The sequence below is a fragment of the Streptomyces endophyticus genome (assembly GCF_035798155.1).
GTDB lineage: Bacteria > Actinomycetota > Actinomycetes > Streptomycetales > Streptomycetaceae > Streptomyces > Streptomyces endophyticus.
In genome coordinates this window covers 114870-172419 of sequence record NZ_JAOZYC010000001.1, presented here as the reverse complement: position 1 = coordinate 172419, position 57550 = coordinate 114870, and the positions used below count along the sequence as shown (strand labels likewise).

Annotated in this window: 48 protein-coding genes and 1 pseudogene (2 of these 49 only partly in view); 24 read left to right on the top strand and 25 right to left on the bottom strand. The window is 70.5% G+C overall.

Annotation, left to right across the window (positions count from 1 at the left end; translation table 11 throughout):
• Together OKJ99_RS00755 and OKJ99_RS00750 are read left to right on the top strand one after the other, a co-directional pair.
• Positions 1-256: the 3' portion of a glycogen debranching N-terminal domain-containing protein gene (locus tag OKJ99_RS00755; protein WP_326013613.1), read on the top strand. The gene continues 1847 nt to the left of window position 1, outside the view; 256 of the gene's 2103 nt are visible here — the last part of the coding sequence; its start codon lies beyond the left edge, outside the window; it ends in the stop codon at positions 254-256.
• A gap of 124 nt (positions 257-380) precedes the next feature.
• Entirely contained in the window at positions 381-2090 is a 1710-nt protein-coding gene (locus OKJ99_RS00750; RefSeq protein WP_326013612.1) for a glycoside hydrolase family 13 protein, read from the top strand.
• Between the two features lie 15 nt (positions 2091-2105).
• Here OKJ99_RS00750 and OKJ99_RS00745 read toward each other — a convergent pair whose 3' ends face one another.
• Entirely contained in the window at positions 2106-2948 is an 843-nt protein-coding gene (locus OKJ99_RS00745; RefSeq protein WP_326013611.1) for a phytanoyl-CoA dioxygenase family protein, read from the bottom strand.
• Positions 2949-3067: 119 nt separating this feature from the next.
• Between OKJ99_RS00745 and OKJ99_RS00740 the strand changes: the two genes are divergently transcribed.
• Positions 3068-3931 carry an AraC family transcriptional regulator gene (locus OKJ99_RS00740; RefSeq protein ID WP_326013610.1) on the top strand — a complete coding sequence of 288 codons (864 nt, stop codon included), beginning with the start codon at positions 3068-3070 and terminating at the stop codon, positions 3929-3931.
• 49 nt (positions 3932-3980) lie between these two features.
• On the opposite strand, the gene OKJ99_RS00735 is transcribed toward OKJ99_RS00740, so the two are convergent.
• From OKJ99_RS00735 to OKJ99_RS00705, 7 genes are all read right to left on the bottom strand, one after another.
• Positions 3981-6440, bottom strand: coding sequence for a GcvT family protein (locus OKJ99_RS00735; protein ID WP_326013609.1), 2460 nt, complete (start codon positions 6438-6440; stop codon positions 3981-3983).
• Between the two features lie 68 nt (positions 6441-6508).
• Positions 6509-7594, bottom strand: coding sequence for an S-(hydroxymethyl)mycothiol dehydrogenase (locus tag OKJ99_RS00730; protein ID WP_326013608.1), 1086 nt, complete (start codon positions 7592-7594; stop codon positions 6509-6511).
• Positions 7595-7806: 212 nt separating this feature from the next.
• Entirely contained in the window at positions 7807-8481 is a 675-nt protein-coding gene (locus OKJ99_RS00725) for a GntR family transcriptional regulator (protein WP_326013607.1), read from the bottom strand.
• Between the two features lie 111 nt (positions 8482-8592).
• Complete coding sequence (locus OKJ99_RS00720) at positions 8593-9786, bottom strand: NAD(P)/FAD-dependent oxidoreductase (protein ID WP_326013605.1); 1194 nt, start codon at positions 9784-9786, stop codon at positions 8593-8595.
• Positions 9783-10103: a bifunctional 3-phenylpropionate/cinnamic acid dioxygenase ferredoxin subunit gene (locus OKJ99_RS00715; protein WP_326013604.1), complete on the bottom strand. Its 321-nt coding sequence runs from the start codon at positions 10101-10103 to the stop codon at positions 9783-9785. Before OKJ99_RS00715 ends, OKJ99_RS00720 begins: the two co-directional genes overlap by 4 nt.
• 28 nt (positions 10104-10131) lie before the next feature.
• Complete coding sequence (locus OKJ99_RS00710; protein WP_326013603.1) at positions 10132-11274, bottom strand: aromatic ring-hydroxylating oxygenase subunit alpha; 1143 nt, start codon at positions 11272-11274, stop codon at positions 10132-10134.
• A gap of 105 nt (positions 11275-11379) precedes the next feature.
• The gene (locus OKJ99_RS00705) at positions 11380-12465 is read right to left on the bottom strand and encodes an S-(hydroxymethyl)mycothiol dehydrogenase (protein ID WP_326013602.1); all 1086 of its coding nucleotides are present in this window, start codon (positions 12463-12465) and stop codon (positions 11380-11382) included.
• Between the two features lie 542 nt (positions 12466-13007).
• On the opposite strand from OKJ99_RS00705, the gene OKJ99_RS00700 reads away from it, so the two are divergent.
• The gene (locus tag OKJ99_RS00700; protein ID WP_326013601.1) at positions 13008-13805 is read left to right on the top strand and encodes an IclR family transcriptional regulator; all 798 of its coding nucleotides are present in this window, start codon (positions 13008-13010) and stop codon (positions 13803-13805) included.
• On the opposite strand, the gene OKJ99_RS00695 is transcribed toward OKJ99_RS00700, so the two are convergent.
• Positions 13793-16099, bottom strand: a complete 2307-nt coding sequence (locus tag OKJ99_RS00695) for an FdhF/YdeP family oxidoreductase (protein ID WP_326013599.1) — start codon at positions 16097-16099, stop codon at positions 13793-13795. The two genes, OKJ99_RS00700 and OKJ99_RS00695, sit on opposite strands and share 13 nt — an antisense overlap.
• Before the next feature lie 167 nt (positions 16100-16266).
• Between OKJ99_RS00695 and OKJ99_RS00690 the strand changes: the two genes are divergently transcribed.
• The 8 genes and pseudogenes from OKJ99_RS00690 to OKJ99_RS00650 all read left to right on the top strand — a co-directional run bounded on the left by OKJ99_RS00690 (position 16267) and on the right by OKJ99_RS00650 (position 26182).
• Complete coding sequence (locus OKJ99_RS00690; protein ID WP_326013598.1) at positions 16267-17172, top strand: LysR family transcriptional regulator; 906 nt, start codon at positions 16267-16269, stop codon at positions 17170-17172.
• A 174-nt stretch (positions 17173-17346) separates the two neighbouring features.
• On the top strand, positions 17347-18648 hold the full coding sequence (locus tag OKJ99_RS00685; RefSeq protein WP_326013597.1) for a serine hydroxymethyltransferase: 1302 nt from the start codon (positions 17347-17349) through the stop codon (positions 18646-18648).
• Positions 18645-19871, top strand: coding sequence for a sarcosine oxidase subunit beta family protein (locus OKJ99_RS00680; protein WP_326013596.1), 1227 nt, complete (start codon positions 18645-18647; stop codon positions 19869-19871). The genes OKJ99_RS00685 and OKJ99_RS00680 overlap by 4 nt, the downstream gene beginning before the upstream one ends.
• 31 nt (positions 19872-19902) lie before the next feature.
• Positions 19903-23084, top strand: a pseudogene (locus tag OKJ99_RS00670) (sarcosine oxidase subunit delta family protein).
• On the top strand, positions 23074-23691 hold the full coding sequence (locus OKJ99_RS00665; RefSeq protein ID WP_326013593.1) for a sarcosine oxidase subunit gamma: 618 nt from the start codon (positions 23074-23076) through the stop codon (positions 23689-23691). The pseudogene OKJ99_RS00670 and the gene OKJ99_RS00665 overlap by 11 nt, the downstream one beginning before the upstream one ends.
• Positions 23691-24368: an L-serine ammonia-lyase, iron-sulfur-dependent, subunit alpha gene (locus tag OKJ99_RS00660; RefSeq protein WP_326013592.1), complete on the top strand. Its 678-nt coding sequence runs from the start codon at positions 23691-23693 to the stop codon at positions 24366-24368. The genes OKJ99_RS00665 and OKJ99_RS00660 overlap by 1 nt, the downstream gene beginning before the upstream one ends.
• A gap of 13 nt (positions 24369-24381) precedes the next feature.
• Positions 24382-25260 carry a formyltetrahydrofolate deformylase gene (gene purU, locus OKJ99_RS00655; RefSeq protein ID WP_326013591.1) on the top strand — a complete coding sequence of 293 codons (879 nt, stop codon included), beginning with the start codon at positions 24382-24384 and terminating at the stop codon, positions 25258-25260.
• A 52-nt stretch (positions 25261-25312) separates the two neighbouring features.
• Positions 25313-26182 carry a bifunctional methylenetetrahydrofolate dehydrogenase/methenyltetrahydrofolate cyclohydrolase gene (locus OKJ99_RS00650; RefSeq protein ID WP_326013590.1) on the top strand — a complete coding sequence of 290 codons (870 nt, stop codon included), beginning with the start codon at positions 25313-25315 and terminating at the stop codon, positions 26180-26182.
• 12 nt (positions 26183-26194) lie between these two features.
• Here the strand turns inward: OKJ99_RS00650 and OKJ99_RS00645 are convergent, their stop codons facing one another.
• Both OKJ99_RS00645 and OKJ99_RS00640 read right to left on the bottom strand, forming a co-directional pair.
• A complete protein-coding gene (locus tag OKJ99_RS00645; protein ID WP_407700622.1) occupies positions 26195-30052 on the bottom strand; it encodes a glycoside hydrolase family 2 TIM barrel-domain containing protein in 3858 nt (1285 codons plus the stop codon).
• Between the two features lie 224 nt (positions 30053-30276).
• A complete protein-coding gene (locus OKJ99_RS00640) occupies positions 30277-31665 on the bottom strand; it encodes an MFS transporter (protein ID WP_326013588.1) in 1389 nt (462 codons plus the stop codon).
• A 154-nt stretch (positions 31666-31819) separates the two neighbouring features.
• On the opposite strand from OKJ99_RS00640, the gene OKJ99_RS00635 reads away from it, so the two are divergent.
• Positions 31820-32254 (top strand): helix-turn-helix transcriptional regulator, encoded by a 435-nt coding sequence (locus OKJ99_RS00635; RefSeq protein WP_326013587.1) that lies wholly within the window; start codon positions 31820-31822, stop codon positions 32252-32254.
• A gap of 65 nt (positions 32255-32319) precedes the next feature.
• Positions 32320-32760: a VOC family protein gene (locus OKJ99_RS00630; protein WP_326013586.1), complete on the top strand. Its 441-nt coding sequence runs from the start codon at positions 32320-32322 to the stop codon at positions 32758-32760.
• Positions 32761-32779: 19 nt separating this feature from the next.
• On the opposite strand, the gene OKJ99_RS00625 is transcribed toward OKJ99_RS00630, so the two are convergent.
• From OKJ99_RS00625 to OKJ99_RS00600, 6 genes are all read right to left on the bottom strand, one after another.
• On the bottom strand, positions 32780-33076 hold the full coding sequence (locus tag OKJ99_RS00625; RefSeq protein WP_326013830.1) for a WhiB family transcriptional regulator: 297 nt from the start codon (positions 33074-33076) through the stop codon (positions 32780-32782).
• 138 nt (positions 33077-33214) lie between these two features.
• Positions 33215-34444, bottom strand: coding sequence for a MalY/PatB family protein (locus OKJ99_RS00620; RefSeq protein ID WP_326013585.1), 1230 nt, complete (start codon positions 34442-34444; stop codon positions 33215-33217).
• A gap of 39 nt (positions 34445-34483) precedes the next feature.
• Complete coding sequence (locus tag OKJ99_RS00615; protein WP_326013584.1) at positions 34484-34849, bottom strand: hypothetical protein; 366 nt, start codon at positions 34847-34849, stop codon at positions 34484-34486.
• Between the two features lie 61 nt (positions 34850-34910).
• Positions 34911-37457: a PEP/pyruvate-binding domain-containing protein gene (locus tag OKJ99_RS00610; protein ID WP_326013583.1), complete on the bottom strand. Its 2547-nt coding sequence runs from the start codon at positions 37455-37457 to the stop codon at positions 34911-34913.
• 252 nt (positions 37458-37709) lie between these two features.
• A complete protein-coding gene (locus OKJ99_RS00605) occupies positions 37710-39734 on the bottom strand; it encodes a hypothetical protein (RefSeq protein ID WP_326013582.1) in 2025 nt (674 codons plus the stop codon).
• Positions 39735-39809: 75 nt separating this feature from the next.
• Positions 39810-40664: an ArsR/SmtB family transcription factor gene (locus OKJ99_RS00600; protein WP_326013581.1), complete on the bottom strand. Its 855-nt coding sequence runs from the start codon at positions 40662-40664 to the stop codon at positions 39810-39812.
• A gap of 317 nt (positions 40665-40981) precedes the next feature.
• Here OKJ99_RS00600 and OKJ99_RS00595 point away from each other — a divergent pair, with 317 nt between their 5' ends.
• The 5 genes from OKJ99_RS00595 to OKJ99_RS00575 all read left to right on the top strand — a co-directional run bounded on the left by OKJ99_RS00595 (position 40982) and on the right by OKJ99_RS00575 (position 47226).
• Positions 40982-41974, top strand: coding sequence for a LacI family DNA-binding transcriptional regulator (locus OKJ99_RS00595; RefSeq protein WP_326013580.1), 993 nt, complete (start codon positions 40982-40984; stop codon positions 41972-41974).
• A gap of 112 nt (positions 41975-42086) precedes the next feature.
• Complete coding sequence (locus OKJ99_RS00590) at positions 42087-43313, top strand: sugar ABC transporter substrate-binding protein (protein WP_326013579.1); 1227 nt, start codon at positions 42087-42089, stop codon at positions 43311-43313.
• Positions 43314-43333: 20 nt separating this feature from the next.
• The gene (locus OKJ99_RS00585; protein WP_326013578.1) at positions 43334-44293 is read left to right on the top strand and encodes a carbohydrate ABC transporter permease; all 960 of its coding nucleotides are present in this window, start codon (positions 43334-43336) and stop codon (positions 44291-44293) included.
• An 8-nt stretch (positions 44294-44301) separates the two neighbouring features.
• A complete protein-coding gene (locus OKJ99_RS00580; RefSeq protein ID WP_326013577.1) occupies positions 44302-45138 on the top strand; it encodes a carbohydrate ABC transporter permease in 837 nt (278 codons plus the stop codon).
• A gap of 45 nt (positions 45139-45183) precedes the next feature.
• On the top strand, positions 45184-47226 hold the full coding sequence (locus OKJ99_RS00575) for a glycoside hydrolase family 31 protein (RefSeq protein WP_326013576.1): 2043 nt from the start codon (positions 45184-45186) through the stop codon (positions 47224-47226).
• On the opposite strand, the gene OKJ99_RS00570 is transcribed toward OKJ99_RS00575, so the two are convergent.
• Positions 47210-47668, bottom strand: coding sequence for an Lrp/AsnC family transcriptional regulator (locus tag OKJ99_RS00570; RefSeq protein ID WP_326013575.1), 459 nt, complete (start codon positions 47666-47668; stop codon positions 47210-47212). The genes OKJ99_RS00575 and OKJ99_RS00570 overlap by 17 nt on opposite strands.
• Positions 47669-47730: 62 nt before the next feature.
• Here OKJ99_RS00570 and OKJ99_RS00565 point away from each other — a divergent pair, with 62 nt between their 5' ends.
• Genes OKJ99_RS00565 through OKJ99_RS00550 form a run of 4 tightly spaced genes read left to right on the top strand, consistent with a single transcriptional unit; the run spans position 47731 to position 49983 of the window.
• Complete coding sequence (locus OKJ99_RS00565) at positions 47731-48480, top strand: AzlC family ABC transporter permease (RefSeq protein ID WP_326013574.1); 750 nt, start codon at positions 47731-47733, stop codon at positions 48478-48480.
• Positions 48473-48802, top strand: a complete 330-nt coding sequence (locus OKJ99_RS00560; RefSeq protein WP_326013573.1) for a branched-chain amino acid transporter permease — start codon at positions 48473-48475, stop codon at positions 48800-48802. The genes OKJ99_RS00565 and OKJ99_RS00560 overlap by 8 nt, the downstream gene beginning before the upstream one ends.
• Positions 48803-48839: 37 nt before the next feature.
• On the top strand, positions 48840-49637 hold the full coding sequence (locus tag OKJ99_RS00555) for a thioesterase family protein (protein WP_326013571.1): 798 nt from the start codon (positions 48840-48842) through the stop codon (positions 49635-49637).
• Between the two features lie 25 nt (positions 49638-49662).
• Positions 49663-49983 (top strand): DUF6191 domain-containing protein, encoded by a 321-nt coding sequence (locus tag OKJ99_RS00550; RefSeq protein ID WP_326013829.1) that lies wholly within the window; start codon positions 49663-49665, stop codon positions 49981-49983.
• 17 nt (positions 49984-50000) lie between these two features.
• On the opposite strand, the gene OKJ99_RS00545 is transcribed toward OKJ99_RS00550, so the two are convergent.
• Positions 50001-50177, bottom strand: coding sequence for a hypothetical protein (locus tag OKJ99_RS00545; RefSeq protein WP_326013570.1), 177 nt, complete (start codon positions 50175-50177; stop codon positions 50001-50003).
• Between the two features lie 278 nt (positions 50178-50455).
• Between OKJ99_RS00545 and OKJ99_RS00540 the strand changes: the two genes are divergently transcribed.
• Positions 50456-50938 (top strand): nuclear transport factor 2 family protein, encoded by a 483-nt coding sequence (locus tag OKJ99_RS00540; protein WP_326013569.1) that lies wholly within the window; start codon positions 50456-50458, stop codon positions 50936-50938.
• 115 nt (positions 50939-51053) lie between these two features.
• Here OKJ99_RS00540 and OKJ99_RS00535 read toward each other — a convergent pair whose 3' ends face one another.
• The 6 genes from OKJ99_RS00535 to OKJ99_RS00510 all read right to left on the bottom strand — a co-directional run.
• Positions 51054-52268, bottom strand: coding sequence for an amidohydrolase (locus OKJ99_RS00535; protein ID WP_326013567.1), 1215 nt, complete (start codon positions 52266-52268; stop codon positions 51054-51056).
• Between the two features lie 71 nt (positions 52269-52339).
• Positions 52340-53359 (bottom strand): ABC transporter ATP-binding protein, encoded by a 1020-nt coding sequence (locus tag OKJ99_RS00530; protein ID WP_326013566.1) that lies wholly within the window; start codon positions 53357-53359, stop codon positions 52340-52342.
• Entirely contained in the window at positions 53356-54366 is a 1011-nt protein-coding gene (locus tag OKJ99_RS00525) for an ABC transporter ATP-binding protein (RefSeq protein WP_326013564.1), read from the bottom strand. The genes OKJ99_RS00530 and OKJ99_RS00525 overlap by 4 nt, the downstream gene beginning before the upstream one ends.
• Entirely contained in the window at positions 54366-55367 is a 1002-nt protein-coding gene (locus tag OKJ99_RS00520; protein WP_326013563.1) for an ABC transporter permease, read from the bottom strand. The genes OKJ99_RS00525 and OKJ99_RS00520 overlap by 1 nt, the downstream gene beginning before the upstream one ends.
• A 6-nt stretch (positions 55368-55373) precedes the next feature.
• Positions 55374-57143, bottom strand: a complete 1770-nt coding sequence (locus tag OKJ99_RS00515) for an ABC transporter substrate-binding protein (RefSeq protein ID WP_326013562.1) — start codon at positions 57141-57143, stop codon at positions 55374-55376.
• Between the two features lie 27 nt (positions 57144-57170).
• Positions 57171-57550 carry the final stretch of an ABC transporter permease gene (locus OKJ99_RS00510; RefSeq protein WP_407700625.1) on the bottom strand. The gene runs 658 nt beyond the window's last position, so only the last 380 of its 1038 coding nucleotides appear in the window; its start codon lies off the right edge, out of view — the gene reads right to left on this strand; the stop codon is at positions 57171-57173.

Here is a 57550-nt window from a genome sequence, read left to right as displayed (position 1 = left end):
GGTGCCGTACCCGGCGTCCTGCCGCCCCCAGGCCTGGGCCGCCGCCTCGGCGATCCACGTCACGGGCGCGCTGCTCGGCCTGTCCGCGAACGTGCCGGACGGCACCGTCACCGTCGCCGCCGAAGTGCACCCGGACTTCCGGCCGTTGCGCCTGTCCGGCCTGCGGGTCGCCGGCGAGCCCATGGAGATCGACGTGGCCGCGGACGGCACGCCGACGGTCACGGCGCCGTCCGGGATCACGGTCCGCACGGTCTGAGGCCGCCCGTCACACCACCGGGCCGGCACCCACCAAGGGTGTCGGCCCGCCCCATGCCCTTCACCGAGACACCGCCTTCACCCAGGCACCACCCTCACCAGCGAGCACCGGAGAACCCGCCCGCATGACCATCTCCCCCGCACCCCTGTCCACGCCTGCCCCGGCGACGACTCGTCCGACCGAAGCCACGCCCCTCCCGCCCTGGTGGCGCGACGCCGTCATCTACCAGGTGTACGTGCGCAGCTTCCGTGACAGCACGGGCGATGGCGTCGGCGACCTCGAAGGGGTCCGTGCCGGACTCCCCTACCTCAAGCGCCTCGGCGTGGACGGCCTGTGGCTCACGCCGTTCTACCCGTCTCCGCAGCGCGACCACGGCTATGACGTCGCCGACTACCGTGACGTCGATCCGGCCTACGGCGACCTCGCCGCCTTCGACCGGCTGATCGCCGACGCGCACAGGATCGGCCTGCGCTGCCTCGTCGACGTCGTGCCGAACCACTGCTCCAGCGAGCACCCGTGGTTCCGGCAGGCGCTGCGCGAGGGTCCTGGCGGCGGCATGCGCAAGCTGTTCCACTTCGCCGAAGGCCGCGGCGAGTGCGGCGAACTTCCGCCCAACAACTGGCACGCCATGTTCGGCGGCCCGGCCTGGACCCGTGTCACCGAACCCGACGGCACTCCGGGCCAGTGGTACCTCCACCTGTTCACGCCCGACCAGCCGGACCTCAACTGGCGTCACCCGGACGTCGCCGAGCACTTCGAGGACGTGCTGCGCTTCTGGCTCGACCGGGGTGTCGACGGCTTCCGTGTCGACGTCGCGGTCGGCCTCTTCAAACACCCCGACCTGCCCGACTCGGACGACCCGGCGGTCGACGAGCGCACCCACGACGCGCGCAACCCGCTCGCCTGGAACCAGCCCGAGGTGCACGACATCTGGCGCCGCTGGCGGGAGATCGGCGAGCAGTACACGGCCCGCGACGGCCGCGAGCGCCTGCTGGTCGGCGAGGTCTCCGTCCCGACCCCCGCCGAGCAGGCGGCCTACGTCGGCCCGGACGAATTCCACCAGGCCTTCTTCTTCCACCTGTTGAACGCTCCGTGGGACGCCGAGGCCTTCCGCGAGGTCATCACGGGCGCGCTGGACGACATCGCGGTCACCGGCTCCACGGTGACATGGGTCCTCAACAACCACGACATCGTGCGGACCGTGACGCGCTACGCGGCCCCGGCCACCCCCGACGACCCGGCCCCGCACCTCACACCGGAGCTGCGCCGCACGGGCGCCGACAGGGCCCGCGCGGGCGCGCTCCTGATGCTGGCCCTGCCCGGGGCCTCGTACCTCTACCAGGGCGAGGAACTGGGCCTGCCCGAGGTGACGGACCTGCCCGACGAGTTGATCACCGACCCGGTGTTCCACCGCACGGGCAGCCGCTACCGGATTCGCGACGGCTGCCGCATCCCGCTGCCGTGGACCGGCGAGGCGGCGCCCTTCGGCTTCAGCGGGGAACCGGCCGAGACATGGCTGCCGCAGCCGGAGTGGTTCGCCGAGCACACGGCCGAGCGCGCCCAGTCGGACACGGGCTCCTTCTGGCACCTGTACCGCGACGCCCTGCACCTGCGCCGCACGCTGGCGCAGCTCGGCGAGGGCCCGCTGCGGTGGCTGCCCTCGGGCGCGCAGGTGCTGGCGTTCGCGCGCGGCGAGGGCCTGGTGTGTGCGGTGAACTTCGGCGACACACCGGCTCCCGCCCCGGCCCCCGGCACACCGCTGCTGTCGAGCGGTCCGTGTCCCGAGGGCGTGCTTCCGCCGAACACCGCGGGGTGGTGGTCCACCTCCGGCTGACCACCGGACGATCGACTACGCAGGCCACCCGCTGTCATGGAGCACCGGGTTGAGCGGGGTGTCCGGGACCTGGCCGATGGCGGTTCCGGGCATCCAGCCGCGGTCGGCGACCTGGTTGTCGTTGGTGGGCTCGGCGACGCGGGCGTCGGCGTCCATGTAGATCACTGTCATGACGCGGCGCGGCTCGGTGCCGCGGTTGGGGCCCGCGTGGTGGAAGGTCCAGCCGCGGTGGAAGCTGACGTCACCGAGCGCGAAGGGTTCGATGACGTCCTCGAAGTGCTGCGCGGCGAGGGTCTCCTTGAGGCGGGCCTCGGACTCGTCGGAGATCGGCAGGTCGCGCCCGTACGAGAACTGGTGACTGCCGCGGGCGAAGGCGAGCGGGCCCATGGCAAGTGGTGTCTCCTGCAAGGGGATCCAGGCCGTGACGCAGCGGTCCGACGACAGCGGCCAGTAGTACTGATCGGCGTGCCATGGTGTGATGCCGCCCGACGGCTCCTTGTAGAGCGCCTGGTCGTGGTAGAGCCGCACGGCGTGCACCCCGAGCAGTTCGGAGGCGATCTTGGCGAGGCGCTGGGAGAACACCAGCTCCCTCACCTTCTCGTTCTGCCGCCACAGATTGCACACCTGGAGGAACGCCTTGCCGTAGGTGTCACGTTCGGTGAGGGGTGTGTCCTGGGTGTTGAGCCGGATCACCTCGGAGGTGATGGTCGGCTCGTGGGCCGCGAGCGTCTCCGGTGACAGTACGCCCGACAGATGCACGAACCCGTCGCGGTTGAAGTCGGCGGTGGCGGTGGGCGGGAGGCCCTCGTACGGGCGGTGCAGTTCGGCGGCGGGGGCGCTGAGCGCGGTGTGGGTCATGGCTCCACGGTGGCAGGCGGCACACGCCCGGCTCCACGCCTCATGTGCCCATTTCTGATACTCAGTTGACCGTGTCCCCCGGCGTCCGGCCCGACTCACATTGTCTTACCGTGTCGGACGTGAAACCCCGCTTCGAGTCCCCCGGCACCCCCGCCGACACCACCTGGAAGTGCTTCATCCGCCGGGAGGAGTCGTTCGGGTTCGCCTGGCACCATCACACCGAGTACGAACTGACCCTGATCACCGAGGGCACCGGCACCCGCTACATCGGTACCACCGTCGAGCCCTACCGCCCCGGCGACCTGGTCCTCATCGGCCCCGACCTGCCGCACACCTTCAGCTCGGCACCGTACGAGGGCGGCATGGCGGAGGCGGCGGTGGCGCAGTTCCGGGGGGATTTCCTGGGCCGGGACTTCCTGGCGCTGCCACAGTTCCGGGCGGTCGCCGCCCTGCTCGACCGGGCCGCGACGGGGCTGCTCTTCGCCCCGGCACCCGCGAGCGTGCACCGCTCCCTGAGCGGGCTGCCCGAACTCGGCCCCACAGCCGCGACGGTCGAACTGCTCGCCATACTCGACGAGTTGACCCACGCGGAGCAGGTGCACGCCTTCTCGAGCCCCGGCCGCGCGGCCGCCCCCTCCGGGGACATCAGCCGCCGCATCGACAAGGTCTGCCGTCACCTGGAGCACGCCCACACCGGCCCGGTCACGCTCCCCGAGGTGGCGGCGCTCGTGCACATGGCGCCGACCTCGTTCAGCCGCTTCTTCCACCGCACGATGGGCCGCACCTTCACCGACTACGTCAACCAGCTCCGCATCGAGACGGCCTGCCACCTCCTCACCGACACCGACCTCCCGGTCACCGAGGCCGCCGCCCGCAGCGGCTATCAGAACCTCTCCAACTTCAACCGCCGTTTCCAGGAGTCACGCCGGATCCGGCCGAGGGAGTACCGGGCGGCCCATCGCGGGCCGTCCGGGACGCGCTGAGCGCATGGACGCACCCCGGAGCCCCTCGGTCGATCCGTCACTGGCACCGTCACCGCCGGATCCGGGTCATCTCCGGGTCGAAGAGGGGCTCCGCCGCCGTGGTCGCCGCCACCCGGTCGCCGAAGTAGCCGATCTCGACGCGGGTGCCGGGCTCGGCGTGCTCGGCGGGGAGCCAGGCGTAGGCGATCGGGCGGCCGAGGGTGTAGCCGTACGCGGCGCTGGTGACGTAGCCGCAGGGGTGGCCGTCGACGTAGACCGGTTCGTGGCCCATGACGACCGAGCGGTCGTCCTCGATGAGGAGGGCCGTGAGGCGGCGGTCCACGGTGTCCTTGGTGACGTCGCGGATGGCGTCGAGGCCGAGGTAGTCGCCCTTCTTCTTGCGGACGGCGAAGCCGACTCCGGCCTCGAAGGGGTTGTGTTCGTTGGTCATGTCGTGGCCCCAGGCGCGGTAACCCTTCTCCAGGCGCAGGGAGTTGAACGCGCTGCGGCCCGCGGCGATCACGCCGTGGTCCTGTCCGGCCCGCCAGAGTGTGTCCCACAGGCGCAGGCCCAGGTCGGCGGTGGTGTAGAGCTCCCAGCCCAGTTCGCCGACGTAGGACAGGCGCATCGCGGTCACCGGGACGTCCCCGATGAAGGCCTGCTTCGCCTTGAAGTAGCCGAAGTTCTCGTGCGAGAAGTCGGCGTCGGTGAGACCTTGCACGAGGTCGCGGGCGCGCGGGCCCCACACGCCGATGCAGCAGGTGCCCGACGTGATGTCACGGACCTGCACGGTGCCGTCGGCGGGCAGGTGGCGGCGCAGCCAGGCGAGGTCGAGGTTGCTGTTGGCGCCGACCTGGAAGCGGTCCTCGGCGAGTCGCGCGACGGTGAGGTCGCTCAGCACACCGCCCGCCTCGTCGAGCATCAGCGTGTACGTCACCGCGCCGACTGCCTTGTCCAGCTGGTTCGTTGAGAGGCCTTGCAGGAAGGTCAGGGCGCCCGGGCCCGTGACCTCCAGGCGCTTGAGCGGGGTCATGTCGTACATCGCCACCCGCTCTCGGGTGATCAGTGCCTCGGCGCCTACGACGGGCGACCAGAAGTGGGAGGCCCACTCGTTGCGCTCACCGATCCGGGACACCTCGGGCAGGTCGGCGTTGGCCTCGTACCAGTGCGGGCGCTCCCAGCCGGCGCCCTCCAGGAACACGGCCCCGAGCTCCTGTTGGCGTATGTGGAAGGGGCTCACGCGCAGTGGGCGGGGGCGGTTCGGCGGCTGGAGCGGGTGGATGATGTCGTAGACCTCGGAGAAGCTCTGGCAGCTGCGCTCGTGTACGTAGTCGGGGGCGAGTTGCACGTCCTCGAAGCGGTTGATGTCGCAGCCGTGGACGTCGATGCCGGGGCGGCCCTCGACCATCCACTTCGCCACGGCCCGCGCGACACCCGCCGAGTGGGTCACCCATACCGCTTCGGCCAGCCAGAAGCCGGACACCGTCGGGGACTCGCCGATCAGGGGCATGCCGTCGACGGTGAACGAGAACAGGCCGTTGAAGCCGTCAGCGATGTCCGCGTCGTTCAGCGCGGGCAGCAGCCTGCGGGTGTCGGCCCAGGCACCTTCGAAGTCGGCCTGCGTGAAGTCGAGCTTCGAGGGCTGGTCGGGGCTGTCCGCGGGGTGGGCGACGTCGTCGGCCGACAGGGGCATGGGGCGGTGGGCGTACGAGCCGATGCCGATGCGGTCGACGAGTTCGCGGTAGTACAGGCCCGCGTCCTGGTTGCGCAGGATCGGCAGGTTCGCCTCGTCCGACTTGCTGTTGCGGCCCTTGAGTTCGGTGATCGGTGTGGTGGTGGCGTACTGGTGGCCCATGGGGACGAGCGGCACCTCCTGGCCCACCATGCGGCCGATGCGCGGGCCCCAGAATCCGGCGCAGGAGACGACGATGTCGGCGGGGAAGGCGCCGCGGTCGGTGACGACGGCGCTGACGGCTCCGCCGGATGTCTCGATGTCGGTGACGGTGTGGTGGCCGAGGAAGGTGGCGCCGCGGGCGAGTGCGCGGCGGGCCTGTGCCTCGCCGATGCGCAGCGCCTTGGCGAGGCCGTCGCTGGGGATGTGGTAGCCGCCGAGGATGGCGTCGGGGTCGAGCAGCGGGTGGAGCTTGGCGGATTCCCCGGGGTCGAGGAGGTGGCTCTCGACGCCCCAGGAGGTGAGCCAGCCGTGCCGGCGTTCGAGTTCCGCCAGGCGTTCGGGAGTCGTGGCGATCTCCAGGCCGCCGACCTGCCGGTAGCACCAGTCGCCGTCGAGGTCGAGGGCGCTCATCTTCTCGACGGTGTAGCGGGCGAACTCGGTCATGGTCTTGGAGGGGCTGGTCTGGAAGACGAGGCCGGGGGCGTGCGAGCTGGATCCGCCGGTCGCGAAGAGGGGGCCCTGTTCGAGGACGGTGACGTCCGTCCAGCCGAGGGCGGTGAGTTCGTCGCTGAGGGAGCAGCCGACGATGCCGGCTCCGATGATGACCACCTTGGGCTGCGAAGACTGCGAAGTCATGGCGTTCCTCCGGGAGTTCATGGGTGCACGAGGGTGGCGTGACGTGGGAGGGGTCTTGGGTGGTGTCGTCAGAGGCGGACGACCGAGCGCAGCACCTCGCCGCGGCTCATCCGGTCGAAGGCGCCCTGCACATCGGTGAGGTCGATCGTCTCGCTCACGAACCGGTCCAGGTCGAACCGGCCCCGCAGATGGAGGTCGATGAGCTGGGGGAAGTCGCGGGAGGGCAGACAGTCGCCGTACCAGGAGGACTTGAGGGCGCCGCCGCGCCCGAAGACATCGAGGAGGGGCAGTTGCACGGTGCGGTCGGCGGTCGGCACGCCGACCAGGACGACGGTGCCGGCGAGGTCGCGCGCGTAGAAGGCCTGCCGGTAGGTCTCCGGGCGGCCGACCGCGTCGACGACGACGTCGGCGCCGAAGCCGCCGGTGAGTTCGCGGACGGCCTGCACGGGGTCGGTCGCGGTGGAGTCGACGGTGTGGGTCGCGCCGAATCCGCGGGCGAGGTCGAGTTTGCGGGCGTCGATGTCGACCGCGATCACGCGGGTGGCGCCGGCCAGTTCGGCCCCGGCGAGGGCCGCCATGCCGACGCCGCCGCAGCCGATGACCGCGACGGTGTCGCCGCGCGAGACGCCTCCGGTGTGCACGGCGGCGCCGAAGCCCGCCATGACGCCGCAGCCGAGCAACCCGGCGGCCGCGGCCGGCGCCGCCGCGTTGACCTTGGTGCACTGCCCGGCGGCGACCAGGGCCTTCTCGGCGAAGGCGCCGATGCCGAGGGCGGCCACCAGTGGTGTGCCGTCGTCCAGGGTGGTGGGCTGCGTGACCCCCAGGCTGTCGAAGCAGTACCAGGGACGGCCTCGCCGACAGGCCCGGCAACTGCCGCACACCGCCCGCCAGTTGAGGATGACGAAGTCGCCCTCGGCGACGTCCGTCACGTCGGGGCCGACCGACTCGACCACGCCCGCCGCCTCGTGCCCGAGGAGGAAGGGGAATTCCGTGCCGATGCCGCCCTGAAGGTAGTGCAGGTCCGTGTGGCACACGCCGCAGGCCTGGATGTTGACGAGGGCCTCACCGGGGCCCGGATCGGGCACGGTCACGGTCTCCAGGGTCGCCGGTGCGCCTGGCGCGCGGGCGACGACGGCCTTGACCTGATGGGGCATGGGGATCCTCCGAGCAGCGGCCCGTCGATGGGGCTTGTGGCGTTCGGGAGAAGTGCAGGCCGCCTGCTTCGGAGAGAGCGGCCGCGCGTTCACGTGGAGTTGACACGACAGTTGAACGTGATTGATATACCAGCGATCGGCACACTAGAACCGACGTGCGCCGGGCGTCAATGGGCCCCGTGCCACCCGTGGTTGAGGGGTGTTCAGCTGCCTCAGATGATCGAGCGGATCGCGCGCTCGAAGTTCTCCACGTGCTCGGCGGCCACGGCCGAGGCCTTGGCCGCGTCACCGTCGATGACGGCCCGCAGCAACTGCCCGTGTTCGTGGACGTGTTGCTCGAGTCCGGCCAGCCGGTCGATGAACAGGCACCAGATCCGGGTGGCGAGGTTGTCGTAGTTGACCAGCGTGGCTTCGAGGTACGGGTTGTACGTGACCGCGTAGACGGCGCGGTGCACCGCCATGTCGAGGCGGAGCAGGCCGATCTCGCCGTGCTCCGGCGATCCCTGCGCCTCCTCCTCCACGCGGGTGAGCAGCGTGCGCAGCCGGTCGCGGTCCGCCGCGGTGGCCCGCTTGCTGGCGCGCGCGGCGGCGAGGGGTTCGAGTTCCTGGCGCACTTCGGAGATGTGGCCGAGGTCGGCGATCTGTACTTCGGTGGCGAAGGTGCCGCGCCGGGGGAAGGAGACGATGAGCCGCTCGGTCTCCAGGCGCTTGAGGGCCTCGCGGACCGGGGTGCGGCCGAGGCCGAGGTCGGCGGCGAGGCGACCGTCGTGGACGGGTTCGCCGGGGCGGATCTGCAGGGTGACGAGCCGGTCCGTGATCTCCTGGTACGCCTGGTCGGCCAGTGTCGCGCCGTCCGACTGGCCCCCGGCGGCAGGCACAGATGCCATCTCGCCCCTCCCGTGACGTGTCCCCGATGGGACCTCACCGTACCGCATCCCTGTATTGATATATCAGGGGTGCGAAGCGGCGGGAGAGGCGAAGGCATGGTGGCGGGCCCTTCAGACGGCGGCGGGCGCGATCCTTTCCGCGGCGGGAATCAGGGTGCGGCGCAGGCGGTTGAAGATCTTCGAGCGGTTCATGGCGAGGACCGCGGTGGGCGCCCCGTCCTCCTTGTAGAGGGCCGCGAAGGACCGGCTCTCGTAGGAGCCCTCGACGAGTTCGAGCTCGGCGCCGGGGTTCACGCAGCCCGCGAGCTGGATGCGGACGTCGTACTGGTCGGACCAGAAGGACGGCGGGGTGGCCCGCGGCGTCGCGGAGTCGCCGGTGAGCAGCGTGCGGGCCGCGGTGGCGGCCGACTCCGCGGCGTTCGACCAGTGCTCGATGCGGGCGTGCCGACCGGTGAAGGGGTGCGGGCGGCGGGCCACGTCACCGACGGCGACGACGTTCGGGACGCTGGAGGCGCCGCCCGCGTCGCAGACCACGCCGTTGTCCACCCACACACCGGAGTCGGCGAGCCAGCCGTCGACCGGCCGGGCCCCCACCCCGACGAGCACGATGTCCGCCGGCAGCAGCCGTCCGTCCGTGAGCCGCACGCCGGTGACCCGGCCGCCGCCGCTCTCCAGTTCCGCCACCCCGGTGCCGCACAGCAGGCGTACGCCGTGGTCGGTGTGGAGGGAGGCGCAGATGCGGCCCATCTCGGCGCCCAGCTGGCGTTCCAGCGGGGTGTCGAGCGCCTCGACCACGGTGACGTCGAGGCCCAAGTGGTGGGCGGTGGCGGCGACTTCGGCTCCGATGAACCCGGCGCCGATGGCCACCATTCGGGGCACCCCGCTCACCAGCTCGGTGCGCAGGCTCCGGGCGTCGTCCAGGGTGCGCAGCGTGTGCACACCGGCGAGGCCGTCCGTGCCGGGGAGGCGGCGGGCGGTCGAGCCGGTGGCGACCACGACACCGTCGGTGTCGATCCTGCGCCCGTTGGCGAGGATGACGGCGGTGGTGGAGCAGTCCAGGTGGACGGCACGCTCGCCCAACTCCCAGTGGATGCCCAACTCTTCGTACTCCTCGGCGTCCCCGAGCGCGAGGGCCTCGGCCGTGACGTCGCCCTTGAGGTACGCCTTGGACAGGGGCGGGCGGTCGTAGGGGCGGTGCAGTTCCTCTCCTACGACGGTGATCCCTCCGTCGTATCCCTCGGCGCGCAGCGACCGGACGGCGCCGAGGCCGGCAAGCGAGGCTCCGACGACAGTGATGTGCTTCATGCGGGCTCCCCAACGGTGACGTGAAGCAGGACCTGACCGTCCTGGACGGTGATGTGGTGGGTGCGAACGGGCGTCTTCGCGGGCGGGCAGGTCGGGCGGCCGCTGCGCAGGTCGAACGACGCCTCGTGCAGGGGGCATTCGACGAAGCAGCCCTCGAGGAAGCCGTCGGCGAGCGAGGCGTCCTGGTGGGTGCAGGTGTCGTCGATGGCGTACACGGTGCCGTCCGCGTTGAAGACTGCGACGGGGGCCGGCACGCCCTCGGTCACGCGGATGGACTCACCAGGGGGCAGATCTTCGATGCGGCACACCGGGATCATGGGGAACCTCCAGGAAACAAACGGACGGTCAATTGGCGCGCTGTGTGCCGAGCCTGGCCTGGAGCCAGGCGTGGAACTCTCCGATGTGGTGTTCGCTGGGGACGAGGACGCCGCCCTTGACGTAGGCGCGCGAGCTCATCGCGGGCTGGGTGCGCTCGCAGGCGTCGAAGTCCTGCTGGTTGACGCGGTGGAACAGTTCGACGGAGCGCTCTATGTCCTTGCTGTCCCCGCCGCTGTCGACGACGTGCGGCAGGTACAGCCAGTCGCACTCGACGATGGTGCGGTCGTGGGCGATCGGGTACATCCGGTGGAGGATCACGTGGTCCGGGACCAGGTTGATGAACACCTGGGGCCGCACGGTGATCGCGTAGTAGCGCCGGTCCTGCTCGTCGGCGACCGAGGGGATGCGGTCGAGGCCTTCGGATCCGTCGACGGTGAAGCCCTGGGCCTCGTCGGCGAACTCGGCGCCGTGGCCGACGAAGTACTGGGCCGCGAGGCCGTCCTTGAACTCCGGGAGGACCTCAGTGAGTTCGGGGTGGATGGTGGCGCAGTGATAGCACTCCATGAAGTTCTCGATGATGAGTTTCCAGTTGGCCCGGACGTCGTAGGTGACGCGCCGGCCGAGGTCGAGGTCCTCGATGGTGTAGTTCTCGATGGCGTCGGCGCCGCCCAGGCGCTCGCTCACCGCGCCGATCACCTCGTCCTCGAAGGAGGGCGGCTGCTCGGCCAGGCACACCCATACGTATCCGAGCCACTCCCGGATGTGCACGTTGACCAGGCCGTATTCGGTGCGGTCGATGTCGGGCATGGACGTCAGGTTGGGTGCGGCGACCAGCTTGCCGTCGAGGCCGTAGGTCCAGGCGTGGTACGGGCACTGGAAGTTCCGCTTGACCTCGCCCGACTCCTCGGTGCACAGCTTGGCGCCGCGGTGCCGGCAGATGTTGAGGAAGGCGCGGACGGAGCCGTCGCGGGAGCGGGAGACGAGGACGCTCTCGCGGCCCACCTGGTAGGTGCGGAAGCTTCCCGGTTTGGTGAGGTCGGACGCCCGGCTGACGCAGAACCACATGGACTCGAAGATGTGCTCCTGCTCCGCCGCGAAGATCTGCGGGTCGGTGTAGTAGTCGCCGGGGAGAGTGGAGATCAGGCTCGGGGGCAGGCTCGTGATGCTCATCAGTTGTCACCTCGGTAGATGTCGTACGGACATGCGGCAGGTGCCGAAGCGATGCGAGTTGTGTGTGGTGTGGGGGCCCGGATCTGGTTCAGATCGCCCCCGCGCTCACAGCGTCACCACTGAGCGCAGTACGTCTCCGCGGCGCATGGCGTCGAACGCGGACTCCACCTCGTCCAGGCCGATCTCCTCGCTGACGAACGCGCCGAGGTCGAAGCGGCCCTGGAGGTAGAGGTCGATGAGGGCAGGGAAGTCGCGGGAGGGCAGGCAGTCGCCGTACCAGGAGGACTTGAGGGCGCCGCCGCGGCCGAAGACGTCGGCGAGCGGGAGTTCCAGCTTCATCTCGGGGATGGGGACGCCCACGAGGACGACGGTGCCCGCCAAGTCACGGGCGTAGAAGGCCTGTTGGTAGGTCTCGGGGCGGCCCACCGCCTCGACGACGACGTCCGCGCCGAAGCCGCCGGTGAGGGAGCGCACCGCCTCGACGGGGTCGGTCCTGGACGAGTCGACGGTGTCGGTGGCGCCGAACCGCTCGGCCTTGGCCAGCTTCCGCTCGTCGATGTCCACGGCGATGATGCGGGCGGCGCCGGCCACCTTCGCTCCGGCGATCGCCGCGATACCCACGCCGCCGCAGCCGATGACGGCCACCGAGTCGCCCCGGCCGACGCCTCCGGTGTTGACCGCCGCGCCGAAGCCCGCCATGACGCCGCAGCCGAGCAGGCCCGCCGCGGCGGCCGGAGCGGTCCGGTCGACCTTGGTGCACTGCCCGGAGGCGACGAGGGTCTTCTCGGCGAACGCGCCGATGCCGAGCGCCGGCGAGAGCGCCGTGCCGTCGAGGAGGGTCATGGGCTGCGTGGCGTTGCGCGTGGCGAAGCAGTACCAGGGCCGGCCGCGCCGACAGGCCCGGCAACTGCCGCACACGGCACGCCAGTTGAGGATCACGAAGTCGCCGGGCGCCACGTCGGTGACCCCGTCGCCGACGGACTCGACGAAGCCGGCGGCCTCGTGGCCGAGCAGGAACGGGAACGCGTCGTTGATCCCGCCCTCCCGGTAGTGCAGATCGGTGTGGCAGACGCCGCAGGCCCGCACCTGCACCAGCGCCTCCCCCGGTCCGGGCTCCGGGACCAGGATCGTCTCCACGGAGACGGGGGCGCCCTGCTTGCGGGCGACCACTGCGCGTACCTCATGAGTCACGGTTGAGCTCCTTGCTGCGGGGACGGCCGGGCACGGGAGCCCGACGGAGTCTGTCGAGGGAGGCAGAAGAGCCGTAAGGGAGCTTTTGAAGATCTGTTGAAGCACCGAACTCTGTTGCGCATGAAGAACCTTGACGCGTTCTACGCAACGCCCAAACTGTCGTCTCCGTCGACGGCGCGTGTCAAGGGGAATCTGAGAACTGTCCCGTCACACAAAACCCCCGTGCCCCGCACCGCCGGTCGACGTCGCGAACTGCGGTGCTGGACACGGGAGTTGAACCCCCGGTTCAGCAGGTCCTCAGGAGCGTTCGAAATCCCCCCTGCGCAGAGGTGGAAGATCCCGCACCGCTCACGTGTCCGCGGCAAGACGGCGCGCAGAGGTGCATGACTCCCGCAGGCCCGGGTAGCAGGAGTGGCTAGACGGGACTTGTATGCCCTAATTCAGGAGACACCGCTTATCGGAGACGAACGGGAAGATCGAGCCGAAGATCCGCTTCCGCATCGCCCTGCCGCCCGCCTGCGGACAGCGCCTATAGTCGCGCCATGAGAAAGCATGATGGAGACAGTGAGACAACGGGCTCGTCGGGCGCCGGAGTGCAGTCCGTCGACCGTGCCGTGAGCGTTCTGGAGATTCTCGCGCGGCGCGGGGAAGCGGGCGTCAGTGAGATCGCCGCGGAAATCGACGTGCACAAGTCGACGGCCTTCCGTCTGCTGGGCGCCCTGGAGGCGCGCGACTTGGTCGAGCAGTCGGCCGACCGGGGAAAGTACCGGATCGGTTTCGGCATCGTACGCCTGGCCAGCTCGGTCACCGACAATTTCGATGTGACACAGCAGGCCCGCCCGTTCTGCGAGCAGCTCGCGGAGGAATTCGGCGAGGCCGTCAACATCGCGATCCTGCAGGAACATTACGCGGTGAACGTCCTCCAGGTGCGCGGGCCGATGGCGGTCAGCACGCACAATTGGGTCGGCCAACTCACTCCGATGCATGCCACATCGAGCGGAAAAATATTGCTCGCTCATGTACCGGAGGAGGAGCGGACGGAAATGCTCGCGGCCTCTCACATGAAAAAGATGACACCGCACACCCTGACCGCCAAGGGAAAGCTCGAGAAGGATCTCGCGCAGACCCTGGAGCGCGGATATGCGGTGACACTGGAGGAATTGGAGATCGGGCTGCACGGAATGGCCGCACCCATCAGAAATGCCCAGGGTGAGGTCATCGCCGCGATCAGCGCCTCGGGACCGGCCTACCGGTTCACCGAGGAGCGGATGCACGAGCTCTCCCCCACGCTGCTGCGGAGCGCGCAGGACATCAGCCGCAAGATGGGCTACCTGGACTGACCGGGCCCCTCCCCCTCTGCCGGTTCCATCCGGATGATCACGGCCTTGGACGTGGGGGTGTTGCTGTTCTCGGCGACACTGTCCAGCGGCACGAGGACGTTGGTCTCCGGGTAGTAGGCGGCCGCGGAGCCCCGGGGTGTCGGGTAGCCGACGACACGGAACGCGGGCGCCCGGCGCTCGCTGCCGTCGGTCCACACGCTGATCAGGTCGACCAGACTCCCCTCCTCGAAGCCGAGTTCGGCGAGGTCCTCGGCGTTGGCCAGGACGACGCGCCGCGCGCCCTTGACGCCGCGGTACCGGTCGTCCATCGCGTACGGGATGGTGTTCCACTGGTCGTGCGAGCGCAGCGTCTGCAGGATCAGGTGGCCGGGCGGCGCGGTGAGCCCGGTGAAGGTGTTCGCGGTGAAGACGGCGGTGCCGCTCGCCGTCTGGAAGATCCGCTTGTTGACGGGGTTGGGCAGGTTGAAGCCGCCTGGTTCCCGCACGCGCCGGTTGAAGTCGTCGAATCCCGGCACCACGTTCGCGATGTGCTCGCGAACGGTGTCGTAGTCCTTCTCGAATGCCTGCCAGGTGATCCCGTGCCGCTCCCCGAGGGTCCTGTGGGCGAGCCTGCTGATGATGGACACCTCGCTGAGCAGCGTGGGTGAGGCGGGAGCGAGCCGGCCCCGGGTGGCGTGCACGTCGCTCATCGAGTCCTCGACCGTCATGAACTGCTCACCGCCCTCCTGAATGTCGCGGTCGCTGCGCCCCAGCGTGGGAAGAATCAGCGCGGTGCGGCCGCACACGGCGTGCGAGCGATTCAGTTTGGTGGAGATGTGGGCCGTCAACCGGCAATTGCGCAGGGCCCGTTCGGTCACGTCACTGTCCGGCGTGGCGCGGACGAAATTGCCCGCCACGCCCACGAACACCTGGGCCCGTCCGTCGCGCATGGCGCGGATCGCGTCGACCGCGTCGGCCCCGTGCCGGGTGGGCGGCGCGAAGTCGAATTCCTTCTCCAGGGAGTCGAGGAACGACTGCGGCATACGCTCCCACACGCCCATGGTGCGGTCGCCCTGCACATTGCTGTGGCCGCGGACCGGGCAGACGCCGGCGCCGGGCCGACCGATATTTCCGCGCAGCATAAGGAAGTTGACGACTTCGCGGATGGTGGGGACGCCGTGCTTGTGCTGGGTCAGGCCCATGGCCCAGCACACGATGACGCTCTTGGCGCCGAGCACCCGCTGGTGGACCTCCTCGATCTCCTCGCGGGTGAGTCCCGTGGCCTTGAGGACCTCCGCCCAGTCGAGCCCGCGGATGTTGTCGGTGAAGACCTCGTAGCCCGAGGTGTGGGCGTCGATGAACGCGCGGTCGAGGACCGTGCCGGGCGCCTTGTCCTCGGCCTCCAGGAGCAGCAGGTTCAGCGCCTGGAACAGAGCGAGGTCGCCGCCGGGGCGGATCTGCAGGAACTGGTCGGCGATCTCGGTGCCCCGGCCGATGACACCCCGCGCCTTCTGCGGGTGCTTGAAGCGCAGCAGCCCGGCCTCGGGCAGCGGGTTGACCGCGACGATCTTTCCGCCGCGCCGCTTGGTCTCCTCCAGGGCCGTGAGCATCCGGGGGTGGTTGGTGCCGGGGTTCTGGCCGACGACGAACACCAGGTCACTGTTGTGCAGGTCGTCGAGGCTCACGCTGCCCTTGCCGATGCCCAGCGTCTCGTTCAGGGCGGAGCCGCTGGACTCGTGGCACAGGTTGGAGCAGTCGGGCAGGTTGTTGGTGCCGTAGGCCCGCGCGAAGAGCTGGAGCAGGAACGCGGGTTCGTTGGCGAGCCGGCCCGAGGTGTAGAACAGCGCCTCGTCGGGGGTGTCCAGGCCGTTCAGTTCGTCGGCGAGCAGGCCGAGTGCCTCGTCCCAGCCGATCGGTTCGTAGTGGTCGCTGTCGGGGCGCTTGACCATGGGCTCGGTAAGGCGGCCCTGCTGGTTGAGCCAGTAGTCGGAAGCCTCCGCCAGCTCGCTGACCGGGTGCTCGGCGAAGAACTCGCGGGTGACGCGGCGGGTGGTGGCCTCGTCGGCGATGTGCTTGGCGCCGTTCTCGCAGTACTCGTTGCGATGCCGCTTGTCCGGTGCGCCCTCGGGCCAGGCGCAGCCCGGGCAGTCGATGCCGCCGTCCTGGTTGATGTTGAGCAGGGTCAGGGCGGTGCGCTTGGGCGAGGTCTGGCTCAGGGCGTACTGGAGTGCGTGGGCCACGGCGGGCGCCCCGGTGGCCCAGGTCTTGGGCTTGCTCAGGGAAAGGTCCTCTTCGGGCTCTTCGATCGCGCGCACGCCCATCACCTCTGTGTTTCCGGCTCACCGGGAGCAGGCACGCCCCCACGGCCCAGCATTCGTCCGCGCTCGGCCCACGGTCAAAGCGGAAGATCCGATCGTTGATAGGCAGCTACGATCATCGGCGGGCGTTGTCCACCGAAATCGGCCGGGAAGGGGGTGGGACCGTGCTCCTGCGCCAGCTCGAATACCTCGTCGCACTCACCGGCACCGGCCACTTCGCCAAGGCCGCCGAGCAGTGCTTCGTGTCGCAGCCGACGCTGTCCGAGGGCATCCGCAAGCTGGAGACGGAGCTCGGGGTGCCGCTGGTGCGGCGCGGCCGGCGCTTCGAGGGGCTGACGGCGGAGGGCGAGCAGGTCGTCCTGTGGGCCCGCCGGATGCTCGCGGACCGGGACGCCATGGAGTCGGGGCTCGCGGCGCTGCGCGAGGGGCTGAGCGGGGAGCTGCGGCTCGGTGCCGTGCCCACGGCGGTCGGCGCGGTCGCCCTGCTCACGCAGCCGTTCTGCGCGGCGAACCCGCACACCACGGTGAACGTCCAGGCCGACCTCCAGGGTGACGACATCGTGCGCAGGCTGCGCGCCTTCGAGCTGCACGGGGCGGTGTCGTACCACAGCCGGAGCCTGGATCTGCCGTTCGTGCCGCTGTACCGGGAGCGCTATGTCGTGCTCACCCAGGAGGATCAGGACCGCACGGCGCAGGAGATCAGCTGGGCCGAGGCGGCCGCGCTGCCGCTGTGCCTGCTGCATCCGCGGATGCTGGGCCGCCGGGTCCTGGACGACGTGTTCGCGGAGCTGTCCCTGTCGGTGGCGCCGCGCGTGGAGACGGACTCCATCGCCTCGCTGATCGCGCATGTGCGCACCGGTCAGTGGTCGAGCATCATCCCGCACACGTGGCTGCACGTCTTCGGGATCCCTTCCGGGATGGAGGCCGTGCCGCTGCACGGTCCGCGGCGCAGTGCGCGGATCGGCCTGCTGCTGCCGCCGCGCGATCCGCTGTCGGTGATGGAGCAGGCGCTCGCGGACCTGGCCCGCGCCTCGCGGATGCACACCGTCCTGGACGTGCTGCCGGGCTGACCGGGCGTTTCGCCTGTGAGAACCGGCCGCCGCAACTGGCCGCTTCGACGCGGCGGTTACCGCCCGGTTTCCTCCTCCGGACACCATTGACGCGCCCCTGAGGCGCTGGCTACCGTGACGACGTCCCGCCACTGATATATCAGAGCGACACCAGTCGGTTTCCAAGGAGTCCTCATGACCACCGACGCACGCGACCTGGCCGCCGCCGACCCGGACGTGGCCGCCGCCCTCGACGCGGAGCTGGCCCGGCAGCGCGACACCCTCGAGATGATCGCCAGCGAGAACTTCGCCCCGCTCGCCGTCATGCAGGCCCAGGGCTCGGTCCTGACCAACAAGTACGCCGAGGGCTATCCGGGCCGCCGCTACTACGGCGGCTGCGAACACGCCGACGTCATCGAGCAGTTGGCCATCGACCGGGTCAAGGAGCTGTTCGGCGCCGAGGCCGCGAACGTGCAGCCGCACTCGGGCGCGCAGGCCAACGCCGCCGCCATGGCCGCGCTGCTCACCCCCGGCGACACCATCCTCGGCCTCGACCTCGCGCACGGCGGTCACCTCACGCACGGCATGCGCATCAATTTCTCGGGGCGCCTGTACAACGTGATCGCGTACCACGTCGACGCCGACGACCACCGCGTCGACATGGAGGAGGTCGCCGCCCTCGCCCGCGAGCACCGGCCGAAGCTGATCATCGCGGGCTGGTCGGCGTATCCGAGGCACCTCGACTTCGCGGAGTTCCGGCGGATCGCGAACGAGGTCGGCGCGTATCTGATGGTGGACATGGCGCACTTCGCGGGCCTGGTCGCCGCGGGCCTGCACCCCTCGCCCGTGCCGCACGCCCACCTCGTCACCACGACCACGCACAAGACGCTGGGCGGTCCGCGCGGCGGCGTGATCCTGTCCACCGCCGCGCTCGCGAAGAAGATCAACTCGGCGGTCTTCCCGGGCCAGCAGGGCGGCCCGCTGGAGCATGTCGTGGCGGCGAAGGCGGTGGCCTTCAAGCTGGCCGCCGAGCCGGATTTCGCCGACCGGCAGCGCCGCACCCTGGAGGGCGCGCGGATCCTGGCCGAGCGGCTGCTGCGGGACGACGCCCGGGCCGCCGGGATCGACGTCCTCACCAAGGGCACCGACGTGCACCTGGTCCTCGTGGACCTGCGCACGTCCGATCTCGACGGGCAGCAGGCCGAGGACCGGCTGCACCGCATCGGCATCACGGTGAACCGCAACGCGGTCCCCAACGACCCGCGCCCGCCGATGGTCTCCTCCGGTGTCCGCATCGGCACCCCCGCGCTCGCCGCGCGCGGCTTCGGTGCCCAGGAGTTCACCGAGGTCGCCGACATCGTCGCCACCGCGTTCCTGCCCGGTTTCGACGACGAGACGGCGACCGCCCTGCGCAAGCGGGTCACCGCGCTCACCGAGCGCTTCCCCCTCTACCCCACCCTCGCAGCCACCACCCTGGAAGAAGGAGGCCGGCGATGACCACCCCCGGCGACGCCCTGCCCGACCACCCCGACTTCCTGTGGCGCAATGCCGACCCGAAGAAGTCCTACGACGTCGTGATCGTGGGCGGCGGCGGACACGGCCTGGCGACCGCGTACTACCTCGCCAAGAACCACGGCATCACCAACATCGCCGTACTGGAGAAGGGGTGGCTGGCCGGCGGGAACATGGCCCGCAACACCACCATCATCCGCTCCAACTACCTGTGGGACGAGAGCTCGGGCATCTACGAGAGCTCGCTCAAGCTGTGGGAGACGCTGGAGCAGGACCTCGACTACCCGATCCTGTTCAGCCAGCGCGGTGTCCTCAACCTCGCACACAACCTCCAGGACGTCCGCGACAGCAAGCGCCGCGTGTACGCGAACCAGCTCAACGGCATCGACGCCGAGTGGCTGGAGCCCGACGAAGTCGCCAAGGTGTGTCCGATCGTCAACACCAGCCCGGACGTGCGCTACCCGGTGCACGGCGCCACCTACCAGCCGCGCGCGGGCATCGCCAAGCACGACTACGTGGCGTGGGGCTTCGCCCGCCGCTGCGACGCGTACGGCATCGACCTCATCCAGAACTGCGAGGTCACCGGCATCGACGTCAGCGGGGGCCGGGTCACCGGAGTGCAGACCACCCGGGGCCGGATCACCGCCGGGAAGGTCGCGCTCGCGGCGGCCGGACACACCTCGGTGCTGGCGCAGATGGTCGGCCTGCGGCTGCCGTTGCAGAGCCACCCGCTGCAGGCCCTCGTGTCGGAGCTGTTGGAGCCCGTGCATCCGACCGTCGTCATGTCCAACGCGGTGCACGTGTACGTCTCGCAGGCCCACAAGGGCGAACTCGTCATGGGCGCGGGCATCGACAGCTACAACGGGTACGGGCAGCGCGGTGCCTTCCACATCATCGAGCGGCAGATGGCCGCGGCCCTGGAGCTGTTCCCGGTGTTCGCGCGCGCCCACATGCTGCGCACCTGGGCCGGCATCGTCGACACCACCCCGGACGCCTCCCCCATCGTCGGGCTCACCCCGATCGAGGACCTGTACCTCAACTGCGGCTGGGGAACCGGCGGTTTCAAGGCGACGCCGGGTGTCGGCTGGGCGTACGCGCACACCATCGCGACCGGTGAACCCCACGACACCAACGCGCCGTTCACCCTCGACCGGTTCACGACCGGCGCCCTCGTCGACGAGCACGGCGCCGCCGCCGTCGCGCACTGAGCACCTGCACCGAGCCCGAGGAGACCGAGAGATGCAGCTGATCCCCTGCCCCTGGTGCGGCCCGCGCGAGGAGGCCGAGTTCCACTACGGCGGCCAGGCACACGTCGACCACCCCGGTGACCCGCACGCGCTCGACGACGAGCAGTGGGCCCAGTACGTGTTCTTCCGCGACAACCCCAAGGGCCCCTTCGCCGAGCGGTGGGCGCACACGGCGGGCTGCCGCCGCTGGTTCAACGCCGTGCGCGACACGGTGAGTTACGAGTTCCTGACCGTGTACCCCGTGGGTTCCCCGAACCCGCTCGGCACCGGAAACGGCACCGGCACGCGAGAGCGCCAGGAGGCGACCGCATGAGCACTCCCTTCCGTACCTCCTCCGACGCGTACGGGCGCATCGACCGCTCCACCACACTGGACTTCGTCTTCGATGGCATGCCCTGCACGGGGCACCCCGGAGACACCCTCGCCTCCGCGCTGCTCGCGAACGGCGTGCACCGGGTGGCGACGAGCATCAAGTACGGCCGCCCGCGCGGCATCCTGGCCGCCGGTGTCGAGGAGCCCAACGCGCTCGTCCAGATCGAGGCGCCGTTCCCCGAGCCGATGCTCACCGCCACCACGGTCGAGCTCTACGACGGTCTGGTGGCACGCGGCCTGGGCGGCCAGGGGCGGCTCGCCGCCGAGTCCGATCCCGCCCGTTACGACGCGCGGCACCTGCACGCCGAGCTGCTGATCGTCGGCGCGGGCCCGGCCGGTCTCGCCGCCGCGCTCGCCGCGTCCGACGCGGGCGTCCGCGTCGTCCTCGTCGACAGCGCACCGGAGTTGGGCGGCAGTCTGCTCGGCACGCAGGAGACCATCGACGGCCGTCCCGCCCAGGAGTGGGTGGACTCGGCGACGCAGCGGCTCGCGGCGTCCGGGAACGTGACGGTCCTGACCCGCACCACCGCCTTCGGCCACTACGACGACAACCTCGTCCTCGCCCTGGAGAAGCGCACCGACCACCTCGGCGCCGCGGCCCCCGGCCACGTGTCCCGTCAGCGGGTGTGGCGCATCCGGGCCGCGCAGGTCGTGCACGCGACCGGCGCCACCGAGCGGCCGATCGCCTTCGACGACAACGACCGCCCCGGCATCATGCTCGCCTCCGCGGCCCGTACGTACCTCAACCGGTTCGGCGTCCTCGCCGGCCGCCGGGTCGCCGTCTTCACGACGAACGACTCGGCGTACGACGCGGTGCTCGAACTCGCCGACGCGGGCGTGGAGTTCGCCGCCGTGGTGGACGCGCGGCCGACCGTCCCCGAGCGGCTCGCCGGGGCGCTGGCCGAGCGCGGGATCCCGCTGCACCGCGACCATGTCGTCACCGGGACCAGCGGTGTGGAGCGCATCTCCCGTGTGCACATCGCCCAGCGTTCGGCGGACGACGCCCGGCGGCACGGCGTCGACTGCGACGTGCTGCTCGTCTCCGGCGGCTGGAACCCGGCCGTGGCCCTGTTCAGCCAGGCGCGCGGGAAGCTGCGCTACGACGCGGAACTCGCCACGTTCGTGCCCACCAAGGCACTTGCCACCGTACGGACGGCGGGCGCCGCTGACGGTCTGCGCACGCTCGGGGAGTGCCTGGGCAGCGGCATCGCCGCGACGGCCACGGCGCTGGAGGCGCTCGGCGTCGCGGTCGCGCCGGTCGGCGTCCCGGCCGCGGCCACGGAACTCCCGTTCCCCAGCGCTGTGTTGTGGCGCGTCCCCAGCCCGCGGGACGGCGCGGACGGTACGGCGCAATTCGTGGACCTCCAGCGCGACGCGCTCGCCAGCGACGTGTTCCGGGCCACCCGCGCCGGGCTCCGCTCCGTGGAGCACGTCAAGCGCTACACCACCATCGGCACCGCCCACGACCAGGGCCGTACGTCCGGCATCCTCACCTCGGGGATCGTCGCCGAGGCGCTCGGCGAGGAGGTGGCGGACCCCGGCACCACCAGCTTCCGGCCTCCCGTGCAGCCCATCGCCTTCGCGGCGTTCGCGGGCCGCAACCGGGGCGAGCTGTTCGACCCGGTGCGGGTGACCGCGCTGCACGCCTGGCACGAGCGGCACGGCGCGCTGTTCGAGGACGTCGGCCAGTGGAAGCGGCCGTGGTACTACCCGCTGCCCGGCGAGACGATGGACGACGCGGTGCAGCGCGAGTGCCGCGCGGCGCGCAACGGCGTGGCCATGATGGACGGTTCGACGCTCGGCAAGATCAGCGTGCAGGGCCCCGACGCGGGCGAGCTGCTCAACCGGCTCTACACGAACATGATGGCCACACTGAAGCCCGGCCGGATCCGCTACGGGGTCATGTGCGGCGTCGACGGCATGGCCATCGACGACGGCACGGTCATCCGCGTGTCGGAGAACGAGTTCCTCGTCACGACCACAACGGGCAACGCGGCCAAGGTCCTTGAGTGGATGGAGGAGTGGCTCCAGACGGAGTGGCCCGAGCTGCGCGTCCACCTCACCTCCGTGACCGAGCACTGGGCGACGATCCCGCTCGTGGGCCCGCGCTCGCGCGAGGTGCTCGCCGCGGTCGTCGGCGATGACCTGGACGTCTCCAACGAGGCGTTCCCGTTCATGAGTTGGCGCGACACGGTGATCGCCGGCGTCGACGCACGGCTGTGCCGGATCAGCTTCTCCGGCGAGCTCGCGTACGAGGTCAATGTGCCGGCCTGGTACGGGACACACGTCTGGCAGGCCCTGTACGACGCCGGGCAGCCGCTCGGCGTCACCCCGTACGGCACCGAGACCATGCACGTGCTGCGGGCGGAGAAGGCGTACCCGATCATCGGGCAGGACACCGACGGCACGGTCACCCCGCAGGACCTCGGGATGAACTGGGTGATCTCCAAGAAGAAGCCGGACTTCGTCGGCAAGCGCTCCTTCGCACGGCCCGAGAACCAGCGCCCCGACCGCAAGCGGCTCGTCGCGCTGCTGCCCACCGACGAGCGCACCCTGCTCCCGGAGGGCGCGCAGGTCATCGCCACCGAGGCGGTTCCCGAGCCGCCGGTCACGATGCTCGGCCATGTCACCTCCAGCTACCGCAGCGACGCCCTTCAGCGCACCTTCGCCCTGGCGCTCGTGCGCTCCGGCACGGCCCGCGTCGGCGAGACCCTCTACGTCCCGCTCGACGGCGCCACCGTGCCGGTGACCGTCGCCGAACCCGTCCTCTTCGACAAGGAGGGAGCCCGCCGTGACGGCTGACACCCCCATCCACACGCCCGCGCACATCCCCGCGCACACCCCCGCACGCATCAGCCCGCTCGCCGACTGGGACCCGCGGCTCCCCTCTGGCCTGGACGCCCGCGAACTCCCGTTCCTGACCCAGCTCACCCTCCGGGTGACACCGGGCGGCGCGGCGGCCACCGCCGTCGAGGGGTACCTCGGGTACGCGCTGCCCGGCGTCGGCCGCGCCCACCTGGACGCGGAGGTCAAGACACTCTGGCTGGGCCCCGACGAATGGCTCCTGGTCGGGCCCGCCGGGCGCGCCGGGGAACTGACGGCCGGGCTGCGGTCGGTGATCGGCGAGGAGTTCGCGACCGTCACCGACACCTCCGCGCAGCGCACCGTCCTCGCCCTTTCGGGCCCGCTGCTGCCCGAGGTCCTGTCGCAGGGCTGCGCCCTGGATCTCTCGCCGGACAAGACCGACGCCGGCGCCTGTCACACCACGCTGCTCGCGCAGGCCGGTGTCACGCTCGTGGTGCGCGAGGCGGGCCCGCGGGCGGTCTGGCTGCTCGTCCGGTCGTCCTTCGCCGGATACCTCGCGGCGTGGCTGGCCGACGCCTGCACCGAGTACGCCGGGGTCACTTGATGAGCATCAGCGTCTTCGACCTGTTCAAGGTCGGTATCGGGCCGTCGAGTTCGCACACGGTCGGCCCGATGCGCGCCGCGCACACCTTCGCCCACGCGCTGGAGCGTGACGGGCTGCTGTCCCGCACCCGGCAGGTGCGCGCCGAGCTGTTCGGCTCGCTCGGCGCCACCGGTCACGGGCACGGCAGCGCCAAGGCGGTCCTGCACTACGTGGAGCGGTTCATGCGTGGTGCCGACGCCGACGCCATCGTGCGCTTCCTCCTCACCGCGGGGGCCGTCGGCGTCCTGTTCAAGGAGAACGCCTCGATCTCGGGGGCCGAGGTCGGCTGCCAGGGCGAGGTCGGTTCGGCCTGCTCAATGGCGGCGGCCGGGCTCGCGGAGGTCCTCGGCGGCACCCCGGAACAGGTGGAGAACGCGGCCGAGATCGGCATCGAGCACAACCTCGGCCTGACCTGCGATCCGGTGGGCGGCCTGGTGCAGATCCCGTGCATCGAACGCAATGCCGTCGCCGCCCTCAAGGCGATCACGGCGGCCCGGATGGCCGTGCACGGCGACGGCCGGCACCACGTCAGTCTCGACAAGGCCATCAAGACGATGCGCGAGACCGGCGCCGACATGAAGGACAAGTACAAGGAGACCGCACGCGGAGGCCTCGCCCTCAACGTCGTCGAATGCTGAGGAGACACCTGTCGTGACCACCACACGCAGCGCACGCACCGACAGCGACCAGTACATCCTGACCCTCAACTGCCCGGCCCGCCCCGGCATCGTGCACGCCGTCACCACCTTCCTGGTCGGCGAGGGCTGCGACATCACCGAGCACCAGCAGTTCGACGACACCGACACCGGCACCGTCTTCCTGCGGACGAGTTTCACCGCACCCGCCGGTACGGGGCCGGCCCACCTGGAGGAGCGCTTCGCCGCGACGGCCGAGGCGTACGCGATGGAGTGGCGGCTGCGCGACGCGGCGGCCAAGCCGCGGCTCCTGGTCATGGTGTCGAAGTTCGACCACTGCCTCGCCGACCTGCTGTACCGGTGGCGCAGCGGCACCCTCGACGGGGACATCGCCCTCGTCGTGTCCAACCACCCCGATCTGCGCGAACAGGTGGAACAGGCGGGCGTCGAGTTCCTGCACCTGCCGGTCGCCCGGGCCACCAAGCCGGAGGCCGAGGAGCGGCTGCTGCGCCTGGTGGACGAGCACGCCATCGACCTGGTGGTGCTCGCCCGGTACATGCAGATCCTCTCCGACGACCTGTGCAAGGCGCTGGAGGGGCGGGCCATCAACATCCACCACTCGTTCCTGCCGAGCTTCGCCGGCGCCAAGCCGTACCACCAGGCGCACGCGCGGGGCGTCAAGCTGGTCGGCGCGACCGCCCACTACGTCACCGCGGACCTGGACGAGGGGCCCATCATCGAGCAGGAGGTCATCCGCGTGGACCACCGCCAGAGCGCCCAGGAACTCGTCCTGGTGGGCCGCGACGCGGAACGCCTGGCCCTGGCCCGCGCGGTCAACTGGCACTGCCAGAACCGCGTCCTGCTGCACGGAAACCGCACGGTCATCTTCAACTGAGCCCGATCACCTGAGCCCGTTCAACCGAGCCCGGCAGAAGGGCAGTTCCCACGTGACGACCCTCGTCAAGCTCGACGGCGCCAGAGCCGCCGCCGACATCAAGGCCGAACTGGCCGTACGCGTCGCCTCATTGAGGTCCCGTGGCGTGACACCCGGCCTCGGCACCATCCTGGTCGGAGACCATCCGGGCAGCCATGTCTACGTAGCCGGAAAGCACCGGGACTGCGCCGAGGTCGGCATCGAGTCCCTGCGGATCGAACTCCCCGCCGACGCCACCCAGGCCGACATCGAGGCGGCCGTCCTCACCCTCAACGCCGACCCGGCCTGCACGGGCTTCATCGTCCAACTCCCCCTGCCCCCACACCTCGACACGCACGCCGTCCTCGAACTCATCGACCCGGCCAAGGACGCCGACGGCCTGCACCCCACCAGCCTGGGCCGCCTCGTCCTCGGCACACCGGGCCCCCTGCCCTGCACCCCGCGCGGCATCATCGAACTGCTGCGCCTGAGCGACGTGCGCATCACCGGCGCCACGTTCTGCGTCATCGGCTGCGGCATCACGGTCGGGCGCCCGCTCGGCCTGATGCTGACCCGCAGCAGCGAACACGCCACCGTGACCATGTGCCACGAGCGCACGGAGGACATCGCCGCCCACGCCCGCGCGGCGGACGTGGTGGTCGCGGCCGCGGGCTCGGCCCACCTCGTCCGCCCCGACTGGATCAAACCGGGCGCCACCGTCCTGTCCGTCGGCATCACCCGCACCATCGAGGGCGTCCTCGGCGACGTCCACCCGGACGTCGCCGAGGTGGCGGGCCGCCTGGCGCCGACGATCGGCGGGGTCGGGCCGATGACGCGGGCGATGCTGCTGACGAACGTGGTGGAGTCGGCGGAACGGGAGGCGGCGCGGCTGGACGTCACGTAGGCCCCTCTCCGGCTACTCCACCGCCACCGGCCTCCGCGCCAGCCGTGTCGCCTCCCCCACGTCCGTGATCGGCCTCAGCCAGTACGTGTACGCGTAGTCCCGGTCGGCGAGGAGTTTGTACGGGGCGTGGGTCTGGGCGCCCCAGCTGTCGTCGCCGCCGACGCCCATTTGGCGGTGATTGACGCGCAGGATCACCTCATCGCGCGGGTCGAGCTGGTAGTCGTGGCGCACGCCGACGGACAGGTCCTCCGGGGTGAGGTGGGAGGCGGTGAGTTCGAACTGGGGGTGGTCGGCGGTGGGGTCGGCGGCCACCAGGAGGCCGCGACCGCGGTCGTCCGTGAGCGCCGCCCAGCGCACGTCCGTCTTGTTGCCGTTCTCCTGGGGGCGGATGTACGAGGTCCACTGCTCGGTCACGGTCGAGTCCCAACGCCCCACGTCTGTACCGTCGTTGCGGTCCCAGTGGTTCTCCTCCGGGCCGCGTCCGTAGTAGTGCAGCCGCTCAAGGGCCGCGGGCAGCCGCAGGATCGTGCCGACCTCGGGCAGGTACGGGAGGGTGGAGGCGCCGGGGTGCAGGGCGTTGTCGACCTTGACGGCACCGTCGCCGAAGACCGTGTACGCGGTGGCGTAGGTGGACTCGGTGGTGGTCGGCAGGGTGCCCTTGACCTCGATGCGCACGGCCCGGCCGTCGAGGCCACGCACGCTCACCCCGGTCACCTTGCGGCGTGCGCCCGCGTCCCGCCAGGTCTGGTTGCGGGTGTGCTGGCCGTTGCCGTGGTCGTTGTCGGTCGGGGCGCGCCAGAAGTTGGGGACGGGCCCGGAGCCGAGGAGCCGGACGCCGCCGGCTTCGTAGGAGGTGATGACTCCGGTGGCCTTGTCGAGGGTGAGGGTGAAGCCGTCGCCGGTCACGGAGACCGCCTTGTCCCCGTCCTCGTGGCGCAGGGTCGGTACGTCCTTCAGCGGTACGGGTGTCACCTTCGGGCTGCCCGCGTCGAGCGGGAGCTGGGCGCGCGCCACCTCGAAGCCGGCGTCCGCCCAGGCGGTGTCGTCCTTCAGCCGGAAGGACAGGTGCAGGAAGAACTCGGCGCCGGGTGCGGGGGCGCTGGGCAGCTTCAGCGGGACGGTGATGTTCTTGCGGGCGAGCGGCGCGACGTCGAGCTGGGTGCGGCTCAGGCTGCCGCGCTGGATCACCTCGCCGTCCCGGGCCAGTTCCCAACGGCCGTCGAACTGGCGGAGGTTGGTGAACAGGAACTCATTGGTGACGGTGATGTCCCCCGCTGGTCCGCCGCCTTCCTTCGGTGACACCTGGATCGCCTGGTAGACCCGCTTGATCTCCGCCGCCTTGCCGGTGTGGCCGCGGTCCGCGGTGATGATGCCGTCGGCGACGAAGTTGCCGTCGTTGGGGTTGTCGCCCCAGTCGCCGCCGTACGCGAAGAAGGTCTTCTCGCGCGGCTGCTTCTCCGTGACGCCGACCGTCTTGGCGTCGAACCAGAAGCGCACGCCCTCGCCGTCCGGGCCGCGTCCGTCGTCGGCGAGTTCGGTGGCGCTCAGCGCACGGGAGTACACGCGGGCGCGGCGGATGGTGCCGCTGAACTCGCGGATCATGTTGTCGACGTCCACGCCGAGGGAGAGCGGCGCGGTGTTGCTGCTCGGTTTGCCGGTCGTGTTCTTCGTGGCCTTCGCCGAGCCGTCGACGTACAGCGTGAGCGTGCCCGCGCTCGCGTCGAAGACACCGGCGAGGTGGTGCTCGCTGCCCGTCCAGCCATCGGCGGGGGTGGCCCAGCTCGCGGTGATCCACTGACCGCCGGAGTGGATGAAGAACTCCAGGTTCTTGTCGTTCTGCTTGAGCGCGTACTGGGTGTCGCCTTTCGCCACGATCGGCTGGTGGTAGCCGGTGACGTGCGGGGTCACCCAGGCTTCGAGGGTGAGCGATCCGGTCAGGTCGAGGCGGTCGTCGCGGGCGAAGACGGTGGCGCCGCTCAGCCCCTTGTCCCGGCTGAACTTCCCTGCCGGGTTGAGGAGTTCGCCCTTCAGGCCGACGGGTCCCGTCTCGGTCAGCAGCGTCCGCGGCGGTGTCGGCCAGCTCAGCGACTGGTCCACGAAGTCCCAGATCCAACCGCCCTGCAGCACGTCGTAGCGGCGGACGAGGTCCCAGTACTCCTTGAAGTTGCCGTTCGAGTTCCCCATCGCGTGGCAGTACTCGATCATCACGTACGGGCGGGTGTCGGAGGTGTCCTTGGCCTTCGACTCGACGTGGCTCGTCGGCGGGTACATCTCGGAGCGGATGTCGCTCACGCCGGGGCTGTCGTCGCCCTCGTACTGGATGACCCGGGTGGTGTCGTAGGAGCGGATCCAGTCGTGCATGGCGGTGAAGGTGGAGCCGGCGCCCACCTCGTTGCCGAGCGACCAGATGACGACGGAGGCGTGGTTCTTGTCGCGGTGGACCATGTTCTGGGCGCGGGCGACGCACGCCTTCGTCCAGTCGGGGCGGCTGGCGGGGTAGTCGTCGCGGACGCCGTGCGTTTCGAGGTTGGTCTCGTCGACGAGGTACAGGCCGTATTCGTCGGCGAGTTCGTACCAGATCGGGTTGTTGGGGTAGTGCGAGGTGCGGATCGTGTTGATGTTCATCCGCTTGGCGATTTCGATGTCCTTGACCATGTCGGCGCGGGTGAGCGCGGTGCCGCGGTCGGGGTGCATCTCGTGGCGGTTGGCGCCGCGGAACGACACCGGCTGCCCGTTGATCCGCATCAGCCCGTCCTTGAGCGCGAACTCGCGCAGGCCGACGCGGTGCGAGAGCGTCTCGATCACCTTGCCCGCCGGGTCGCGCAGGCGGAGCACGGCGGTGTAGAGGTACGGGCTCTCGGCGGACCAAAGGTGCGGCGAGGGAAAGGACTTGGCGGCCCGCACCGTCACTTCGGAGTCGGCGAGGGCGGCCTTCTGGGTGAGCGGGCGGGACCAGACGGGGTGTCCGGCGGCGTCGTAGAGCTGGGTCTCGACGCTGTACGCGCCCCGGTCACCGGCGTAGTCGTGGACGGTGGCGTTGACCGCCAGCTCCGCGGTGGTGTATCCGTCGCCGAGCGGGGTGTCGAGCTTGAAGTCGCGCAGGTGCACGGAGGGCGTCGAGTAGAGGTACACCGAGCGGAAGATGCCGCTCAGCCGGATCATGTCCTGGTCCTCGAGCCAGTCACCGTCGGAGAAGCGGTAGACCTCGACGGCGAGCTGGTTGGTGACTTCGGTGAGGTGCGGGGTGATGTCGTACTCGGCCGGGGTGAAGGAGTCCTCGTGATAGCCGACGAGCTTGCCGTTCACCCACACGTAGTGGGCCGACTTGACCCCTTCGAAGTGCAGGAGGACACGTCTGCCCTTCCAGCCCTTCGGCACGGTGAAGGTGCGCCGGTACTGGCCGACGGGGTTGTAGCGGGTCGGCGACGCGGGCGGCATGGCCTCCTCGCCGAGGCCGTTGGCGCCCCACCACGGGTAGGTGATGTTGGTGTAGATCGGGAAGTCGTGCCCGTGCAGCTGCCAGACCGCGGGCACGGGGATGGTGTCCCAGTCGCCGTCGTCGAGGTCGGTCCGGTAGAAGTCCTCGTCGCGCTCGGAGGGCCGGTCGACGTAGGCGAACTTCCAGTCCCCGTCGAGGCTTTGGCGGTACGGGGAGCGGGTCCGGTCGGCGGCGAGGGCCTGCGCCACGTCCTCGTACGGCATCAGGGTGGTGTGCGGCGGTTCGGTGCCGAGCCGGAACAGGTCGATGTGGCCGTTCCACTCGTCGCCGTCGGCCGCGCCGGCCCGCGCGGCGGGGAGGGCCAGGGGCAGGGTGAGGGCCCCGGCGACGACCGCGCCGACCTGGAGCAGGCGCCGACGGCTGAGCGGCATGGGATGGGCGTGGTGCGGTTGCGGCATGGCTGTGCCCTTCTGCGGGTGTGGACACGTGCAACTGGTGTGGCGCGGAGTGCCTGGTGAGCCGGCACCACCCTAAGAAGGCAACACAACCGACACAATGACGCCGTAGGACTTTGTTGATTTCTGAGCACATCGGGAGGCCGCACCGCCGGGCTACGGCGGTGCGGCCTCCCAAGTGCCGGGCGAGGGACGCCCGTTCAGGGCGACTTGGTGGAGCCCGGGGAGCTCGGGGAGCCCTCCCCCGCCTCCTGCCGAGGAACGGTCGCACGCCCCTCCCCCGCCGCGGACCCACTCTCCGCACGCTTCGGAATGAGGAACAGCGCCCCCATGGAAAGGACACAACAGCCCACGATGTAGAGGCTGATGCCGGTGCTGGACCCGGTGTCCTCCAGGATGGCGGCGGCGATCAGCGGGGCGGGGCCGCCGGCGATGACCGAGGCCAGCTGATAGCCGAGGCCCGCGCCGCTGTAGCGGACGTTGGCGCCGAAGCCCTCGGCGATGAGCGCGGCCTGGGGGCCGTACTGCATGTCGTGGAAGACCAGGGACAGCACGATGGCGAGCAGTACGAGCCCGGGTGTCCTGGTGTTGAGCAGGGCGAAGTACGGGAACGCGAACGCGCCCACGCACACGATGCCGACGCCGTACACCAGGCGGCGTCCGTAGCGGTCGGAGAGGTGTCCGAAGAGGGGGATGGTGAGCAGGCCGATGGCGGCGGCGACGAGGGTGTCGTCGAGCAGTTCGTCGCGGGCGATGCCGAGATGGGAGGTCCCGTACGTCAGCACGAAGGTGATGAAGAGGTAGAACGGCGCCTGCTCGGAGAGCCGGACGAACGCGGCGGCGAGCACCTCGCGCCACTGGTGACGCAGCACGTCCCACAACGGGTGGCGGACGACGGCCTCTTCGCGCTTCACGGCGGTGAAGTCGGGGCTCTCCAGGACCTTGAGGCGTACGTAGAGGCCGATGGCGACGAGGACGGCGCTGGCGAGGAACGGCACGCGCCAGCCCCAGCTCTCGAAGCTGTCGCCGGAGGCGGAACTCAGCCACTTGACCATGCCGGTGGAGATGAGCAGCCCGAGCGGCACACCCATCTGCGGCCAACTGGCCATCAGCCCACGGCGTTTCTTCGACCCCCACTCCATGGACAGCAGCACGGACCCGCCCCACTCGCCGCCCACTCCGATGCCCTGGAAGACGCGGAGCACCACGAGGAGGATCGGCGCGGCGAGCCCGATCGAGGAGTAGGTGGGCAGACACCCGATCAGGACGGTGCTCACACCCATCAGCAGCAGGGTGATGACGAGCGTGGACTTGCGGCCGACCCGGTCGCCGAAGTGGCCGAAGATCGCCGCCCCGAGGGGGCGGGCGGCGAACCCGACGAACTGCGTGGCGAAGGAGGCGAGCACGCCCGTGTACTCGGACTGCCCGGGGAAGAACAGATGCGGGAAGACGAGTGCGGCGGCCGTGCCGTAGAGGAAGAAGTCGTACCACTCGATGGCGGTGCCGACCGTACTCGCGACGACCGCGCGGTTGCGGTGGTTGCGCACGGTGGGCTGCCCCGCCCCTGACCCTGCGATGTGCGTGTTCACGACGACTCCCTGCCCTGCCATCGGTCGAGCCACGGCGCACGGAACGAAAACCTCCGCGAGAGTGCTCCCCGGTCGCGTCCATGTCAAGGAACCCCACAATCTTCAACTACCGAGTGGGGGCCACCCGCCGCCGGAAACCCCGCACAATGGACCCGTGCCCCGCCTCCCGCCCTCCCGGCATCTCCTTCGCGCCCGTGATCTCGCGGACGCGCGGTATGCCGAGGCGCTCACGGTGGCGGATCTCGCGGCGGCCGCCACGCTGTCGCCCGCGCACTTCAGTCGCAGTTTCAAGGCCGCGTTCGGGGAGTCGCCGCATCAGTACCTGCTGACCCGGCGTCTGGAGCGGGCCGCCGATCTGCTGCTCGCCACCGACTGGACGGTGGCGGATGTCGGGGTCGCGGTGGGGCTGCGCGGCATCGGGTCGTTCACGACGAGTTTTCGGCGCATGTACGGGGTGACACCGCAGGCGTACCGGGCGGCGCATCCTCCCGCCGCGCGCCACGTGCGCATCCCCCGGTGCGTCGCGATGGCGTACGGGCGGCCGCGGAACCGCACGTTTCGAGAAGACAGCGCCCGAGCGGGTCCCTAGCGTCGGTGTCGGGACAATCCGTGTCCCAAAGCAGGACGGCCGACGAGTGAGGCGCGAGGATCGACATGTCGACCACGATCAAGATCGCCAATGCGCAGTTCTGGGTGCACGACCAGGACGAGGCGCTCGATTTCTACACCACGAAGCTGGGCTGGGAGGTCCGGGCCGACGTGACGATGGAGTCCTGGGCCTTCCGGTGGCTGTGTGTCGGGCCGCCCGGCGGCGAGGGTCCCGCCCTCGTCCTGATGCCGGTGCCCCGGCCGCCGATGCTCGACGAGGGGGACAGCGTCCAGCTGTCGGAGCTGGTGGCCAAGGGGGCCGGCGGCACGCTGTTCCTGGAGACCGACGACTGCAAGGCCGCCTACGACGAACTGTCCGCGCGGGGCGTCACGTTCAACGACCCACCGACCTCGCAGCCGTACGGCATCGACACCTCGTTCCGGGACCCGTCGGGCAACAACATCCGGCTGACGCAGGTGCTCGCGTTCGATCCCGGGCGGAGCTGACCGCGCGGCGCGCCCGACCTCACGAGGCTCTGGCGTGGCGGCCGACCTGCGCGTGCTCCGCGCGGGCCGCCTCCAGGAGGTTGCGCCAGGACGTGACGGTGGGGCGCCGGCGCAGCAGAGCCCGCCGTTCGCGTTCCGTGGCGCCGCCCCAGACGCCGTACTCGATGCGCTCGTCCAGGGCGTGCGCCAGGCACTCGGTCCTGACCTCGCACGTGTCGCAGAAGCGCTTGGCGTGCGACTGCGCCGCTCCTTCCACGAACAGGTCCTCGGGGTCCGTGCCCTTGCACGCCGCCTTGTCCCACCACGAATTGAAGATGTCCGCCACTCTCCGCTCCTTGCTTGCTCCTGGCACATTCGGTCTTCTCAGGTGCGATTCGCGACCGTACGCCATAGATCCTCAACAGGCAGCCCATGACCAGGAGTTGAACGGTGAGTTACCGACGGTTTCGGGCCGTCAGACCAGTCCGGACACGGCCTCGCCGAGCCTGCGGATCGCCTCGTCCACCGTGGAGCGCGGACAGCCCAGATTGACTCTCATATAGCCGTGCCCCTCGGCCCCGAACTTCTGGCCCCGGTCCAGCCACAGACGCGCCTCGGTGAGCATGAACCTGTCCAGCGCCTCGGCGTCCATCCCGAGGCCCCGGCAGTCCATCCACGCCAGGTAGAGCGCGTCCGCGGGCAGCACGCGCAGCTTCGAAGTGACACTGTGGACCGCCTTCGCGAAGTGCTCGTGGTTCCCGCGCAGATAGCCGAGCAACTCCCCGAGCCAGGGCTCGCCGTGCGTGTACGCCGCCTCTGCGGCGACCATGCCCAACACGTTGACCAGCGGGAACACATTGCGCTCGTACTGGCGGGCGAAGTCCTCGCGCAGTCGGCGGTCCGGGATCAGGATGTTCGCGCACTGCAGTCCGGGGAGGTTGAACGTCTTGCTGGGCGCCGTACAGGTGATGCTCGCGCGGGCGAACTCCGGGCCGAGGGAGGCGAACGGGACGTGCGTCCGCGCCGGGTTGAGGACCAGGTCCTGGTGGATCTCGTCGGACACGACCAGGACACCGTGCCGCGCGCAGATCTCACCCATGGTGCGCAGTTCGCCCTCGGTCCAGACGTTGCCGGTGGGGTTGTGCGGGTGGCTGAGGACGAACAGCTTGGTGTCGGGGCGGATGGCGGCTTCGAAGGTGCGGGCGTTGAACCGGTAGCCGTCGTCGGTGCGTTCCAGCGGCGCGTACGCGAGGTGGCGGCCGTTGAGCCGTACGTCCTCGTGGAAGTGCACGTAGACGGGTGGCTGGATCAGGACGGAGTCACCCGGCGCGGAGAAGGCCTGGACGATGGTCTTGAGGGAGGTGATGACACCTGCCGTCGGCACCACCCAGTCGCGCGACATCTCCCAACCGAAGTGCTTGGCCTGCCAGTTGAGCACGGCGTCGAGATAGCTGTCGGTGGCGCCGCCGGGATAGCCGAGGACTCCGTGGTCGACGGCGTCGTGCAGCGCGTCGAGGACCGCCTGCGGGGCCTTGAAGTCGGTGTCGGCGACCCACATCGGGAGGGGCTCCGCCGCCACCTCGTCGGGGGCCAGCAGAGAGTCGGCGAAGGTCCACTTCATGGAGTTCGAGCGCGTGCGGTCGACGACGGTGTCGAAGCGCGAAGCGGTTTCGGTTGCCGGGCCTGATGTCGTCTCGGATGCCATGACTGGATGCTAGATCCGGTCCGGCAGCCACGAATTGACCTAGATCCGGTCCGTCAGCTCCTCCGCGTACACCTGGGACAGCGGCTGGGGCCCCACGTACTGCTGGCAGTTGCACTGACCCGCCTCGTAGTGGGTCGGCTTCTTGTTCTCGTCCCAGGCCGTGGGGACCTCGACGCGTTCGTGGCAGCGGCCCGTCTTGTCGTGCTTGGCGAGGTGGTGGGCGCAGCCGCAGATCGGCTCCGGCGGCTTGTTCGCGGCCTCCACCGCGAGGCGCGCCTGCTTGGCCGCTTCGATCCGCTCCAGCTTCCGCTCGTGCCGATTGCGCAGCGCGCCGCGTGCGGTGTCCGCCACCCAGGCGAACGCCCCCGTCCAGAACAAGATGAGGACCACCCAAATCCAGTTCATCAACCGCCCCTTCCCCCCGGATGACCGCGCGGTGACCTACAGGATAGGCGCCGTGCCGCGGCTACGCGCCCTCCTGGTGCGCCCGCACCACCCCCGCGCTGCCGTCCACCGTGATCACGTCACCGGTCCCGATCCGGGTGACGGCGTCCGGCACGCCGACCACCGCCGGGATGCCGTATTCGCGCGCCACGACCGCTCCGTGGGAGTTGGCGCCGCCCATCTCCATCACGAGGCCGCCCGCCGTGAGGAACAGCGGGGTCCAGCCGGGGTCGGTGGACGGGGCGACGAGGATCTCGCCCGGCTCCAGGTGCGCGCCGACGGGATCGGTCACCACGCGCGCGTGCCCGGTGATCTCGCCCGCGGAGGCCGCGGTGCCTGCCAGGTCTCCGGGCACGCGGGGCGCGGCCTGAGCGTGCGCGGTCGCCTCGGGTTCCGTTCCGTCGGAGAGGAGGACGCGCGGGATGTGCCGGCGCCGCATCTCCCGCTCGTACTCCTCCTTGCGCACGGTCACCTTCCGGCGCAGGTTCCCCTCGGTCGAGCGCATCTCCTCGAAGTCCAGGAAGAAGACGTCCGGCGCGGCGTCGAGGCGCCCCTGCGCGTGCAGTTCGGTTCCGCGTTCGGCGATGCGGGCGCGGAGGGTACCGAAGAGCGTGATCGCCAGATACTTCGGGTATTCGCGCAGTCCCGCCAGCAGCCGGGTGCGACGCAGGGCGAACCGGACGAGCCCGCCGCGCCCCTTGGCCCGCCGCGCGAGCCGCTCGATCATCGCCTCAGCCTCGGCCGCTCCGCCCGCGAACACGGCGTCGGGCCGGGCCTGTTCGTCACTCAGACGCAGGTAGTTGCGGACGACGCCGATGATGTGGGTCGGGTCGTCGGACCAGCGCGGGAGGCCGAGGTCGATCTCGGCGACGGCCCGGTGACCCCACTGGCCCAGGAAGGCGCGGAGCCCGTCCTGCGCGACCGGCGGCAGCTCACCGGCGCGGTACCGGGCCACCAGCTCCTCGACGTCGGCACCCTGGAACACATCCACGGCGTCCCGCTCGGTGCGGATCGAACGCGCCAGGTTCCACAGGTCGAGGTCCATCTCGGTGGTGACGTTGTTCGGCAGGCTCCGCAGGACGGTCTGCAGTTCGCCGGGTTCGGTGCGCACCAGCCTGCCGGCGAGGCCCAGCATCGCGAAGCCGACCAGGGCGGTCGGGGCGACGGTGGGCAGCACCGGGACCACGCAGTCGCGCAGGGCCTCCTCGATGGACCTCTTTTCGGCCATTTCCAGCACGCGCGCCTCCGTGCTCCGTGCGCGCCGCACCGCCGCCTCGGGGTCGGCGAGGGCGCGCAGCACGGTGGAGGGGGCGTGGAACCTGCGGGCGAGGCGCGCCACCCGCCTGACGGCGGGCCACGGCGACGTCTGCGTCAGAGCCAGGCGCGGGTCGTCGTACAGACCGCGCAGGACCTGCGCCGAACGCGCCTCCATGACGTCCAGCACGCGCGGGAAGAAGGCCCTTCCCGTCCTGCTGCGGAGGACGTTGGTGACGTCGAGGAAGATCCGGCCGCCCGCCTCGGTGCAGCCGTTCGACGCCGGGTCGCCGATGATGGTCCCGGCGGCGGCCCCGGCGATCTCCCGGATCGCGGCGCGCCCGGCCGGGGTGATCGGCCGTTCCAGACCCTGGGCGAGGCTGAAGCAGAAGTACACGCGGAAGTCGTCGGCGGCGTGTTCGGGCACCGGGAACAGGGTCGTGATGGGGCGCGACTGGGTGAGGTGCAGGACGCCCTGGGCGTCGATCGCCCACTCGGTGTCCTGCGGGCTTCCGTAGTGCGCCTGCACCTTGGCGCCGAGCGCGGCGAGTTGGAGGATCTGACGGTCGGTGAGGCAGGGCGCGCGATTCTCGCCGATGTCGACCTTCTCCGTGCCGCCTCCCGCCAGCGAGCAGATGAGGAACCGCTTGTCCCCGAGCTTCCGTTCGACGATCTCCTCGCCGTCGACCACGAAGTGGTCCGGGTTGACCGCCCCGGAGACGACGGCCTCGCCGAGTCCGGGGCTCGCGTCGATGACCGCCTGATCCCGCTTGCCCGTGACCGGGTTGGCGGTGAACAGCACGCCGGACACCGCCGAGTCCACCATCCGCTGGACGACGACGGCGAGTTGGACGCTGCCGTGGTCGATGCCGTTGCTCTCGCGGTAGCTGACCGCGCGGTCGGTCCACAGCGAGGCCCAGCAGTGGCGTACGGCATCGAGGACGGCGTCGGCCCCGACGACGTTCAGGTACGTGTCCTGCTGCCCCGCGAAGCTGGCGAACGGCAGGTCCTCGGCGGTGGCGCTGGAGCGCACCGCGACGGCCGCGTCGTCGCCAAGTCCCGCGTACGCGGCGAGGATCGCGCCCTTGAGCTCCCCCGGCACCGCCGCTTCGAGGATGCGGCGGCGCGCCTTGGCGGGCTCAAGATCCGCGAGGCCGTCCGTGGCCGAGATCGTCCGGTACGCGTCTGTGGTGACGTAGAAGCCGTGCGGCACGGGGAGCCCGGCCTTGGTGAGTTCGCCGAGGTTGGCCGCCTTGCCGCCGACGGTGGCGAGCATCGTCGCGTCGATGGAACGGAGGTCGAGGACGAGCGGCATGACGTTCCTTCCTGCCTGCGGTGACCGCCCGGCGCGTCTGGTGACGCCGGAACGTGCCCTTATTCATCATGCGATGAATAAGGGCGGTGCGTCAACGCGCGGATTCCACGGGAACCGCCCTCGCAGGCACCCGCCGCGTCGCCAATGTCGGTACGGGTACGGGAGTCGCCACCGCGCCGACCAGCCATGAGTGCCACCTCACCGCTGAGTGCCACCTGACCGCTGAGTGCCGCCTCACCGCTGAGTGCCACCTCACCGCGCCGCCCGGAACCCCTTCCCGTCCACCACCGCCTCGACCCGGGTGACCCGCTGCCCCGCGCCCCGGCACAGCACCAGCGCCGTCGCCGAGTCCCCGTCGACGAGTACGTCCCGTGTGCCCTCGCAGGCGCCGCGTACGGCATCGGTGGCTCCGGCGCGCCGGATGCGGGCCCGGGGGCGGTCGTCGGCGTCGCCGGGGTCATGGTCCCTGTACTCGTAACGGACCGCGGTCAGCAGGCCGCTCTCGCCGAGCGCGAGGAGGGTGTCCCGGTCGCCGGCCGTGCGTCCTGGGCCCACGAGGGCGGCGATGCGGTCGCCGCGTGCGGGGGTCACCGAGGGGCGGCCCTCCGCGTCGAGTTCCTCGCCCCACCCGAGCCGGACCGTGTCACCGACCGCGCCCGCGTCGCCGTTTTCGAGGTTGACGACGGGTTCGAGCTGGGAGCGGCCGACCGGGACGCGCGCCCACGGGCTGCGACGGGGCCAGCCGTAGGAGAGGTTGAAGGTCGCGCGGGTATGGATCCGCTCGCGGCGGGCGCCGGACCCGCACCGCCAACTTCCCATCACATACGCGTGCCGCGGCGACGTAGCTCGTATCCGCTCCACCGCGCCGCGATCACAGCCGGAGGGCGCGGACACCGAACGCTCGCGTGGCGGGAGGAGCGGCGGCAGGTCCGGAACGCGGTAGTCGGGCCGACTGCGGCGGTCCTCGCCGGGCACGGTGACCTCCGGCAGCGTGACGAGCACGTCCTGGCTGCGGCAGCCGGTCATGAACAACGTGCCCGGAGAGGAGTCCGTGGCGTAGTCGGCGAGGTACCGGCACCCGGAGGCGGCGGGCCTCCCCCACCCGACGGGTTTCACGTCCTTGCGCCGCAACGCGACGACGCCGGAGTCCCCCGCGTCGACATGCGCGAGGTCCGCACCGGTCAGCGTCACCATGCGCGGCGCCTTGGCCACCGGCTGCCGGTAGGAGGTGACGAACCGCCAGGCCGTCCGGCCCGGCATGGGCAACACGGAGGCCCCGCCGACCCTTCCCGTGTACGAGTCGATACCGACGACCATCGAACCGACCAGCACCAGGACCGCACAGCCCCCGCTCACCGCGACCTGCGAGAGCTCGATCCGCTTCGACAGCCGCACGGTGAACGACCAGCGCTGCCGCCCGTCCTTCGGGTCCCGGCCCGAGATCCGTGCCGTACGGCGCCCTTCCTCCAGGGCCACGAGGGTGCCGCGCGCCCGACCCTCGTAGGCGCAGGTACTGAGCGCGACGGGCCCGACGAACGTGTGCCGCCAGGCGACCGCGCCCGGCTTCGCGGGGGCGCCGGGCGACCGGGTGTCCTCGGTGACCTTGCGCGAGCCGTCGTGCAGCCTCTCCCGCGGCACCGGCGAGGAGTCGGCGAACTCCGTCCACCACGGGCCGAGCGCTTCCACGCGCGCGTCCCGGACGGCGCGAGCGCCCTCCACGGTGGCGACGGAGAGCACCCCGCCGAGGAGCACACCGACCAGACTCCAGCTCAGCGCGGCCCGGACACGCCGCCCCAACTCCTCGCCATCCGCAGGGAGTTCATCGGCGTCGACCCCACGCCGTCGCGCGAGCAGCACCGCCGCCACCGCCACTCCGGCTCCCGCGCAGGCTGCCGCGAGCGGCGCGGCTTCGGGCCATGCCGTGAGCACGGCGTGCAGTTCGCTGTCGAACGGGCCGAAGTACCAGCCCTTCGATGTCGCGGCGGCACGGTCCTGGCGGAGCCCCTCGGCGATCTCGCCGGACCGGCTCCAGAGGACGAAGGAGAGTCCTCCCCCGAGCGCAGCCGCCGCTCCGGCCACCGCCGCACCCCACGCCCACCTCCGTCGCCCGACGCCGACGACACACGCGACCCCGGCACCGAGCAACAGGACGCGCAGCCACCAAGGGACCGCCCCGAGGCCGTCACCGTCCGTACGCCCGCTCCACCAGGGGAAGGCGCCACCCACGGCGAGCGCCACGGCCGCGCCGGGCAGCAGGAGGTGTCCGACTCGCTTCACGTCCGGCCTCAAGTGCCCACCCCCGTAGGGAGGTTAAGGGCGAATACCGCGTTCCGGGCCGACGCGGAGCAGGCCCTAGCTCTCCGCCTGCGGCTCCGGCAGCGGCTCCCCGGTCTCCAGGAGTGTCTTGAGGCTGGACAGCAGGGCCGGCCAACCGTCGCCGATCATGCCGCGGACGGTGCTGCCGGGCTCGAAGCCGTCGTGGACGACGGTGAGCTTCACGGTCTCCCCCATCGCCTCGAGATCGAAGGACACCTTCGAGCGGCTCTCGCTCGCGATGCGCTTCCGCAGCTCCTCGTCGACGCCTACGGACTGCGCCCACGCGGGCGTGAAGGTGTGCCAGGTGTAGGCGAGGCGGCGCGGCGGGTCGGCCTCAAGGACGACCTGCTCGGGGTCCTCGGTGCGGCCGTCACCCTCCAGCCACACCATGGGCGAGCCCGGCTTCCAGTCGGTCTCGAAGGCCACGCCCCAGTAGCGGCGGGTGAAGGCGGGCGAGGTGAGCGCCTCCCACAGCCGCTCGGGGGTGGTGCGGATGTAGCTGGTGTGCACGAAGGGCGCTGTGGCGGCGGAGCCGTCGGGGGCAGAGTCGGGGCCGGTGTCGGGGGTGGTGTCACTCATGGGAGGTTCCTCTTCCAATGCGGTACGGAGGTCGTCGAGGGCGGCGGCGCGGTGCCGGTCGTAGCGGCTGAGCCAGCGGTCGGCGACCGCGTTGAGGGGCGCGGCGTCGAGGTAGTGCAACTTCTCGCGCCCCTGGCGCACGGCCGTGACCAGACCCGCCGCCTCCAGGACGGCGAGGTGCTTGCTGACCGACTGCCGGGCCATGTCCAGCTCCCCGCACAGCTCACCCAGCGTCTGCCCTCCCCGCTCGTTGAGGCTGTCGAGCAGCCGCCTGCGTCCGGGGTCGGCGAGCGCCTTGAATATCGCGTCCACGGGGGTCGTGCCCTCTTCCGGTCGACTCGACGTGCAGCCGATCGACTGCGTAATCGACGATAGGCAGCCGTTTGGCTGCATGTCAATCGGAAGAGGCCTCCAAACCCTGTGACCAGGCTGTTATCGCTCGTCGAAATCCGTCGAAGGGGGCACCTCGCTCTGGACGCCCCAGATCCGCCGACCTAATGTCACCGTCGTTCCCCACCGGCGATTGCAGGGATGACCACGGGGCCCCGGCTCTCATCGAAACAATTCGACCGAGGCATTCGACCGACGCATTCGACAGAGACATTCGACAGAGACGGGCAGCGCAGACCATGGTCGGCATCACGGACGTGGCCAAGCACGCGGGTGTGGCCACGAGCACCGTGTCGTACGTGCTCAGCGGCAAGCGCCCCATATCGGCGCCGACGCGGCGCCGCGTCCTGGACTCGATGTCGGCGCTCGGATACCGGCGCCCGGCCCCCGCGCGCTCCCGGACCATCGGGCTCGCCGTGCGGGTCAACGACGGGGCCCACCGGCCACTGCTCGCCGAGTTCATGCTGTCGGCGAGCGTGGCGGCCCGCGGCCGGAACTGCAACGTCCTGCTCCTGACCGACCACGCCGAACACGGCGTTCTGGACGCGGCCCTCCTGGACGGACTCGTCCTCATGGACATCGGCATCCACGATCCGCGGCTGGACACGGTGCGCGAGCTCGATGTGCCCGCCGTGCTCATCGGCCTGCCGCGCGATCCGGCCGGACTCGCCTGCGTCGACCTCGACTTCCACGCGGCCGGCGTCCGGTGCGTGGACCACCTCGCCGACCTCGGACATCGCGAGGCGGTCTTCCTGGGGGCGCCGGATGCCGCCTACCGCCGCCGCACCGGTTTCGCCGTGCGCACCGCCGCCGGAGCCATCGAACGCGCCGCCGCCCGCGGTCTGCGCCTCACACACCGCGCGGTCGACGGCGACTGGGACAGCACCGCGGGCACGCTGACCCGAGCGCTCCAGGAACGTCCGAACGCCACCGCGTTGATCGTCCAGAACGAGGCGGCCACCCCACACCTCGCTCCACTTCTGCGCAGTCTCGGGCGGGCTGTGCCCGAGGACATGTCGCTCGTCGTGCTCGGTTCCGACGCGGTGGCCACCGCGGGCACGCCTGCGCTCACGTCCATCGCCGTTCCGGCCGCCCAACTCGCCGAGCGCGCCGTGGAGTTGCTGATCTCCCGGATCGACCGCATGGGCGGCGCCGCCGAGCCCACCCCCGTACTCCTGGAGCCGCGGCTCACGGTCCGCTCCAGCACCGCTCCTCCGCCGACTCCCGGCTGAACCGCCTGATCCCCCACAGGGACCACGACATGCCTGCCTCGGCGGCATGCCGTCACCCACCATGCCCCGCCGCCACCGAGCCACCGTCCCCCGACCCCCCGAAGGGCCCCTCGTGTCCACCCGTATCCGCGCAGCCACCGCCGCCTGCGCCGCGTTCACGCTCAGTGCGTCGCTCGGCGGCTGCGGCCTGATCACCGCCGAGACACCGCCGAACACCCTCACCGTCGCGGACTACTACACCGCCGAGCCCGGCAACACCGCACTCACCGAGATCCTCAAGACCTGTGGCCGCGCCACCGGCGTGAATGTCGTACGCGAGGTGATGCCGCGCGCCCAGTTGGTCCCCAAACTGCTGCGGGACGGCGCCGCCCGCACACTCCCGGACCTGGTCCTCAGTGACAACCCGGACCTGCCCAAGCTCGCCTCCACCGGGGCGCTGCTGCCGCTCAAGGGCCGCACGGACACCACCGGCTTCTACAAGAGCGTGCTCGAAGCGGGCACGTACAACGGCGAGCTCTACGGCGTCGCGCCGGGCGTCAACGGCCTCGCCCTCTTCTACGACAAGGCCGTCTTCCGGAAAGCCGGGCTCGAACCGCCGAAGACCTGGAAGGAACTCCGTGACTCCGCAGCCGAGTTGACGCAGACGCACCGCTACGGGCTCGCCCTGTCCGCCGTCGGCACGGAGGAGGGCAGTTGGCAGTACGAGCCGTTCCTGTGGGGCAACGGCGGCGAGCTCGACGGGCTCGGCTCGAAGGCCTCCGTCGACTCACTGACGTACTGGTCCGGCCTGTTCGGTGACGGATCGGTGTCGAAGTCCGCGCTCAACTGGCAACAGTCCGACGTCGCCGAGCAGTTCATCGGCGGGCACGCGGCGATGATGGTCAACGGGTCCTGGCAGCTGGCCGCCCTCGACGCCGAGAAGGGCCTGGACTACGGCGTCGTGCCGCTCCCGGTGCCCGAGCGCGGGGACACACCGGTCACCCCGCTCGGCGGTGAGGTGTGGGCCGTGCCCAAGGGCGAGCGGCAGGACAAGGCCACCGAGGTTCTCGACTGCGTGCTGAGCCCGGAGAACATGTACGACTGGGCCCGGTTGCGGGCCGATGTGCCCGCGCGGCCCGATGTCGCGAAGCGCCTGGTGAAGCGGCAGCCGGACCTCGCGCCCTTCATCGCGGGGGTCCCTGCCGCACGAGCGCGCACCACCGAACTGGGCACCGCCTACCCGGCCGTGTCCGAAGCGCTGTACACCGCGCTCCACCAGTCCGTGACCGGGACGCTCAGCCCCGCGCGCGCCCTGAAGGCCGCGCAGCGCGACGCCCGTTCCGCCGTCGACGACCACTGACCAGGCGAGGTGCCACACCCATGACCACCGTTGTCGACCGGCCCGCCGTCCCGGCCGCGGGCCCGACACCACCGTCCTCCGACGCCCGCGCGGCCGCCCGCCGCACACGTCTGGCCCGGATGAGTTTCTACGTACCGTCCGTCCTCTACCTGCTGCTCTTCTTCGGCTACCCGATCACCGCCAACGTGGTCATGTCCTTCCAGGACTACACGGTCACGTCGTTCTACGACGGCGACGCCCCGTTCAACGGGTTCGCCAACTACACCGCGATCTTCACCGACGACCTGTTCGGCGCCTCGCTGTGGCACACGGTGGTCTTCACCTTCGCCTCGCTCGTCGCCCAGTTCGCCCTCGGCCTCGCGCTCGCGCTCTACTTCCGCCGCCGCTTCCCGCTCGGCTCCGTCCTGCGCGCCCTGCTCCTGCTGCCGTGGCTGCTGCCGCTCCTCGTCTCCGGCACCGTGTTCCGCTGGCTGCTCGACCAGGACTACGGCGTCGTCAACCAGGTCCTGCTGAGCCTCCACCTGGTCAGTGACCCGGTGCCGTGGCTGGTCAGCCCCGATCACGCCATGGCGGCCGTGGTCATCGCCAATGTCTGGATCGGCGTCCCGTTCAACATGGTGATCCTCTACGGCGGTCTGCAGTCCATCCCACCGCAGCTGTACGAGGCCGCCTCGCTGGACGGCGCGGGCGCCTGGGGCAAGTTCCGGCACATCACCTGGCCACTGCTGCGCCCGGTCTCGGCGGTCGTGCTGATGCTCGGCCTCATCTACACCGTGAAGGCCTTCGACGTCGTCATGGTGCTGACCCAGGGCGGCCCCGCCGACGCGACGCAGCTGTTGTCCACCTGGTCGTATCAACTCTCCTTCACCAACCTCCAGTTCGGCCGGGGAGCGGCCGTCAGCAACGTCCTCATCGTCATCGCCATGGTCTTCGCGCTCGTGTACCTGCGGGCCGTGCGCGCCGAGCAGTCCGAAAGGTGAGGACCGAGATGCCCACCGCACAAGCCCGCTTCCGGGGATCGGCCTGGGGACACACCGTCTTCGCCCTGGTCCTCGTCGCCGTGTTCCTCTTCCCGCTGTACTGGATGGTCAACGCCTCGCTGCAGCCCGGCCATGCGCTCCTGAGCATCCCGCCCAAGTGGTTCCCCACGGAGCCCACCCTGGACGGCTACCGGGCCGCCTTCGACACCCAGGGCCGCCATCTGGTCATCAGCCTCTTCGTGGCCTGCGGCAATGTGGTCCTCACGCTGGCGCTCGCCGCTCCGCTCGCCTGGGCGCTCGCCAAGTTCCGGCTGCGCTGGGCCGCGCTGATGCTGTTCGTCCTGCTCATCGTGCAGATGGTGCCGGGGATCGTGAAGGCCAACTCCTTCTTCACTCTCTACAGCGAGCTGGGCCTGCTCAACAACACGATCGGCCTGATGCTCGCCCAGTCCACCCTGTCCGTGCCGTTCGCCGCGGTGCTGCTGCGGGCGCAGCTGCGCGACATCCCCGGCGAGGTCATCGAGGCCGCGGCGCTCGACGGAGCGGGGCACTGGCGGACGTTCCTGCGGATCGTGCTGCCCATGAGCCGCAACGGGCTGATCACCGCGGGCCTGTTCGCGTTCCTGTTCTCCTGGGCCGACTTCCTCTTCGCGATCACGCTCACGTCCCGCGAGGCGGTCACCCCGGTCACCGTCGGCATCTACCGCTTCATGGGCGCCAACGCCACCGACTGGAACGCGCTGATGGCCTCCGCCGTGCTCGCGTCGATCCCCGCGGCGATCCTCCTCGTCATCGCACAGCGGTACATCGCCGTCGGCGTGACGGGCGGCTCGGTCAAGGACTGACGACCGTACGCGGTTCACCCCCAACTCACCTACTGGAGAAGCACGTTGAACACCTTTCGGGAACACGACGGCGGCCTGGAGTGGCACGGCGGCCATGAGACGCTGCGCGTCGAGCCCTGGGGCGAGCACTCGGTGCGGGTGCGCGCCGCGCTCGGGCCGCTGCGCGACGACATTCCCGGCGCCCTGCTCGAACGGCCCACCGCCAGGGCCGAGATCACCGTCCCCGACCTGACCGGCCTGACGGTCTTCAAGAACGGACTCGGCTCCCCCACCGACCCGGTGCCACCGGCCCGCCTCGTCAACGGCCGGATCACCGCCGAGATCACCGTCGACGGCCTGCTGCGCTTCGTACGCACCGAGGACGGCGGCGAGCTGCTCGCCGAGAGGGCCGCACACTTCTGGTGGCCCGGCAGCCGCGCGTACACCCCGGCAGGCCACGGCTACAGCCGCCTTGAACAGCGCTTCGAGGCGTACGAGGACGAGCGTGTCTACGGGCTCGGGCAGCGCCAGCACGGACTACTCGACCAGAAGGGCACCGTCCTCGACCTGGTGCAGCGCAACACGGAGATCACCATCCCGTTCGCACTGTCGAGTCGCGGCTACGGCTTCCTGTGGAACAGCCCGGCCGTCGGCCGCTCGGAGTTCGTCGCCACGCACACCCGCTGGGTCGCCGACAGCGCCCGCCAGATCGACTACTGGATCACCGCGGGCGAGCGGCCCGCCGACATCCTGCGCTCGTACGCCGACGCCACGGGCCACGCGCCCGACTTCCCCGACTGGGCCACCGGCTTCTGGCAGTGCAAGCTGCGCTACCGCACCCAGGCCGAACTCCTCGACGTGGTCCGCGAGCACAAGCGGCGCGGACTGCCCATGTCGGTGATCGTCGCCGACTTCTTCCACTGGACGCGGCTCGGCGACTGGAGGTTCGACCCGGCCGAATGGCCCGACCCGGCCGCCATGGTCCGTGAACTGGACGAGTACGGCGTCAAGTTGATGGTATCGGTCTGGCCGTCGGTCAATCGGTCGTCCGAGAACTACGACGAGATGGAGCGCCGCGGCCTGCTGGCCGCCAACGAGTACGGCACCGCCGCGCACGCCACCTGGGTCGACAAGGGCGCGGACCACCGCGTGATGGTCTCCTTCTGGGACCCCACCAACCCCGAGACACGTGACTACGTCTGGTCGAAGGTGCGGGAGAACTACCAGTCGCTCGGCATCAACCTGTGGTGGCTCGACGCCTGCGAACCCGAGATGAAGCCGGGCCACCCCGCCAATCTCCGGTACCACGCGGGCCACGGCGCGGAGGTCGCCAACCTCTACCCGCGGGAGAACGCCCGCATCTTCCACGAGGGCATGGCCGCATCCGGCGACACCGACGGGATGTCCTTCTCCCGCTCCGCCTGGGCCGGCAGCCAGCGCTACGGCACCGCCGTGTGGTCCGGGGACATCGGCACCGACTTCCCCGCACTACGCGCGCAGATCGCCGCGGGCCTCAACATCGGCCTGTCCGGCATCCCCTGGTGGACCACGGACATCGGTGGCTTCCACGGCGGCGATCCGGACGACCCGGCCTACCGCGAGGTCCTCGTGCGCTGGTTCCAGTTCGGCGCCCTCTGCCCGATCTTCCGCCTGCACGGCTTCCGTCTGCCGTGGCTCCCGCTGGGCGGCGAGATGACGGGCGGCCCCAACGAGGTCTGGTCGTACGGCGAGGAGGCGTACGCGATCATGCGCGGCTACCTGGACCTGCGCGAACGACTGCGCCCCTACGTGGCCGAGCAGATGGCGACGGCCGCCCGCGAGGGCCTGCCGCCGATGCGGCCCCTGTTCCTGGAATTCCCCGACGACCCGGCCGCCTGGGACGTGTCCGACGCGTTCCTGCTCGGCCCGGACCTGCTGGTCGCCCCGGTCACCGAGGCGGGGGCCACGAGCCGCGAGGTGTACCTTCCGGCCGGCGCCCACTGGCGCTGCGCCTGGACAGGCGCCTCCTACGCCGCCGGGGCCCGGCACACCATCGACGCTCCGATCGACCGGATCCCGCTGCTGCTGCGCGACGGCGCGGAGCTTCCAGTGGTCAGCCCACGGACTTGATCGTTTTCATGGTGAGGTGGGACGTGAAGCGCTGAACTCCGGGAAGTCCGCTCAGCTTTTCCGTGAGGAAGGCCTCGCAGGCGGCGTGGTCGGCCACCGCGGCGCGGATGAAGTAGTCGGGGCGGCCGTACATGCGGCGGAACTCGGTGACCTCTTCGTAGGAGGCGACGATTGCCTCGAAGTCCTCGAAGCTCTTGCGGTCGTTGGCGTAGATCTCGACGTCGATGAGGACTTCGAGGCCGCGCCCCAGGGCCGCCGGATCGATGACCGCCCGGTAGCCGGAAACGACACCGGCCTCCTCCAGCCGCCTGACGCGGCGCAGGCACGGAGGCGGGGTGAGGCCGACCCGCTTGGCCAGCTCGACGTTGGTCAGACGTCCGTCCTCGCGCAGGTGGAACAAAATTTCACGGTCCGTGGCATCCAGTGTCACTTCATTGCCCATACGGCAAGCATAGAGGCACTATGCGCAACCATATGAGGCGACTTCTTTCCTAAAATGTCTCCATGCACACACGTTCCACCGTGGCCGCGGCTCCCGTGCGGCCTGCCACTGATCCACCGGGCCGGGCGCCGTCCGAGGCGCCGGCGGCATTCCGGGAATCCCTTTCCGTAGGGCTGGTCTTCGTCCCGCTGGGTCTCGCCTTCGGCGCACTCGTCGTCCAGTCGGGTCTGGACTGGTGGTGGGCCTCACTGTCGGCCGCCGTGGCCTTCGGCGGCTCGTTCGAGTTCCTGCTGATCGGACTCGTCGTCGCCGTGACCCCGCTCGCGTCGATCGCGGTAGCGGCGTTCATGGTGAACGTCCGGCACGTCTTCTACGCCCTGTCGTTCCCCTTGCATCGCGTCAAGGGCCGGCTCGGCAAGGCGTACGGCACCTTCGCCCTGTGCGACGAGGCCTACGCGCTGGCCTCCTCCGAACAGGCCCGCTCGTGGCCAGGCCCGCGCCTGCTGTGGATGCAGTTCTTCCTGCACATGTACTGGGTGGGGAGCGCGACCGCCGGTGCCCTGCTCGGCTCCCTCATACCCGAGGGCGTCACGGGCCTGAACTTCGCCCTGACCGCCCTGTTCACCGTGCTCGCACTCGACGCGCTGCGGGATCTGCGCGGCGACCTGCCCACCCCACTGCTCGCCCTGTCGAGCGCTCTGGTGGCCCGGGTCGTCGTCCCGGGCGAGATGCTCCTGGTCGCGTTCGCCCTGTTCACCGCCGGGTTGCTGGCCCGGCACCTGATGACCGCCAAGGGGCCGAGCCATGCCTGACGCCACGTACACCGTCGCCGCGGTCCTGGTCACCGCCGCGGTCACCTGGGCGCTGCGTGCCCTGCCGTTCGCCGCGCTGGCCCCGCTTCGCGAGAGCGGGACGGTGCAGTATCTGAGCCAGCGGATGCCCGCGGGCGTCATGGTCATCCTGGTCGTCTACTGCCTCCGCGACCTCCCGGTCACCGAAGTCGGCGCCGTGGCGCCGCTCGCGGCACTGGCCGTGACGGTCGGCCTGCATCTGTGGCGCCGCAACGCCCTGCTCAGCATCCTCGGCGGCACCTTCGTCCATGTCCTGCTGGTCAGTACCGTCTTCGCTGCGTGAACCTCTCACGACCCACCCCCCTGGAAGGACGCACACGTTGAGCACGGCCGGCTTCTTCGAACGCATCGACGAGCACCGCTTCAAGCCCACTCCCCACGCCGGTGGGGCGTGGGACCCCGACGAGATGCACTTCAGTCCCCTCGCGGGCCTCATCGTCCACGCGCTCGACCGCCACCTCGCCGGCCGACCGGACCGTGGCCTCACCGTGTCCAGGATCAGCTTCGACATCCTCGGCCGCCTCGCCCTCGACGAGTGCGAGATCCGCATCGAGACCCTTCGGCCCGGCCGCACCATCGAACTGCTCGAAGCCGTCGCCCTCATCTCCGGCCGGCCCGTCGTACGGGCCCGGGCCTGGCTGCTCGCCGCCGGCGACACCTCTGACGTCGCCGGCGGAGCGGCCGAGCGGCTGCCGCCGCCCGAGGAACTCGCCTCCTGGCCGCTGACATCCGTATGGCCGGGCGGCTACATCGCCTCGCTCGACGTCCGTCCGGTCTCGCCCCCGGAGCCGGGCCGCACGACCGCGTGGATCACGACCGGTCTCGACCTGGTCGCCGGAGAGGAGACCGGCCCCCTCGCCTCGTACGTCGCGCTGGTCGACACCGCCAACGGAATCGCCGTACGGGAATCTCCGACCGCCTGGATGTTCCCCAACGTCGACCTGACCATCCACCTCCACCGCCCGCCGCAGGGCCGCTGGACCGGCCTCGACACCACCGTCGTCTTCGGCCCCACCGGCCAGGGAGTCACCACGACGGTCCTGCACGACACCGCCGGACCCGTCGGCCACGCCCAGCAGATGCTCACCGTCCGCCCGCAACCGTCCCGGGAACTCTGAGCCCCTGCTGCCAGTTGTGACTGCCATGGAGTTCATCTTCTTCATGACACTGCCCGGCCTGGTCATCGTGCTGACACTGCTGGCCTTCGTCGACCAACTGCTGTTGCGCGCGGGCCGGGCCGGGGTGCTGCCGTGGCGCCCCGGCACTCGGCATGGCCAGGTGTCGGCGACCGGGTTCGAGCAGTTGCACGGCGCGCTGTCGCCCGGCAAGCAACACGAGCTCAAGGAGCGGCAGTCGGCGCTGGTCATGCCGGACAACGAGGACGACGGAGCGCCGCCGAACAGGACGACCGTGAACCTGGAGGGCGGCACGGCGGTCGTCCGCCTCCCCCGCGCCGCCGGTTAGCGAACCCGGGCCGCCCCCTACGCCGCCTTCACAATCCCGCCACGCCGGGCCGCCGCCCACTCCGCGACCAGCACTTCGTACTCACGACGCTGCTCAGCACTCAACCGCCCACCGGAACGCAGCATGAGATCGCGGATCAGCTCGTTGAGCTCATCGGCGGACCGCGCGGAACCATCCTCTGGTGTGGGGATCATGTGAAGAGAATAGTGGCCACCACTGACAACGGACACACGAATTGCGCCGGGGCGGGCGTGCTGTGCCACACACTCACGCCACCGACGGCCTCCGGGGCGCCGCATGTTGAGCCACCGACTCCGTCGCGGGCCTTCCCGTAAAGTGCGGAGATCACGGCGTCCAAGTCGATGTCCACAACCGGAACTTGGGCTTCTCGTATCACCGGGCCACAGCCGAGTTCCGGTGCATCACTCACATCGGGTGCGCCCACATGCCGACGGAACGGAGACCCACCGTCATGTCAGACACCACCTCGGCCGATCTCGGCCCTCGCGATGTCCTGGCCCGCTTCCACCGCGCCATGCTCGACAAGTCGGCGGATGATCTGGCTGATTTGTACGCGGCCGACGCCGTGCACGAGTTCCCGTTTCTCGGCTTCCCCGGCATGCCCGAGCGCTACCAGGGACGGGAAGAGGTGCGTGCGGGTTATCGAGCGGCCTGGGGTGCGAGCCCGGCACAGCCGCAGAGTATCGACGACGTCCGCGTCCACGAGAGCACGGACCCCGAATTGATCACGGTCGAGCAGGTGGTGGCCGGGACCGTGACCACGACCGGCCGAACGTTCAGCTTCCCCGGTCTCCTGGTGCTCCGGGTCCAGAACGGCCGGATCGTGCATGTCCGGGACTACATGGACGGCCTCCGCATCGCCCACACGATGGGCCGGCTGACCACCGTGGTCGCCGGCCTGGAGGCCGGTCGGGCGGAGACGCCACAGCACTGATCCCGCCCGGACCACGCTCAACGCCTCGGCGGTTGGAATCACGCCTCGCACGACCCGGAACGGGCCACGGGGGCCGCACGCACACACAGCGACCGGCCCCCACCCCTCACACCCGTCACACCCCCGCGACCAGCTCCAACCCCTCCGCCACGACCCGGCCGTCGTGCAGGACCGTGCGGTCCCTGCCCCGGTCCATGACCGCGCTGGACGGGGTCTCGCCGTCGACCAGGACGAGGTCCGCGCGGTCGCCCACCGCGAGGCCCGGGCGGTCGGTGACGCCGGTCAGGCGGGGTACCTCGTGGCTCATGATGGAGGCGCCGCCCATGGTCGCCACCGCGAGGGACATCTCGATGTGGTCGTCGCGGCGGAAGTTGTTGGTGAACGCCAACTGCCAGGTGCGGTCGAGGAGATCGCAGTTGCCGTACGGGCTCCAGTAGTCGCGCTGGCCGTCCTCGCCGAGGCCGACGCGGACGCCCGCCTCGGTGAGCTGGACCAGCGAGAGCTGGTTGCCCTTCGCGGGGGCGACCGTCGCCATGGCGATGTCCAGCTCCGCGAACTCCTCGATGAGGCGGCGGCTGGTGGACTCGTTCACGGAGCCGAGCTCGTAGGCGTGCGACATCGTCACCTTGCCCTGCATGCCGAGGGCGCGGACCCGCTCCAGGATCAGGTCGGTGGAGAAGACGCCAAGATCGCCCGGCTCGTGCAGGTGGATGTCGACCTCGACGCCGTACTTCTCGGCGAGTCCGAAGACGACGTCGAGGTGGCCCTTGGGGTCGCGGTCCAGGGTGCACGGGTCGATGCCGCCCATCACGTCGGCGCCCGCCTTGAGCGACGCCTCCAGATAGTCGGCGGTCCCCGGCTCGCGCAGGATGCCTGCCTGCGGGAACGTCATGATCTGGACGTCGGCGAGGTGTCCGAACTTCTCCTTGGCCGCGACCACGGCCTCGAACTTCTCCAGCTTGCAGTCGACGTCGACCTGCGCGTACGAACGCACCCGCGTCGTCCCGCGCGCGATCATGCGCTCCAGGGTGCCCGCCACCCGTTCGTTCAGCGGGACCTCGGCATCGCGCCAGTTCTCGCGGTCGTTCATCGTCATCGTCCACACCCCGGGGCCTCCGGTGTGCGGGCGGAACGGCAGGCCGATGCGGGTGGAGTCCAGGTGGACGTGCACGTCGCTGAAGGAGGGGAAGAGGAGCCGGCCGCGGCCCTCGACGACGTCCCCGGCGGGCTCGGCCTGCGGGTCGTGCGGGCGGATCGCGGCGATGCGGGCGCCGTCGAGCTGTACGTCACTGCGCTCGCCGCCCCAGGGGCGGACGTCACGGATGAGCATGTGGTGCAACTTCCTTCTGTTCGGTGGTGTCAATGGTGGTGTGTGGGTGGCGCGGTGGCTGGGTGGCTCGGTCAGTGCGCTGCCACAGCCGTCCTGTCCGCGAAGTGGCATGCGGGGGTCTCCGTGCCGGCCGTGGGTGGCACCTCGCCCGCACACCGCGCCTGTTCGGCCTCGTCGAGGGTCGGGCGCAGCGGGCACCGTGTGCGGAACACGCACCCGGAGGGCGGGTTCGCGGGGGTGGGAAGGTCGCCGCTGAGCCGGATCCTGCGGCTTCGGTCGGCGTCCGGGTCCGGCTGCGGGACCGCGGAGAGCAGGGCGCGGGTGTACGGGTGGCGCGGGTCGTCGAAGACCTCCCGCGTCGGCCCGCTCTCCATGATCTTGCCGAGGTACATCACGGCGACCCGCTCCGCGAAGTGCCGTACGACGGACAGGTCATGGGCGATGAACACGTACGACACACCGGTGTCGGCCTGGATGTCCTGGAGAAGGTTGACCACCTGCGCCTGGACCGAGACGTCGAGGGCCGAGACCGGCTCGTCGCAGATGATGAGGCGGGGTTCGAGGGCGAGGGCGCGGGCGATGCCGACGCGCTGCTTCTGGCCGCCGGAGAACTCGTGCGGGAACCGGTTGTAGTGGTCGGGGCGCAGGCCGACGCGGTCCATCAGCTCGCGCACCCGTGTCTTGACGCCGCCGGGCGGGTCGATGCCCTGGGCGTGCAGCGGCGCGGCGATGGCGCTGCCGACGGACTGGCGGGGGTTGAGGGAGGAGGACGGGTTCTGGAACACCATCTGGACCTGGCGCCGGTACTCCTGCGCCTCGGCCCGGTTCATCGAGCCGAGGTCCTGTCCGTCGAGGCGGACGGTCCCGGCCGTGGGGTCGACCAGGCGCATCAACAGCCGCCCGGTGGTGGACTTTCCGCAGCCCGACTCGCCGACCAGGCCGAGCGTCTGCCCGGCCCCGACGGAGAAGCTCACGCCGTCGACGGCCTTGACCGGCGCGCCGCCCCGGCCGAGCAGTCCGCCGCGTCCCGGGAAGTGCTTGGTCAGCCCTTCGGCCTCCAGCAAGGGGGTCGGGGCAGAGGTTGATGTCATCGCGCGGCCTCCTCGGCGGTGGCGAGGTTCTCCTGGTGGCACCGGGAGGGGTGATCGACGCCGGTGCTCGCGAGGAACACGGGACGTTCGGTGCGGCACAGGTCGTCGGGGACGAGGTGGGTCTGCGGGCAGCGGTCGGCGAACAGGCACCCGGCGGGCAGCGCGGTGAGCGAGGGCGGGAACCCGGGGATGGGGCGCAGCCGTTCGCCGTCGTCGCCGAGCGTCGGCATGGAGGCGAGCAGGCCCTGCGTGTACGGGTGGCGCGGGTCGTGGAACAGTTCGCGCACGCTCCCCCGCTCCACGCACTGTCCGCCGTACATCACGGCGACATGGTGGCAGACCTCGGCGACGACACCGAGGTCATGGGTGACCATGACGATGGATGTCCCGGTCTCCTGCTGCAACTCGCCGAGCAGGTCGAGGATCTGCGCCTGGACGGTGACGTCGAGGGCGGTGGTCGGTTCGTCGGCGATGAGGAGTTCGGGCTCGCAGACGAGGGCCATGGCGATCATCGCGCGCTGGCGCATGCCGCCGGAGAACTCGTGCGGGTACGCGCGGGCCCGCCGCTTCGGGTCGGGGATGCCGACGCGGCCCAGCATGTCGACGGCGACGGCCAGCGCGGCCCGCTTCGACACCTTGTTGTGGACCCGGTACGCCTCGGCGATCTGGTCGCCGACCGCGTGGAAGGGGTGCATCGCCGAGAGCGGGTCCTGGAAGATCATGGCGATCTTCTTGCCGCGCAGGGCCCGCATCCGCTGCTCGGACAGGGTGTTGAGGTCGGTGCCGTCGAGCAGGATCTCGCCGCCGACCTGGGCGCGGGTCTCCTTGAGCAGACTCATCAGGGCCTGGCTGGTGACCGTCTTGCCGGAGCCGGACTCGCCGACGAGGCCGACGGTCTCGCCCCTGGCGAGGCTGAGGTCCATGCCGTTGACGGCGTGCACGAGCCCGTCGTCGGTGGGGAAGGCGACGTGCAGATCCCTGATCCGCAACAGCGGTTGACTGGTCATCAGGCGGTCCTCACTCGCGGGTCGATGACGGCGTAGACGGCGTCGACGACGACATTGGCGATGATGATGAAGAAGGCGGCGAGCAGCGTGATCGCCATGGTCACGGGCAGGTCGCCGGCCTGGGCGGCGCGGACGGCGGTGAAGCCGATGCCGGGCACGGAGAAGATCTGCTCGGTGAGGACGGCGCCGCCGAGCAGCAGGCCGATGTCGAGGCCCAGCATGGTGACGACGGGGGTGAGTCCGGCGCGGGCGCCGTGCCGTACGACCATGGCTCCCTTCGACAGGCCCTTGGCGCGGGCGGTGCGCATGAAGTCCTCGCCGAAGGTCTCCAGCATGGAGCTGCGGGTGACACGGATGTACTGGGCGCTGAACAGGACCGCCAACGCGACCCAGGGCAGCAGGTAGTTGAGGAACCAGCCGTCGAATCCGGCAGGGCCGAAGGGTGAGGTGATGGCGTTGGTGGTGAACGGCAGCACGTCGAAGGTCGAGACGAAGACGAGCAGCAGGAGCAGTCCGGTGACCGGGATCGGCAGCGAGACGCCGATGGACGCGGCGCCGACGATCAGCTTGTCGGTGAGCTTGTTCTTGCGCAGTGCGGCGAGCGTGCCGAGGGTGACTCCGGCGACGGTCCACAGCACGATGGCGCCGACGGCGACCGACACCGTGTACGGCAGTGCGCGCTCCAGGACGGCGGCGACGTCCTCGTTCGTCTGGAAGGACTTGCCGAGGCAGGGCCACTGGCAGAGCGACTCGGCGCCGGGCGCGCCGATCGTCCGGCCGTGGAACAGGCCCGACATGTAGTTCACGTACTGAGTGAGGAACGGCTTGTCCATGCCGAGGGCGACGCGTGCCTCGGCGACGCGTTCGGGGGTGCACTCCTGGCCGCAGGCGGCGGCCGCCGGGTCGGCGGGGCCGAACTGGAAGAGCGTGAAGGTGACGAAGCTGATGACGATCAGCAGGGCGAGGGTGGCGCCGAGGCGCCGCGTCAGGAAGGCGATCATGTCAGGTCATCCCTTCCTTGCCACGGAGCCGGAGGAGCCGGAGCCGGAGCCGGACGCGACGGCGACCGTCGAGAGGTCGATGCCGCCGAAGAAGTAGCCGACCTGCGCGCCCCTGATGTCGGAGCCGACGACGCTGCGCGTCACGTTCCTGATCAGCGGGACGAGCGGGTAGTCCTGCATGGCGCGGTCGAAGAGCTTCGACCACTTGCGGCCCAACTCCTCGCTCGTGCCGTTCTCACCGCGCAGCGCGTACATGGCCTTGGAGATCTCCGGGTCGTGGTAGCGGGGGATGTTGGAGAAGCCGAAGGTCTTGCCGTCGACGCTCGGGCCCAGGTTGGGGTCGATGGTGGTGCGCACCGATCCGCTGTCGGCGCCGCCGCACCAGCCGCTGCGGGCGAGGTCCGGCATCCCCTTGCCCGCGAGGGTGGTGAAGTAGTTCGCCGCGGGGATGGGGCGCAGTTCGAGGTCGATGCCGAGCTGCCGGAGGTTCTCCTGGAGCGAGGTGCCCATGTTCTTGTAGCGGGGCGTCGCGTCCGCGTAGCCGTAGACGAGCTTCTTCGGGTACGAGCGTCCCTTGAGCAGCTTCTTCGCCTCGTCGAGCTTGGGCTGGCCCGTCGGGTCGAGGGCGGTGTGCTGCTGCACGTAGCCGCGCTGCTGGGGGTTGATGTACGACTGCGTGAGCTTGCCGAAGCGGGCGCCGCCGTACTGGAGCTGGATGGCCTTGCGGTCGATGGCGAGCGCGAGGGCCTTGCGGACGACCGGGTCCTTGATGGTCTCGGTGTTGAAGTCGAGGACGTCGGTGCAGCCGATGATCCCGGAGGCGGTGCGCCGGGCGATGCTCGGCTGGTCGAGCTTGGCCGCGTCCGACGCCTGGAGCCCGCCCGCGCTGTCGAGGGTGATGGCCGTGGGGTCGGAGTCGGCGAGGAGCTGCTGGCTGATGGTGGACTGCGCGGTGGAGAGGCTGAAGGTGAACGTCTCCGGCAGGGCGCTGCGGTTCGGGTCGGTGGCCGGGTCCCAGTGCTTGTTGCGGACGAGCTTCATGGCGCGCCCGCGCTGGTACGACTCGATCTTGTACGGGCCCGTGGACACCGGGTGGTTCGTGTAGTCGAGCTTGGTGTCCTTGGCGCGCGGCACGGGCGCGGTGTTGGAGCGGGAGACCAGGGCGGGGAACTCGGCGAACGGCTGCTTCAGCTTGAAGACGACGGTGTGGTCGTCCGGTGTCTCGATGCCCTTGAAGTCCCCGGCCGCTCCCTTGGCGTAGGGGCCCTTGTAGCCGTCGTCGGAGAGGGCGGCGTTCAGTTCCTGCGGCGCCTGGGTGTAGACGTCGCGGGCGTAGGTGCGCTCGACGCCGTACTTCACGTCCTTGGCGGTGATGGGCCTGCCGTCCTCGAACTTCAGCCCCTTCTTCAGGGTGTAGGTCCAGGTCAGCCCGTCCTTGGAGACCTTGCCGAGGTCGGTGGCGAGGTCGGGGACCACCTTCGGCGGCTTGCCTGCCTCCTCCTTCGCCATGGTGAGCGTGCGGTAGTAGAGCTGGCCCACGTTGGCGGTCTGGACGTAGTTGCTGTTGCCGGGGTCGAGGGTCTGGAAGTCGGTGGACATCAGGACGTTGACGTTGCCGCCCTTGGTGGTGTCACCGTCGCCGACCTTGACCGGGTCGAAGGCGTCGGCGGGGGCGCGGGAGCCCGATCCCGGCGCGGGCTTGGTGCCTCCGCAGGCGGTGAGGGCCATCCCGGCGGTCACCGTCAGGGCGAGTGCCGCCACGGTGCGTCGATTCACTGCTGCTCCTGGTGTTCCTGAAGGTGGTCAGCCACGGGAGGCCTTGGGGTCGAGGGCGTCGCGGACGGCGTCGCCGAGCAGGTTGAAGGCGAGCACCGTGATCACCAGGGCACCGGCCGGTACGGCGAGGAACCAGGGGTCGGTGAGGTACCAGTTGCCCTGCTGGGCGGCGTTGAGCATCTGGCCCCAGGACGGGGTGGGGTCCTTGACGCCGACGCCGAGGAACGAGAGCGCGGCCTCGGCCGTGATGTTGGTGGGGATCATCATCGTGGCGTAGACGAGGACGACGCCCATCACGTTGGGCACGATCTGCTTGAGGATGATCGAGGCGTGCGAGGCGCCGTAGGCGCGGGCGGCCTCGACGAACTCCTGCTCCCTGATGGACAGCACCTGTCCGCGTACGACGC

What these genes read in the sequence shown, in the direction of transcription:
- OKJ99_RS00715 (WP_326013604.1), bottom strand. Translation starts at nt 10,103, where the DNA reads ATGATCCCGGTGTGCCGCATCGAAGATCTGCCCCCTGGTGAGTCCATC.
- OKJ99_RS00680 (WP_326013596.1), top strand. Translation starts at nt 18,645, where the DNA reads ATGACCACCCCCGGCGACGCCCTGCCCGACCACCCCGACTTCCTGTGG.
- OKJ99_RS00545 (WP_326013570.1), bottom strand. Translation starts at nt 50,177, where the DNA reads ATGATCCCCACACCAGAGGATGGTTCCGCGCGGTCCGCCGATGAGCTC.
- OKJ99_RS00550 (WP_326013829.1), top strand. Translation starts at nt 49,663, where the DNA reads ATGGAGTTCATCTTCTTCATGACACTGCCCGGCCTGGTCATCGTGCTG.
- OKJ99_RS00735 (WP_326013609.1), bottom strand. Translation starts at nt 6,440, where the DNA reads ATGACTTCGCAGTCTTCGCAGCCCAAGGTGGTCATCATCGGAGCCGGC.
- OKJ99_RS00620 (WP_326013585.1), bottom strand. Translation starts at nt 34,444, where the DNA reads ATGGCATCCGAGACGACATCAGGCCCGGCAACCGAAACCGCTTCGCGC.
- OKJ99_RS00580 (WP_326013577.1), top strand. Translation starts at nt 44,302, where the DNA reads ATGCCCACCGCACAAGCCCGCTTCCGGGGATCGGCCTGGGGACACACC.
- OKJ99_RS00660 (WP_326013592.1), top strand. Translation starts at nt 23,691, where the DNA reads ATGAGCATCAGCGTCTTCGACCTGTTCAAGGTCGGTATCGGGCCGTCG.
- OKJ99_RS00730 (WP_326013608.1), bottom strand. Translation starts at nt 7,594, where the DNA reads ATGCCCCATCAGGTCAAGGCCGTCGTCGCCCGCGCGCCAGGCGCACCG.
- OKJ99_RS00745 (WP_326013611.1), bottom strand. Translation starts at nt 2,948, where the DNA reads ATGACCCACACCGCGCTCAGCGCCCCCGCCGCCGAACTGCACCGCCCG.
- OKJ99_RS00535 (WP_326013567.1), bottom strand. Translation starts at nt 52,268, where the DNA reads ATGCTCATCCGTGACGTCCGCCCCTGGGGCGGCGAGCGCAGTGACGTA.
- OKJ99_RS00570 (WP_326013575.1), bottom strand. Translation starts at nt 47,668, where the DNA reads ATGGGCAATGAAGTGACACTGGATGCCACGGACCGTGAAATTTTGTTC.
- OKJ99_RS00700 (WP_326013601.1), top strand. Translation starts at nt 13,008, where the DNA reads ATGAGAAAGCATGATGGAGACAGTGAGACAACGGGCTCGTCGGGCGCC.
- OKJ99_RS00610 (WP_326013583.1), bottom strand. Translation starts at nt 37,457, where the DNA reads ATGCCGCTCGTCCTCGACCTCCGTTCCATCGACGCGACGATGCTCGCC.
- OKJ99_RS00540 (WP_326013569.1), top strand. Translation starts at nt 50,456, where the DNA reads ATGTCAGACACCACCTCGGCCGATCTCGGCCCTCGCGATGTCCTGGCC.
- OKJ99_RS00710 (WP_326013603.1), bottom strand. Translation starts at nt 11,274, where the DNA reads ATGAGCATCACGAGCCTGCCCCCGAGCCTGATCTCCACTCTCCCCGGC.
- OKJ99_RS00720 (WP_326013605.1), bottom strand. Translation starts at nt 9,786, where the DNA reads ATGAAGCACATCACTGTCGTCGGAGCCTCGCTTGCCGGCCTCGGCGCC.
- OKJ99_RS00585 (WP_326013578.1), top strand. Translation starts at nt 43,334, where the DNA reads ATGACCACCGTTGTCGACCGGCCCGCCGTCCCGGCCGCGGGCCCGACA.
- OKJ99_RS00750 (WP_326013612.1), top strand. Translation starts at nt 381, where the DNA reads ATGACCATCTCCCCCGCACCCCTGTCCACGCCTGCCCCGGCGACGACT.
- OKJ99_RS00645 (WP_407700622.1), bottom strand. Translation starts at nt 30,052, where the DNA reads ATGCCGCTCAGCCGTCGGCGCCTGCTCCAGGTCGGCGCGGTCGTCGCC.
- OKJ99_RS00595 (WP_326013580.1), top strand. Translation starts at nt 40,982, where the DNA reads ATGGTCGGCATCACGGACGTGGCCAAGCACGCGGGTGTGGCCACGAGC.
- OKJ99_RS00520 (WP_326013563.1), bottom strand. Translation starts at nt 55,367, where the DNA reads ATGATCGCCTTCCTGACGCGGCGCCTCGGCGCCACCCTCGCCCTGCTG.
- OKJ99_RS00630 (WP_326013586.1), top strand. Translation starts at nt 32,320, where the DNA reads ATGTCGACCACGATCAAGATCGCCAATGCGCAGTTCTGGGTGCACGAC.
- OKJ99_RS00530 (WP_326013566.1), bottom strand. Translation starts at nt 53,359, where the DNA reads ATGACATCAACCTCTGCCCCGACCCCCTTGCTGGAGGCCGAAGGGCTG.
- OKJ99_RS00525 (WP_326013564.1), bottom strand. Translation starts at nt 54,366, where the DNA reads ATGACCAGTCAACCGCTGTTGCGGATCAGGGATCTGCACGTCGCCTTC.
- OKJ99_RS00560 (WP_326013573.1), top strand. Translation starts at nt 48,473, where the DNA reads ATGCCTGACGCCACGTACACCGTCGCCGCGGTCCTGGTCACCGCCGCG.
- OKJ99_RS00685 (WP_326013597.1), top strand. Translation starts at nt 17,347, where the DNA reads ATGACCACCGACGCACGCGACCTGGCCGCCGCCGACCCGGACGTGGCC.
- OKJ99_RS00565 (WP_326013574.1), top strand. Translation starts at nt 47,731, where the DNA reads ATGCACACACGTTCCACCGTGGCCGCGGCTCCCGTGCGGCCTGCCACT.
- OKJ99_RS00725 (WP_326013607.1), bottom strand. Translation starts at nt 8,481, where the DNA reads ATGGCATCTGTGCCTGCCGCCGGGGGCCAGTCGGACGGCGCGACACTG.
- OKJ99_RS00615 (WP_326013584.1), bottom strand. Translation starts at nt 34,849, where the DNA reads ATGAACTGGATTTGGGTGGTCCTCATCTTGTTCTGGACGGGGGCGTTC.